Annotated in this window: 56 protein-coding genes (2 of these 56 only partly in view); 22 read left to right on the top strand and 34 right to left on the bottom strand. The window is 66.1% G+C overall.

What is annotated here, in order from left to right; translation table 11 throughout:
• The 4 genes from N825_RS11775 to hemC form a co-directional block, all read right to left on the bottom strand.
• Positions 1-517, bottom strand: the 5' portion of a protein-coding gene (locus N825_RS11775; protein ID WP_063833749.1) for a heme biosynthesis protein HemY. It extends 935 nt beyond the left edge of the window; the window shows 517 of its 1,452 coding nt (coding positions 1-517); the start codon lies at positions 515-517; its stop codon lies off the left edge, out of view.
• Positions 517-2,388 (bottom strand): mitofilin family membrane protein, encoded by a 1,872-nt coding sequence (locus N825_RS36445; RefSeq protein ID WP_157619128.1) that lies wholly within the window; start codon positions 2,386-2,388, stop codon positions 517-519. The genes N825_RS11775 and N825_RS36445 overlap by 1 nt, the downstream gene beginning before the upstream one ends.
• A 92-nt stretch (positions 2,389-2,480) precedes the next feature.
• Positions 2,481-3,221, bottom strand: coding sequence for a uroporphyrinogen-III synthase (locus N825_RS11760; RefSeq protein WP_063833747.1), 741 nt, complete (start codon positions 3,219-3,221; stop codon positions 2,481-2,483).
• Positions 3,222-3,228: 7 nt separating this feature from the next.
• Positions 3,229-4,194: a hydroxymethylbilane synthase gene (gene hemC, locus N825_RS11755; protein WP_051512101.1), complete on the bottom strand. Its 966-nt coding sequence runs from the start codon at positions 4,192-4,194 to the stop codon at positions 3,229-3,231.
• A gap of 175 nt (positions 4,195-4,369) precedes the next feature.
• Between hemC and N825_RS11750 the strand changes: the two genes are divergently transcribed.
• Positions 4,370-4,699, top strand: coding sequence for a hypothetical protein (locus N825_RS11750; RefSeq protein ID WP_157619127.1), 330 nt, complete (start codon positions 4,370-4,372; stop codon positions 4,697-4,699).
• 52 nt (positions 4,700-4,751) lie between these two features.
• Positions 4,752-5,822 carry a tRNA (adenosine(37)-N6)-threonylcarbamoyltransferase complex transferase subunit TsaD gene (tsaD, locus tag N825_RS11745; RefSeq protein WP_037451397.1) on the top strand — a complete coding sequence of 357 codons (1,071 nt, stop codon included), beginning with the start codon at positions 4,752-4,754 and terminating at the stop codon, positions 5,820-5,822.
• 21 nt (positions 5,823-5,843) lie between these two features.
• Here tsaD and N825_RS11740 read toward each other — a convergent pair whose 3' ends face one another.
• Positions 5,844-6,155, bottom strand: coding sequence for a hypothetical protein (locus tag N825_RS11740; protein WP_157619126.1), 312 nt, complete (start codon positions 6,153-6,155; stop codon positions 5,844-5,846).
• Between the two features lie 621 nt (positions 6,156-6,776).
• On the opposite strand from N825_RS11740, the gene N825_RS11730 reads away from it, so the two are divergent.
• The 4 genes from N825_RS11730 (at position 6,777) to N825_RS11715 (ending at position 8,998) form a co-directional block, all read left to right on the top strand.
• Complete coding sequence (locus N825_RS11730) at positions 6,777-7,793, top strand: NAD(P)H-dependent glycerol-3-phosphate dehydrogenase (RefSeq protein ID WP_037451389.1); 1,017 nt, start codon at positions 6,777-6,779, stop codon at positions 7,791-7,793.
• Positions 7,794-7,867: 74 nt separating this feature from the next.
• Complete coding sequence (locus N825_RS11725; RefSeq protein WP_037451385.1) at positions 7,868-8,158, top strand: YciI family protein; 291 nt, start codon at positions 7,868-7,870, stop codon at positions 8,156-8,158.
• Positions 8,159-8,220: 62 nt separating this feature from the next.
• Positions 8,221-8,634 carry an EVE domain-containing protein gene (locus tag N825_RS11720; RefSeq protein WP_037451382.1) on the top strand — a complete coding sequence of 138 codons (414 nt, stop codon included), beginning with the start codon at positions 8,221-8,223 and terminating at the stop codon, positions 8,632-8,634.
• Positions 8,627-8,998 (top strand): Rieske (2Fe-2S) protein, encoded by a 372-nt coding sequence (locus N825_RS11715; RefSeq protein ID WP_037451380.1) that lies wholly within the window; start codon positions 8,627-8,629, stop codon positions 8,996-8,998. Before N825_RS11720 ends, N825_RS11715 begins: the two co-directional genes overlap by 8 nt.
• Positions 8,999-9,020: 22 nt before the next feature.
• Here the strand turns inward: N825_RS11715 and N825_RS11710 are convergent, their stop codons facing one another.
• Positions 9,021-9,245 carry a hypothetical protein gene (locus N825_RS11710; protein WP_157619125.1) on the bottom strand — a complete coding sequence of 75 codons (225 nt, stop codon included), beginning with the start codon at positions 9,243-9,245 and terminating at the stop codon, positions 9,021-9,023.
• 762 nt (positions 9,246-10,007) lie between these two features.
• Here N825_RS11710 and acs point away from each other — a divergent pair.
• Entirely contained in the window at positions 10,008-11,963 is a 1,956-nt protein-coding gene (acs, locus tag N825_RS11705; protein WP_037451753.1) for an acetate--CoA ligase, read from the top strand.
• 224 nt (positions 11,964-12,187) lie between these two features.
• Here acs and holA read toward each other — a convergent pair whose 3' ends face one another.
• From holA to N825_RS11690, 3 genes are all read right to left on the bottom strand, one after another.
• Entirely contained in the window at positions 12,188-13,219 is a 1,032-nt protein-coding gene (gene holA / locus N825_RS11700; RefSeq protein WP_037451374.1) for a DNA polymerase III subunit delta, read from the bottom strand.
• Between the two features lie 42 nt (positions 13,220-13,261).
• Positions 13,262-15,853 carry a leucine--tRNA ligase gene (leuS, locus tag N825_RS11695; protein WP_425423729.1) on the bottom strand — a complete coding sequence of 864 codons (2,592 nt, stop codon included), beginning with the start codon at positions 15,851-15,853 and terminating at the stop codon, positions 13,262-13,264.
• Positions 15,854-15,955: 102 nt separating this feature from the next.
• Positions 15,956-16,570: a DUF3576 domain-containing protein gene (locus N825_RS11690; protein WP_245613085.1), complete on the bottom strand. Its 615-nt coding sequence runs from the start codon at positions 16,568-16,570 to the stop codon at positions 15,956-15,958.
• Between the two features lie 440 nt (positions 16,571-17,010).
• On the opposite strand from N825_RS11690, the gene N825_RS11685 reads away from it, so the two are divergent.
• The 4 genes from N825_RS11685 to N825_RS11670 all read left to right on the top strand — a co-directional run bounded on the left by N825_RS11685 (position 17,011) and on the right by N825_RS11670 (position 20,344).
• Positions 17,011-18,096 (top strand): porin, encoded by a 1,086-nt coding sequence (locus N825_RS11685; RefSeq protein WP_037451368.1) that lies wholly within the window; start codon positions 17,011-17,013, stop codon positions 18,094-18,096.
• 230 nt (positions 18,097-18,326) lie between these two features.
• A complete protein-coding gene (locus N825_RS11680; protein ID WP_037451366.1) occupies positions 18,327-19,508 on the top strand; it encodes a porin in 1,182 nt (393 codons plus the stop codon).
• 177 nt (positions 19,509-19,685) lie between these two features.
• Entirely contained in the window at positions 19,686-19,910 is a 225-nt protein-coding gene (locus tag N825_RS11675) for an AbrB/MazE/SpoVT family DNA-binding domain-containing protein (RefSeq protein ID WP_037451749.1), read from the top strand.
• On the top strand, positions 19,907-20,344 hold the full coding sequence (locus N825_RS11670; RefSeq protein WP_051512096.1) for a type II toxin-antitoxin system death-on-curing family toxin: 438 nt from the start codon (positions 19,907-19,909) through the stop codon (positions 20,342-20,344). Before N825_RS11675 ends, N825_RS11670 begins: the two co-directional genes overlap by 4 nt.
• On the opposite strand, the gene N825_RS11665 is transcribed toward N825_RS11670, so the two are convergent.
• Positions 20,345-21,541 (bottom strand): cupin domain-containing protein, encoded by a 1,197-nt coding sequence (locus N825_RS11665; protein ID WP_037451364.1) that lies wholly within the window; start codon positions 21,539-21,541, stop codon positions 20,345-20,347.
• 202 nt (positions 21,542-21,743) lie between these two features.
• Between N825_RS11665 and N825_RS11660 the strand changes: the two genes are divergently transcribed.
• The gene (locus N825_RS11660) at positions 21,744-22,466 is read left to right on the top strand and encodes a YggS family pyridoxal phosphate-dependent enzyme (protein ID WP_051512090.1); all 723 of its coding nucleotides are present in this window, start codon (positions 21,744-21,746) and stop codon (positions 22,464-22,466) included.
• A 10-nt stretch (positions 22,467-22,476) separates the two neighbouring features.
• Here N825_RS11660 and N825_RS11655 read toward each other — a convergent pair whose 3' ends face one another.
• The 3 genes from N825_RS11655 to nth all read right to left on the bottom strand — a co-directional run bounded on the left by N825_RS11655 (position 22,477) and on the right by nth (position 24,847).
• Positions 22,477-22,974: a L,D-transpeptidase family protein gene (locus N825_RS11655; RefSeq protein ID WP_037451361.1), complete on the bottom strand. Its 498-nt coding sequence runs from the start codon at positions 22,972-22,974 to the stop codon at positions 22,477-22,479.
• Positions 22,975-23,005: 31 nt separating this feature from the next.
• Complete coding sequence (locus N825_RS38860) at positions 23,006-24,037, bottom strand: hypothetical protein (protein ID WP_037451359.1); 1,032 nt, start codon at positions 24,035-24,037, stop codon at positions 23,006-23,008.
• Positions 24,038-24,169: 132 nt separating this feature from the next.
• A complete protein-coding gene (gene nth / locus N825_RS11645) occupies positions 24,170-24,847 on the bottom strand; it encodes an endonuclease III (RefSeq protein WP_051512089.1) in 678 nt (225 codons plus the stop codon).
• Between the two features lie 99 nt (positions 24,848-24,946).
• Between nth and N825_RS11640 the strand changes: the two genes are divergently transcribed.
• Both N825_RS11640 and N825_RS11635 read left to right on the top strand, forming a co-directional pair.
• On the top strand, positions 24,947-25,453 hold the full coding sequence (locus N825_RS11640; RefSeq protein WP_051512086.1) for a DUF2244 domain-containing protein: 507 nt from the start codon (positions 24,947-24,949) through the stop codon (positions 25,451-25,453).
• An 80-nt stretch (positions 25,454-25,533) separates the two neighbouring features.
• Positions 25,534-26,130, top strand: a complete 597-nt coding sequence (locus N825_RS11635; RefSeq protein ID WP_051512083.1) for a methylated-DNA--[protein]-cysteine S-methyltransferase — start codon at positions 25,534-25,536, stop codon at positions 26,128-26,130.
• Position 26,131: 1 nt separating this feature from the next.
• Here the strand turns inward: N825_RS11635 and znuA are convergent, their stop codons facing one another.
• Complete coding sequence (gene znuA, locus N825_RS11630) at positions 26,132-27,148, bottom strand: zinc ABC transporter substrate-binding protein ZnuA (RefSeq protein ID WP_051512082.1); 1,017 nt, start codon at positions 27,146-27,148, stop codon at positions 26,132-26,134.
• A gap of 136 nt (positions 27,149-27,284) precedes the next feature.
• Between znuA and znuC the strand changes: the two genes are divergently transcribed.
• Positions 27,285-28,115, top strand: a complete 831-nt coding sequence (znuC, locus tag N825_RS11625) for a zinc ABC transporter ATP-binding protein ZnuC (RefSeq protein ID WP_063833746.1) — start codon at positions 27,285-27,287, stop codon at positions 28,113-28,115.
• Positions 28,108-28,923: a zinc ABC transporter permease subunit ZnuB gene (gene znuB / locus N825_RS11620; RefSeq protein ID WP_037451353.1), complete on the top strand. Its 816-nt coding sequence runs from the start codon at positions 28,108-28,110 to the stop codon at positions 28,921-28,923. Before znuC ends, znuB begins: the two co-directional genes overlap by 8 nt.
• A gap of 33 nt (positions 28,924-28,956) precedes the next feature.
• On the opposite strand, the gene dnaJ is transcribed toward znuB, so the two are convergent.
• Together dnaJ and dnaK are read right to left on the bottom strand one after the other, a co-directional pair.
• Complete coding sequence (gene dnaJ, locus N825_RS11615) at positions 28,957-30,096, bottom strand: molecular chaperone DnaJ (protein ID WP_037451350.1); 1,140 nt, start codon at positions 30,094-30,096, stop codon at positions 28,957-28,959.
• Between the two features lie 197 nt (positions 30,097-30,293).
• The gene (dnaK, locus tag N825_RS11610; RefSeq protein ID WP_037451733.1) at positions 30,294-32,225 is read right to left on the bottom strand and encodes a molecular chaperone DnaK; all 1,932 of its coding nucleotides are present in this window, start codon (positions 32,223-32,225) and stop codon (positions 30,294-30,296) included.
• 689 nt (positions 32,226-32,914) lie between these two features.
• Here dnaK and N825_RS11605 point away from each other — a divergent pair.
• Positions 32,915-33,118, top strand: a complete 204-nt coding sequence (locus N825_RS11605; protein WP_037451348.1) for a hypothetical protein — start codon at positions 32,915-32,917, stop codon at positions 33,116-33,118.
• 162 nt (positions 33,119-33,280) lie between these two features.
• On the opposite strand, the gene N825_RS39745 is transcribed toward N825_RS11605, so the two are convergent.
• On the bottom strand, positions 33,281-33,808 hold the full coding sequence (locus N825_RS39745) for a PAS domain-containing protein (RefSeq protein ID WP_245613084.1): 528 nt from the start codon (positions 33,806-33,808) through the stop codon (positions 33,281-33,283).
• 308 nt (positions 33,809-34,116) lie between these two features.
• On the opposite strand from N825_RS39745, the gene N825_RS11595 reads away from it, so the two are divergent.
• Entirely contained in the window at positions 34,117-34,854 is a 738-nt protein-coding gene (locus N825_RS11595) for a carbonic anhydrase (RefSeq protein WP_084164655.1), read from the top strand.
• Positions 34,855-34,878: 24 nt separating this feature from the next.
• Here the strand turns inward: N825_RS11595 and N825_RS11590 are convergent, their stop codons facing one another.
• The 3 genes from N825_RS11590 to N825_RS11580 all read right to left on the bottom strand — a co-directional run bounded on the left by N825_RS11590 (position 34,879) and on the right by N825_RS11580 (position 37,546).
• A complete protein-coding gene (locus tag N825_RS11590; RefSeq protein ID WP_198038296.1) occupies positions 34,879-36,306 on the bottom strand; it encodes a DUF2254 domain-containing protein in 1,428 nt (475 codons plus the stop codon).
• A gap of 40 nt (positions 36,307-36,346) precedes the next feature.
• Positions 36,347-37,150: a DODA-type extradiol aromatic ring-opening family dioxygenase gene (locus N825_RS11585; RefSeq protein ID WP_037451343.1), complete on the bottom strand. Its 804-nt coding sequence runs from the start codon at positions 37,148-37,150 to the stop codon at positions 36,347-36,349.
• A gap of 105 nt (positions 37,151-37,255) precedes the next feature.
• Positions 37,256-37,546, bottom strand: a complete 291-nt coding sequence (locus N825_RS11580) for a YciI family protein (RefSeq protein ID WP_037451340.1) — start codon at positions 37,544-37,546, stop codon at positions 37,256-37,258.
• 204 nt (positions 37,547-37,750) lie between these two features.
• On the opposite strand from N825_RS11580, the gene N825_RS11575 reads away from it, so the two are divergent.
• Positions 37,751-38,692, top strand: a complete 942-nt coding sequence (locus N825_RS11575; protein WP_051512075.1) for a DMT family transporter — start codon at positions 37,751-37,753, stop codon at positions 38,690-38,692.
• A gap of 47 nt (positions 38,693-38,739) precedes the next feature.
• Here the strand turns inward: N825_RS11575 and N825_RS11570 are convergent, their stop codons facing one another.
• Positions 38,740-39,789 carry a class I SAM-dependent methyltransferase gene (locus tag N825_RS11570; protein WP_037451338.1) on the bottom strand — a complete coding sequence of 350 codons (1,050 nt, stop codon included), beginning with the start codon at positions 39,787-39,789 and terminating at the stop codon, positions 38,740-38,742.
• Positions 39,790-40,104: 315 nt separating this feature from the next.
• Positions 40,105-40,617, bottom strand: coding sequence for a DUF3429 domain-containing protein (locus N825_RS11565; protein WP_051512071.1), 513 nt, complete (start codon positions 40,615-40,617; stop codon positions 40,105-40,107).
• A 154-nt stretch (positions 40,618-40,771) separates the two neighbouring features.
• On the opposite strand from N825_RS11565, the gene N825_RS11560 reads away from it, so the two are divergent.
• The gene (locus N825_RS11560; RefSeq protein ID WP_037451336.1) at positions 40,772-41,533 is read left to right on the top strand and encodes an SDR family NAD(P)-dependent oxidoreductase; all 762 of its coding nucleotides are present in this window, start codon (positions 40,772-40,774) and stop codon (positions 41,531-41,533) included.
• Between the two features lie 41 nt (positions 41,534-41,574).
• Here the strand turns inward: N825_RS11560 and N825_RS11555 are convergent, their stop codons facing one another.
• Positions 41,575-41,877, bottom strand: coding sequence for a 4a-hydroxytetrahydrobiopterin dehydratase (locus N825_RS11555; protein ID WP_037451334.1), 303 nt, complete (start codon positions 41,875-41,877; stop codon positions 41,575-41,577).
• A gap of 50 nt (positions 41,878-41,927) precedes the next feature.
• On the opposite strand from N825_RS11555, the gene N825_RS11550 reads away from it, so the two are divergent.
• A complete protein-coding gene (locus N825_RS11550; RefSeq protein ID WP_037451331.1) occupies positions 41,928-42,329 on the top strand; it encodes a metallopeptidase family protein in 402 nt (133 codons plus the stop codon).
• A 38-nt stretch (positions 42,330-42,367) separates the two neighbouring features.
• Here the strand turns inward: N825_RS11550 and N825_RS11545 are convergent, their stop codons facing one another.
• The 8 genes from N825_RS11545 to N825_RS11520 form a co-directional block, all read right to left on the bottom strand.
• Positions 42,368-43,204 carry a transglutaminase-like domain-containing protein gene (locus N825_RS11545; RefSeq protein ID WP_037451328.1) on the bottom strand — a complete coding sequence of 279 codons (837 nt, stop codon included), beginning with the start codon at positions 43,202-43,204 and terminating at the stop codon, positions 42,368-42,370.
• A 117-nt stretch (positions 43,205-43,321) separates the two neighbouring features.
• Complete coding sequence (locus N825_RS39740) at positions 43,322-43,897, bottom strand: hypothetical protein (RefSeq protein ID WP_084164652.1); 576 nt, start codon at positions 43,895-43,897, stop codon at positions 43,322-43,324.
• 173 nt (positions 43,898-44,070) lie between these two features.
• Positions 44,071-45,471: a sensor histidine kinase gene (locus tag N825_RS36435; RefSeq protein ID WP_051512067.1), complete on the bottom strand. Its 1,401-nt coding sequence runs from the start codon at positions 45,469-45,471 to the stop codon at positions 44,071-44,073.
• A gap of 105 nt (positions 45,472-45,576) precedes the next feature.
• Positions 45,577-46,563, bottom strand: coding sequence for a CorA family divalent cation transporter (locus N825_RS11530; RefSeq protein WP_037451324.1), 987 nt, complete (start codon positions 46,561-46,563; stop codon positions 45,577-45,579).
• Positions 46,564-46,675: 112 nt separating this feature from the next.
• On the bottom strand, positions 46,676-47,062 hold the full coding sequence (locus tag N825_RS11525; RefSeq protein ID WP_037451321.1) for an HVO_A0114 family putative DNA-binding protein: 387 nt from the start codon (positions 47,060-47,062) through the stop codon (positions 46,676-46,678).
• Entirely contained in the window at positions 47,059-47,340 is a 282-nt protein-coding gene (locus N825_RS38845) for a toxin-antitoxin system TumE family protein (protein ID WP_157619124.1), read from the bottom strand. Before N825_RS38845 ends, N825_RS11525 begins: the two co-directional genes overlap by 4 nt.
• A gap of 296 nt (positions 47,341-47,636) precedes the next feature.
• On the bottom strand, positions 47,637-47,762 hold the full coding sequence (locus tag N825_RS38840; RefSeq protein ID WP_157619123.1) for a lipoprotein: 126 nt from the start codon (positions 47,760-47,762) through the stop codon (positions 47,637-47,639).
• A gap of 2 nt (positions 47,763-47,764) precedes the next feature.
• A complete protein-coding gene (locus tag N825_RS11520) occupies positions 47,765-50,629 on the bottom strand; it encodes a [protein-PII] uridylyltransferase (protein ID WP_084164651.1) in 2,865 nt (954 codons plus the stop codon).
• 259 nt (positions 50,630-50,888) lie between these two features.
• Between N825_RS11520 and N825_RS11515 the strand changes: the two genes are divergently transcribed.
• Positions 50,889-51,152 (top strand): hypothetical protein, encoded by a 264-nt coding sequence (locus N825_RS11515; protein WP_037451318.1) that lies wholly within the window; start codon positions 50,889-50,891, stop codon positions 51,150-51,152.
• 120 nt (positions 51,153-51,272) lie between these two features.
• Here N825_RS11515 and N825_RS11510 read toward each other — a convergent pair whose 3' ends face one another.
• The 3 genes from N825_RS11510 to N825_RS11500 form a co-directional block, all read right to left on the bottom strand.
• On the bottom strand, positions 51,273-52,319 hold the full coding sequence (locus N825_RS11510; protein ID WP_245613083.1) for a methyl-accepting chemotaxis protein: 1,047 nt from the start codon (positions 52,317-52,319) through the stop codon (positions 51,273-51,275).
• 360 nt (positions 52,320-52,679) lie between these two features.
• Complete coding sequence (locus N825_RS36430; RefSeq protein ID WP_051512062.1) at positions 52,680-53,252, bottom strand: hypothetical protein; 573 nt, start codon at positions 53,250-53,252, stop codon at positions 52,680-52,682.
• A gap of 206 nt (positions 53,253-53,458) precedes the next feature.
• A protein-coding gene (locus tag N825_RS11500) for an ATP-binding protein (RefSeq protein WP_037451315.1) crosses the window boundary here: on the bottom strand, positions 53,459-55,804 show its 3' portion. Its footprint extends 450 nt past the window's final position; only the last 2,346 of its 2,796 coding nucleotides appear in the window; its start codon lies beyond the right edge, outside the window; the stop codon is at positions 53,459-53,461.

Genomic DNA, 55,804 nt, shown 5'->3' with positions numbered 1-55,804 from the left:
GCAGCGCCTCGGTCTGGTTGCCATCGCGGATCGCCTGGGTCAGCAATCCCCGCACGCCGAGGAAGGCGGTCTCGGGCCGCTCCAGCATGGTCTGGAAATAATGCTCCGCCGCCTTCTCGTCGCCGTTCAGCTGGGCGGCTTGGGCCGACAGCAGCATGGTCAGCGGCGGGTCGCGCAGCATGGTGTCGGCCTCGCGGGCATAGCGCCGGGCGCCGGCGGCGTCACCGGCCGCCACCGCGACCATGCCGCGCGTCAGGGCGCGATAGCCGCGCTCGCGCTTCCGCGCCCTGCTGCGGCGACCCATCATGCCGGGAGCGCCACGCAGGCCGCGCCACAGGCGGTAGCCCAGCGCCGCGACGCCGACAAGCGCCACGATCACCACCAGCAGGATGGCAAAGGAGGTGTTGATGGCATAGCCCATCCAGTCGATCGTGACCGACCCGGGATGCTCGACGAAGTAGATGGCGATCGCGACGACGATCGCCAGCTTGATCAGGAACCAGATCGCGCGGCTCATCACTGGTTGCCTCCGGCTGAACCCGACAGGCGGGCGATGGCCTGACCGGTCAGCAGCGCGCCGGCGTTGTTGGCGGCGAGCCGCGCCTTGGCGGCGTCGATCCAGGGCTTGGCGGCGCTGGCCGGCTCACCGGTCAAGGTCTCGAGCTCGGCGATGGTCCGGTCGAGCCGGCCATCCTTGAGGTGCTGTTCGGCCCGCGCGGTCACCGCCTCGGCGGTGCTGCCCTGGACATCGCCGGCGGTGCGCCGGACGCTGACCAGCGACGATGCGGTCGACAGCGCCTTGTCCCACCATTGCCCGGCGTTACCCGTGGCGATCACCCCGGCGCGCACGATGTCGCCGGCGACCGTGGAGAATTCCTGGTTCAGCTGCGCCTCGGTCGGGATGCCGTCGGCGGCGAACGGCTCGATCGCGCCGAGCGCCTCGACCACCTTCGGATCCCGCAGATCGACGGCGCGGACCGCCGCCAGTTCCCCGGTGAACGGACGCGAGCTTTGCAGCGTGGCGCGAAGCTGGCCGGCGGCCAGCACCAGGGCCTGCGCCTTGCTCTCCTGCGCTTGCCGCAGGTTGACGGCCTCCGCCACCTGGGTGGCGCGGTTCGCCGTGTTGTTGATCTCCTGGGCGAGGCGGTTGGCCTCCTGCTCCAGGCCGGCGACGCTGTCGCGCAGTCGGGCGATCGCCTGACCCTGCTGCTGGTCGAGCGTGCCGACCTTGTCCTCGATGCCCTGGACACGGTCACGGACCTGCGCCAGCGCCTGAAGCTGCTGCTCGATCGGAGCGACTCGGGCGTCGAGCGCCTGGCGGTCGACACCGGCCGGGTTCTGCGGCCGCTGTTCCAGCGCGCCGATCCGGCCGGCGAGCTGCTGGACACGCTCCTGGACGATCGATTCGACCTGGGCCTGATCGACGCCGGCCGGCGCCGCCTGACCGCTCGGTTCGCCGCCGGTTTGGGCGGGAGCCTGGGCGCTGGTTTGGGCCTGGGTCGTCTCGGACAGGCGTTGCTCCAGCTGGGCGAGGCGGTCCGCCAGGGGAGCCGTGTCGCCGCCGCGCGAGGAGAGCTGCTGGACCCGCTGTTCCAGCGACGTGACCTGCTGGGACAGGGCGCCGCCAGTGCTCGGCGGCCAAACCTGCGGGATGACCTTGGGTCCCCACATCGGCGCGGTCACGGCGGCGCCGGTTCCGGCCAGGGCGAGCAGGATCGCGAAGGTCGCCAGACCCTTGCCGCCGCCCGAGGAATGCGCCGGTTCCGGCGTCCTGATCGGGTCGGGGTCGCGGTGGATCGGCTCTCCCGTCGCCAAGCCGGCGGAGGGCTCGCCGGTCGTGGGCTCGCTAGCCGTGGTCTCGCTGGTCTTCCCAGTCATTGTTTCTGACCCCGTGGTTTCAGATCCGGTCGAGGTGGCGGAGGGCCGCTCATAGCTGCGGGCGCCGCTCCACGGCATCGCGGCGGCGGTGCTTCTCGTGGAGGGAGTGTCGCTTGGCGCCGTGTCGGACGCGGGGGTGTCCAGCGCCGGGGCATCGGCGGGCGGCAGGTCCGGCGAGACCCGTTCCGGCGTCACGATGCCGATCGGCGAGGAGTCGTCGGCGGTGCGCTCGTCGACCGGCGCGGCGGCGTCGAGTTCCGACTGGTCCAGCGTTATCTTGTGGCGGCCGGCGGCGGTCAGCAGGTCCGGGTGGCGGGCACTCGGGATCGCCCCGCGCTTCTTCCATCCCTGAACCGTGGTGACCGGCATCCCGAGCTTGTGGGCCATGGGGCGGATGCCGCCGAACTTCTCGATGATCCTCTCGGCCGCGGAGCCGGTCGGGTTGGTGCCGTCGGACGGGTCCGGCACGGTCGGGTCGTTATCCGAATGATCGGGGGGACGGGGACTCATGAGCGGCCTTCTCGTATTCCCTGGGGGCGTTTATCGTTGAGCTGAGATTTTTTGAACGGTTCTTGACGGTCGACTTTGGTGGGATGCCAACGTCACACCGGGGGACTCCGGGCGGGTGCCGCGAGAAGATCGAGCAGAGCCGCCTGATCCGGCCGCCGCGCGGTGACGACATCGCGCCAACACACCGTACGTACGGCGTCACCAACCGCTTCGCTGAGGCACACAGCCAGGATCCCGCCGAGCCGATCGGTCAGTCCCGCTTTGCCAACAACCTTAACAAAGCTTTGCGCCGTCCGGGGAGAGAAAAACAGGGCTGCGTCGATTGTACCGGCGTACAGGGCTTGAACCGTCTCGGGCAAGAGTCCCGAGGCCGGTTCCGCCGCGTACAGCACGTGACGCTCGACCGTGAAGCCGGCGGCGCCCAGTTCTCCCGCCAGATCGCCGGCGACGGCGCTGCCGGCCGCGTGGAGCAGACGTCCAGCTCCCGGGTCCAGCCGGTCGATCGCCAGCTTGGCCAAGCTCTGGACGTCGCCTTTGGCGCTCTCCACCCGGATGAAGCCGTCGTCCAGCGCAGCTCGGGCGGTCGCGTCGCCGACCGCAAGCACCGGGAGGTCGCGCCTCGTCGTACGCGCGGCGGTTGCTCGTACGCCATTGGCGCTCGTGCATAACAAGGCTTGTACGCCGGACAGGTCCAGCGGCGGCCCCGGCAGGTTCCGTATTTCCAGCAATGGCTGCACCATCGCCTCGAAGCCGCGCCGGGTCAGTTCGGCGGCCAAGGCCTCGGCGTCGTCGCGCGGGCGGGTGATCAGGATGCGTTGGAGCTTCCCCGTCACGATCCGCTCATGCCACGAAGAAGTCGGGCGGCATCAGGCTCTTCAACTCCTCGCCGGCGTCGCGCCCCATCGCCACCGCGTCGGCCGCCGAACCGGACCGCTTCGTCGTCAGCACGCGCGAGCCCGCCGGATCGGCGACCATCGCCTCCAAGCTCAGCGCGCCGGCCGCGTCCAGCACCGCCAGCCCCGCGATCGGCGTGCGGCATGAACCGTCCAGCGCCGCCAGCAGGGCGCGTTCCGCCGAGACCCTGACCATGGTCGTCGCGCAGTTGAGCGGTTCCAGCAGGGCGTTGGTCACCTCGTCGTCCGATCGGGTCTCGATCCCGATGGCGCCCTGGGCCACCGCCGGCAGCATGACGTCCGGCTCCAATACCGACGTGATCCTGTCGGTCATGTCGAGCCGCTTCAGGCCGGCCAGCGCCAGCAGGGTGGCGTCGACATCGCCGTCCGCCAGCTTGCGCAGCCGCGTCTCCACATTGCCGCGGATCGGCACCACCTTCAGGTCGGGACGGCGCGACAGGACCTGGGCCTGCCGCCGCAGGCTGGCGGTGCCGACCACGGCGCCTTCCGGCAAGTCGTCGAGATGCTTGGCGACGTTGGAGAAGAAGGCGTCGCGCGGGTCCTCGCGTGGCAACAGGCAGCGGATCTCCATGCCGTCGGGCAGCCAGGTCGGCACGTCCTTCATGGAGTGGACCGCCAAGTCGATGGTGCCCGCCGCCAGGGCCTCCTCGATCTCCTTGGTGAACAAGCCCTTGCCGCCGGCCTCCATCAGGGTGCGGTCCTGGATTCGGTCGCCGGTGGTCTTGATGACCACGATCTCGATCGCGTCGGGAGCCGCCAGCGCGGCGTGGGCCGCCGCCAAGCGCGCTCGGGTCTGATGGGCCTGGGCCAGCGCCAGCGGACTGCCGCGCGTGCCGATTCGCACTGGGATTCGCACAGGAGATCGCCCTTGGTTAGCAGCCAGGTTGTTCATTGGTTTTCTTTAGGACGTTATGAAGTTCCGCGGAAGTCCCCACATGAGCTTGGATGGCGCAAGTGGAAAGTCCGTTGGTATAGGGGCTTTTAGGCTATATGTCTCGCGATCCGGTTGCCGCGGTGCGGTGGGACGCGATGATTGAGGGCGGGGGATGATAACGGAACGGAGGCAGGTGATCTTCTCGAACGAGGCGGTCCGCGAGGCGGTCCAGTTGTTCGCGACGGCGCATCCGGACAAGATGCCGCACGGCCAAGTCCGCCGGGTCTGGACGTCGCCCGATCCCGATCTGTGCCTTCATGTCCAGATTGAAAAGATCGGCGGCCGCGACCTTCATGAAATAAGGTTTGGCCAGGACAAGATAGCGGCCTTCCTGATCCTGTTCTGCCGCAAGAACAAGATCCCGCTGCCCCGATCGGCCGAGAAGTTCCTGGAGATCGAGAACGGCTGCCTTTCGCTGGTGATCACCAAGCGCATCATGGCGCTGACACCGGCGCGTCCTTGAGCATCCGGTGCCGGTGTCATGATCCGCCGTTCGTAAAGATGATGGTATCTCAATGATAGTCCTGGGTATCGAGACCAGTTGCGACGAGACCGCCGCCGCCGTGGTCACCGACCGGCGCGAGATCCTGGGCGATGTCGTGCTGTCCCAACTCACCGACCATCGCCCCTATGGCGGCGTCGTGCCGGAGATCGCGGCGCGCGCCCATCTGGACCACTTGGACGGCCTGATCCGCCGCGCGATGGACGAGGCCGGTTTGGGTTTCGACCAACTCGACGGTGTCGCCGCGACCGGTGGGCCGGGCCTGATCGGCGGGGTGATCGTCGGCGTGATGACGGCCAAGGCGATCGCCGCCGTGCGAGGATTGCCGTTCATCGCGGTCAATCACCTGGAAGGCCACGCGCTGACCGCCCGGTTGACCGACCCGGCTCCGGAGGGGCTGTCTTTCCCCTACCTGCTGCTGCTGGTCTCGGGTGGACATTGCCAGATCCTGGCGGTGGAGGGCGTGGGGCGGTATCGCCGGCTCGGCACCACGATCGACGACGCGGTGGGCGAGGCGTTCGACAAGGCGGCCAAGCTGATGGGCCTGGGCTATCCGGGGGGACCCTTGCTGGAGCGCGCGGCCGAGGGCGGCGACGCCAGCCGGTTCGACCTGCCACGCCCGATGAAGGGCCGTCCCGGCTGCGACTTCTCGTTCTCCGGCCTCAAGACGGCGGTGCGCAACCGCCTGAGCGAGTTGCCGCCGGGGCCGTTCGACCCGATCGACATCCGCGATCTCGCCGCCAGCTTCCAAGCCGCGGTCGGCGACGTGATGGTCGACCGCTGCTCCCGCGCCATGGCCCAATTCCGCGCCGAGCACCCGACAGGCGATACCCTGGTGGTGGCGGGTGGTGTCGCGGCCAACAAATACCTGCGGGCGCGCCTGACGGCGCTGGCGGACAAGCAGGGCTTCCGCTTCCAGGCTCCTCCCCTGCGCTTGTGCACCGATAACGCCGTGATGATCGCCTGGGCCGGTCTGGAGCGGCTTAGACTGGGCGACACCGACGGCCTCGACTTCGCCCCCCGCCCCCGCTGGCCCCTTGACCCGACCGCCCGGAAACCGGACGGCAAGGGAGCCAAGGCTTGAACCGGTGATCAAAAGCCTGGATCAGGTATTCGGGCGATTTATCTTGACGGAGATGATGTCGACCATGTGGATTGAACCCTCATGGTCGCTGCCATCGGCGAGCCGGACCGGGTTCTTGGGCAGGGCCAATTTGTACCGGTAGAGCACCGCGATCAACTGGTTGGCCGATCGACCACGCCGCGTGATGGAGTAGCAAGGCTCATCATCGATCAGATGAACCCGACCCGGCCGGTCGGGCGATTGTATCGCATGTGAGATCGCCGAGAACATCATGTTCAGCTGACCGTGACTCATGGGCTGTAGTGGCGGCATCCCGACGAGTGTTGGAATCATGTCGAGCGTCGTCCAAGTTCTTGCCTGAGCAATTCCGCCAAAGCCGCGTCAGCGAAGCGCGCAGTTCGGGATCGTCCATGCCGGCTGGATGAACTTCGGGATCACGCTTCTCCCAGGAATCGAGCTCTTCCCAACTCGGATAGCCGAGCGAAGCGTATGTGTCGGTGGACTCCCTCGCGTTCGCCAAATCCAAACGCCCATCGTTCCCAGTGGCGAAGAACGCGTCGACGGCCTCCTTCGCGAAGCGGCGGAGTTCTGGGTCATCCGGCTCGACAGGGTGGAACTCAGGCTGCGTCACTTCGTAGGGGGCGAGCTTGTCCAAATCCGATGAGGCGGGCCCCAAGCATCCCTCGGTGGATGAACCCAGCTCTGATGGCCCAGCAGCGCGCGGGAAGACTCGCCGACCTTCGCCTGAATTCTCCCGAGTCCCTTGGACCGTCGCCATGAAGAGCGCTCTCCCGCGTACCGATCCAAAACTCTATCCGAAATCGTGAGCCCGCGCCACGGCTCTACCATCGCATGACGATGTCGGCGTCGCGCGCTTGGGGAACCGCAACCCGGTTGCCATGGCGTCGCCGCTCCCGTAATGACAGCGGCATCCGTCACCCAAGGGAAACCGTCATGACCGTCGCCGCCGTTCAGCCTTTCGCCAGCGTTGGCGTGATCGGCGCAGGCGCGTGGGGCACCGCGATCGCCCTGGCGGCACGGCGGGCGGGGCGCCGGGCCACGCTGTGGGCGCGCGAGCCGGATGTGATCGACGCGATGCGCCGGGACCGGGAGAACACGCGCTATCTTCCCGGCATCCCGCTCGACCCCGACCTCCAATTGACCGCCGATCTGGCGGAAGCCGCGGCGGCCGACGCGCTGATGCTGGTGACGCCGGCCCAGCACCTTCGGGCGGCCTGCCAAAGGCTGGAGCCGCTGACAAGGCCGGGCACGCCGGTGGTGCTGTGCGCCAAGGGCATCGAGCTGGCGACCGGCGACCTGATGAGCGAGGCCGCCTCGGCCGCTTTGCCCGGCCGGCCCATCGCCGTGCTGTCCGGTCCGACCTTCGCCGCCGAGGTCGCGCGCGGCCTGCCGACGGCGGTCACGCTGGCGATCGCGGACCAGGAGCTGGGCGCCCGTCTGGTCGAGACCTTGGGCAGCCGGTCCTTCCGCCCCTACCTGTCGGATGACGTGACCGGCGCCCAGATCGGCGGCGCCGTCAAGAACGTGCTCGCCATCGCGTGCGGCATCATCGCGGGCCGCCGGCTGGGCGACAACGCCCGGGCGGCCCTGATCACCCGCGGGCTGGCCGAGATCAGCCGATTGGGACTGGCGCTGGGCGCCCGGCCGGAAACCCTGATGGGGCTGTCCGGGCTTGGCGACCTGACCTTGACCTGCACCAGCCTGCAGTCGCGCAACATGTCGCTGGGCGTGGCGCTGGGCGAGGGACGGCCCCTGGCCGATATCCTGGGCGAGCGCCATTCCGTCGCCGAGGGGGTCCACACCGCCGCCGCCGTTGGAGCGCTGGCCGCCCGCCATGGGGTGGACATGCCGATCTGCCAAGCGGTCGACTCGATCCTGAACCAGGGCGCCGATATCGACGCGACCATCGCCGCCCTGATGGCTCGGCCGTTTCGAATCGAGGGCCGGTAGGGTAAGACTACGGACCGTCGGTCGAACGGCCGGCGGTCAAACACGGACGGCCAACCACAGGGGAGGAATCGAACATGCTGTACATCATCGATTGCGCCGACAAGGCCGGCAGTGGCGACATCCGGGCATCCAACCGCACCGCCCATCTGGCCTATCTGGAGAGCTTCGGCGACAAGGTCTTCGCGGCGGGACCGACGTTGACCGACGACGGCAGCGCCATGACCGGCAGCGTCCTGATCGTCGAGTTCGACGACCGCGCCGCCGCCGAGCGCTTCTGCGCCGACGATCCCTATGCCAAGGCGGGTCTTTTCGAGTCCGTGACGATCCGCCCCTGGCGCAAGGTCCTGCCCAAGTCGCCGGCTTGACGCCACGACAGGACACACACCCGAACCCGACGCGAAACCAAGACTGAAGACCCGAGGCGGCGATGGCCTACTGGCTGGTTAAATCCGAGCCCTTCAAATATTCCTGGGACCGGATGGTCGCGGATGGCGTCACCCATTGGGACGGGGTCCGCAACCACCAGGCATCCAACAACCTGAAGGCCATGCGCCTGGGCGATCGCGCCTTCTTCTACCATTCCAACGATGGGCTGGAGATCGTCGGCGTGGTCGAGATCGCCCGGGAGTATTATCCCGATCCCAGCGACGCCGCCGGCAGGTTCGGCATGGTCGACGTCAAGCCGGTCATCGCCGTCGAGACGCCCGTGACACTGAAACAAATGAAGGCGGATCCGGAACTGGCCGACATGGCGCTGATCCGCCAGTCACGCCTGTCGGTCTGTCCGGTCACCGAGGCGCAGTGGAGTCATATCACCCGATTGGCCGGCATCGATGCCTGAACACGGGGAGCCGGAGCCGCTCTGCGATCTGACGGAGATCCCCGACGGCACCGGTCGGGGTTTCACGCTGCGCCAGTCGGGCGGGACCGAGGCGCCGCTCGACGTGGTCGTGGTCCGCCAAGGGGATCGCGCGTTCGGCTATGTCAATTCATGCCCGCACGCGCGGTCGCCGCTGGACTGGACGCCGGATCGCTTCATGAGCCTGGATGGCCAGCATATCCAATGCGCCACCCATGGCGCGCTGTTCCAGGTGGAGGACGGGCTTTGCGTCCAAGGCCCCTGTGTCGGCCGGTCGCTGACGCCCATTCCGACAAGGGTCGAGGGCGGCCGGGTCATCGTCGTCCCGAACCGCCCCCGTCGATGACCTGCTTCCGTGACGATCCGTCTCAGCGCGCATCCGGCAGGCTGGCCGCGAAATCCTTGGTGGAGTGGAGCACGCGCCGCGCGATGCCGCGCAATTCCTCGGCCGCCGCCGCGTAGCCCTTGCCGTCGTGGGGCAGGGCTCCCAGGACGGCGTCGATCGTCATCATGCTCGTCCGATTGCTGATCTGGCTCAAGCGGCCGACGCCATCCGCCCGGTTGTCCACTCCGCCGTCAGCGCCAATGTCCATCGCCATCCCACCGCCCCGTTCTCATCGTCCCGTTGCACGACACCAGCCACCGCCGCTCAACGTTAGATGAAGAGCCGTTAACGCTGGGTAAATGTTGCCAAAGCGGAACGTCCCGCACGCCTATCCCGTCAGGACAGGGGAAGCGGCACCTTGCGACTTATTGTCCATAGCCAAACCCACGAACCGCGTGATCGCGCGTCGTTGGCGAGTAGACCGCTTCGCAAGTGGAAAGACCACTCCCGTAACCGGCCGCTCCGCAAGGAAAAGATCCGCGTTTCGGGCATATGGAAGCACGTGGCGGAGCGACATGATCCATACAATAATCATGGTAATACCAAGGGTATGATTAGGCAGGGTTCATGGGGGCGGGCAAATACCATCATGCGAAGGTGATGGCTGTCTTCCACGCCTTCTTGGGGTGGATCCTTGGACATGGGGCATTCGCCAGCCCCTTCGGGTTCTGCCGCCACTCCGATCATTTGCGCGATTCAACGCGTGAATTCGGATCTGCGGAATCGCGACCGACCCACCGCCACTGGCTTGAGGTAGATCAATGACTGAAAAAGGCGTGGCGCATATAAATCGTCAAGCGAGTTTTCACGGCCCGAGAGCCTCGCGCGGGGCACCGCGCGCTTCGCCCGAGTGGCTTGTTAAAGCTGGGCGGCTGTGGATAATCACTTGCTAACCGTGAGGTTACCGGATCGATTGTTGCAAAATCGGCCGTCAACAGTAACCAGAATGAACCGGGGGAACCGCGAGCCCATGAACACAACGCCGAACACGACTCCCAGCACCTTCCCGCCTCCCGAAGCTGTTGCGAAGTCGGCCTGGGTCGATGCCGAAGGCTACACCCGGATGTACGAGCAGTCGGTCAAGGATCCGGAGGCTTTCTGGGGTGAGCAAGGCAAACGCCTGGACTGGATCCGTCCGTACACCAAGGTCAAGGATGTCAGCTTCACCGGCGACGTCCACATCCGATGGTTCTACGACGGCACGCTCAACGTCAGCGCCAATTGCATCGACCGCCATCTGGCCGACAAGGCCGATCAGACCGCCATCATCTGGGAAGGCGACAACCCGGCCGAAAGCAAGCACATCACCTACCGCGAACTGCACGAGCAGGTCTGCCGGCTGGCCAACGTGCTCAAGGCCAAGGGCGTCAAGAAGGGTGACCGGGTCACCATCTACCTGCCGATGATCCCCGAGGCCGCCTACGCCATGCTGGCCTGCGCCCGGATCGGCGCCATGCATTCGATCGTGTTCGGCGGCTTCTCGCCGGACAGCCTGCGCGACCGTCTGGTCGACTGCGACAGCCATCTGCTGATCACGGCCGACGAAGGCCTGCGCGGCGGCCGCAAGGTTCCGCTGAAGAAGAACGCCGATGTCGCCCTGGCCGCGTCGCCGAACGTCCGGACCCAGCTGGTGGTTCGCCGCACCGGCGGCGCGGTCGATTGGACCGAGGGCCGCGATTTCTGGTACGACGAGGAGATCGCCAAGGTTTCGGCCGATTGCCCGCCGGAGGAGATGAGCGCCGAGGACCCGCTGTTCATCCTCTACACCTCCGGCTCGACAGGCAAGCCCAAGGGCGTGCTGCACACCACCGGCGGCTATCTCGTCTACGCCTCGATGACGCACCAGTACGTCTTCGACTACAAGCCGGGCGAGGTCTATTGGTGCACGGCCGATGTGGGTTGGGTCACCGGCCACTCCTACATCGTCTATGGCCCACTCGCCAACGGCGCCACGACCCTGATGTTCGAGGGCATCCCGAACTATCCCTCCGTCTCGCGCTTCTGGGAAGTGGTCGACAAGCACAACGTCGCGATCTTCTACACCGCGCCGACCGCCATCCGCGCGCTGATGCGCGAGGGTGAGGCGCCGGTCAAGAAGACCAGCCGCAAGTCGCTGCGCATCCTGGGTTCGGTCGGCGAGCCGATCAATCCCGAGGCTTGGCTCTGGTACAATCGCGTGGTCGGCGACGAGCGCTGCCCGATCGTCGACACGTTCTGGCAGACCGAGACTGGCGGTATCCTGATCTCGCCGCTGCCCGGCGCCACGACGGCCAAGCCCGGTTCCGCCACCCTGCCGTTCTTCGGTGTTCAGCCGGTTGTCGTGGACAACGACGGCAAGCTGCTGGAAGGCGAGACGGAGGGCAACCTGTGCATCGCCGACAGCTGGCCCGGCCAGATGCGGACGGTGTTCGGCGACCATGTCCGGTTCGTCCAGACCTACTTCTCGACCTTCGAGGGCAAGTATTTCACCGGGGACGGCTGCCGCCGCGACGCCGATGGGTACTACTGGATCACCGGCCGCGTCGACGACGTGATCAACGTGTCCGGCCACCGCATGGGCACCGCCGAGATCGAGAGCGCGCTGGTCGCCCATCCCAAGGTCGCCGAGGCCGCGGTCGTCGGTTACCCGCACGACCTCAAGGGACAGGGCATCTACGCCTATGTCACGCTCAACGCCGGCGAACACCCGAGCGACGAGCTGCGCAAGGAGTTGGTGACCTGGGTCCGCAAGGAGATCGGTCCGATCGCGACGCCGGACCTGATCCAGTGGGCTCCCGGCCTGCCGAAGACCCGTTCCGGTAAGATCATGCGCCGCATCCTGCGCAAGATCGCCGCGAACGAGCACGAGGCCCTGGGCGACACCTCCACGCTGGCCGACCCCGGCGTCGTCCACGATCTGGTCGACAGCCGCATGAACCGCGGCTGACATCCGCCGTCGAACGCGGGGAGGGGAAGGGGGGCTCCGGCCCCCCTTTTCGTTGCCGGACCGCTTGGAGGCCATACCGATCACGGCTCGCGCCACCGGTACGGAATGCTAATCCACCGCTGATGAAACAACTAATCCGGTTGGTTCGTCGATCCACCCGACCTACGGCCACCGTCGTCAATCGATGAAAAATTGGCCGGTCGAATGCGTCCGCCTTCGCCGTCTCAGCGCCGACTCCGCGCCAGCACCGCCAGTTGGAAGAAGGCGCGGGCGCAGATGGTTTCATCGGGCATGTTGGTGCGTTTGCAGTCGGCTTCGGCGTCGGTTAGGCGGTCCAGGCCCTGGCGCAACCCGGCGGGTGTCCAGCGCCTCACTTGGGCGGTGAACTGGTTCTTGACCTTGAAGAACAGGGGTGGGCGCAGGCTCGCCACCGCGCGTTCGACCGACTCGCCGCGCTCGACCTGGGCCACGACCAGTTGCAGGCGCTGGAAGTGGCGCTGGGCGGAGCGCAGGATCGGCACCGGGCTCATGCCTTCCGCGAACAGCCGGCGCAACGCCCGGTCGACACCGGCGAAATCGCCGTCGCCCGCCGCCCATGACGGCGCGTCCATCTCCAGGGCGCCGCTGTCACCGATGCAGGCCTGGGCGTCCTCCAGCTCGACCCGCCTGCCTCCCTCGCCCATATAGGTCACCAGCTTCTCGATCTCGCCGCGCGCGACCATCCGGTCGCCCACCAGGCTGCTGGCGAGGAAGTCGCGGGCGTCGGTGCTGACGGTCAGCTTGTGGGCGGCCAGCATGTTTCCGATGGTCTCGCCCAGCGCCGCCTCGTCCTCGACATAGCAGGGGATCGGAGCGCCGGTATCGGCGTTCTCGAACAGCGCCCGCAGCTTCGACCCCTTGGACAGGTCGCCGGCCTCGACCACGACCATGCTGTCGCCACTGGGCATCGATCCGAACAGCGAGGCGAAGGCGCCGGTGACGCCATCGTCGGCGTCGCGGATCCGGATCAAGCGCCTGCCGCCGGTCAGCGCCATCGACGCCACCTCGTCGGCCAGCCGCGCCGGGTCCTTGGCGATCGCCGAGCCGAGCAGGTCGACCACCCGGAACGGGTCGTGCTGGTCCGGGCAGACGCCGCGGGCCACGGTATCGGCGCGTTCCCGCACCAGACCGCTGTCGGGACCGTAGAACAGCACCGCCCTGACCTGGGGGTCGGGGCGGCGGACAAATCCCTCGATCCTGCCGGCCGGGACCTTCACGCCCGACCCCCGGCGCGCGGACGGGCGGTCACGCGATCAGGCTCACACCACCACATTGACGATGCGGTTGGGCACGTGGATCAGCTTGCGGATCGTCTTGCCGTCGATCGCCCGCTGGACGTTGGCGTCGGCCAGCGCCGCCGCGCGCGCGACCTCCTCGCTGGCGTCGCGTGGCAGCGGAATCGAGGCGCGCAGCTTGCCATTGACCTGGATCGCCACCACGACGCTCTCGTCCACCACCAGCGCCGGATCGGCCTCCGGCCACGGCGACTCGGTCAGAAGGGTGGCATGGCCCAAGCCCTGCCACAGCTCCTCGCCCAGATGCGGCATCATCGGGCCGATCAGCTTGACCAGCGTCTCGAAACCCTCGCGCAGCACCCAGTCCTCGCCGGCGCCCTTGCCGTCGAGATCGGAGAGCGCGTTGGTCAGCTCGCGGACCCGCGCCACCGCCTTGTTGAAGCGGAACTTCTCGACGTCATCACCCAGTCCGTCGATCGTCTTGTGGACGATCCGGCGTACCGCCTGACCCTTGTCCGAGATCGTGGCGGGCACGGGAGTCCCGGCCGCCGCCAGCGGCACCACCGGCTCGGTGATCAGGCGCCAGACGCGCGCGGCGTAGCGCCAAGCGCCGTCGATGCCCGACTCGGTCCATTCCAGGTCGCGCTCCGGCGGGCTGTCGGACAGCAGCAGCAGCCGCATGGTGTCGGCGCCGTAGGTGTCGATGATGTGCTCCAAGCCGACGACGTTCTTCTTCGACTTGCTCATCTTCTCCAGGCGGCCCGCCTCGACGGACTCGCCGGTCTCGCGGCTCACCGTCTGGCCGTCGCGCTGCTCGACCTCCTCCGGGTAGAGCCACTTGCCGGCTTGGTCCCGGTACGTGGCGTGCGTCACCATCCCCTGGGTCATCAGGCCCTCGAACGGCTCGGCGACGCTCAGGTAGCCGCAATCCTTCAAGGCGCGGGTGAAGAAGCGGGAGTAGAGCAGGTGGAGCACGGCGTGCTCGACACCGCCGATATACTGGTCGACCGGCAGCCAGTAATCCGCGGCGGCGCGGTCGAACGCGGTCGTCGTGTCGTGCGGCGAACAGAAGCGCGCGAAATACCACGAGCTTTCGAAGAAGGTGTCGAAGGTGTCGGTCTCGCGTCGGGCCTCGCCCCCGCAGGTCGGGCAGGTCGTATGCTTCCAGGTCGGGTGATGGTCCAGCGGGTTGCCCGGCTGGTCGAAGCTGACATCGGTCGGCAGCTCGACCGGCAGATCCTGTTCCGGAACCGGAACGATGCCGCAGGTGGCGCAATGGATCACCGGGATCGGGCAGCCCCAATAGCGCTGGCGGCTGACGCCCCAGTCGCGAAGGCGGTAGATCGTGGTGCCCTCGCCCTTGCCGGCGGCCTCCATGCGCTCGATCACGGCGCGCTTGGCGGCCTCGACCTCCAGGCCGTCCAGGAAGTCGGAGTTCCGCAGGTGGCCGGGACCCGTGTAGGCCTCCGCGCCGACCTGGAAGCTGGCCGGGTCGCTGTCGTCGGGCACCACCACCGGCAGCACCGGCAGGCCGTATTTGCGGGCGAAGTCCAGGTCGCGCTGGTCATGCGCCGGGCAGCCGAAGATGGCGCCGGTGCCGTATTCCATCAGGACGAAGTTGGCGACGTGGACCGGGACCGTCCGCCCCTCGACGAAGGGATGGATCGCCTTCAGCCCGGTGTCGAAGCCGAGCTTCTCCGCCGTCTCGATCGCCGCCTCGCTGGTGCCGATCCGGTTGCACTCCGCGATGAAGTCGGCCAGGGCCGGGTTGTCGGCCGCCAGGCGCGCCGCCAGCGGATGGTTGGGCGAAACCGCCACGAAGCTGGCGCCGAACAGGGTGTCGGGCCGCGTCGTGAAGACCTCGATCTTCTCCTGCTCATTCACCAAGTCGAAGGCGAAGCGCAGGCCGGACGACTTGCCGATCCATTTCTCCTGCATGGTCCGGACCTTGTCCGGCCAACGCTCCAGCTTGCCGATGGCGTCCAGCAACTCGTCGGCGTACTGGGTGATCTTCAGGAACCACTGGCTCAGCTTGCGCTTCTCGACCGGGGCGCCGGAGCGCCAGCCGCGCCCGTCGATCACCTGTTCGTTGGCCAGCACGGTGTTCTCGACCGGGTCCCAATTGACCCAGCTCTCCTTGCGGTACGCCAATCCGGCGTTCAGGAAATCCAGGAAGATCTTCTGTTCGTGGCGGTAGTATTCCGGCGCGCAGGTCGCGATCTCGCGCGTCCAGTCATAGGCCAGCCCCAGCGTCTTCAGCTGGTCGCGCATCGTGGCGATGTTCTGGTAGGTCCAGGTCGCGGGATGCACCTTGTTGGCGATGGCGGCGTTCTCCGCCGGCAGGCCGAAGGCGTCCCAGCCCATGGGATGCAGCACGTTGAAGCCGCGCGCCCGTTTGTAGCGCGCCACCATGTCGCCGATCGCGTAGTTGCGGGCGTGGCCGACATGGAGCCGTCCCGACGGGTACGGGAACATCTCCAGCACGTAGTATTTCGGCCGGCTGGGATCCTCGTGGGCGACGAAGCTGCCCCGTTCGTCCCAGATCGCCTGCCACTTGGCCTCGGTTTCCTTGGAATTATACCGCGACATCCAACATCCCTCACCGCGCCCAGACATCCCCAGCGGGGTGGACGACGCACATCACCAAATCATTATCGTCGGCTCCGGCCGAACGTTCCCTCCGGAGCCCCACCCGAAACCCGTCTTCCGCCGAAAAACCTAGCGGCTGTCGGCGGTCTGCGCGATCCGCATCTGGCGCGCGCGGGTCAGCACGGTATCCTCCAGCTTGCTCGCGGTCTCGGTGCTCACGCCCGAGTCGCGCCAGTCGCCGCCGTTCGGTCCCGTGCCCGTCCGCTGCTGGCGGAAGACGCTGACCCGCACCCCGTCGGCGCGAAGCTGGCGGTCCAGGATGTAGAGGTTGACCTTGAAGCGCTCGTTCGGCGTCTCCGGCGGGGAGTACCAGTCGGTCAGGATGACGCCGCCGAACGGATCGGCCGACACGATCGGCATGAACGCCAGCGTGTCGAGCGAGGCGCGCCACAGGAAGCTGTTGACGCCGATACCCTGGGCGTTCTGCGCGTCCTGATCGGCGCGGCGCGGCCCCAGCAGGGTGAATCCGCCCTCGCCGCCAAGCAGGCTGCCATTGCGGTACCGCTTGTCCTCGTCCGGATCGGGGAACGTCGCTTCCGGCTTGATATTGCCGCAACCGCTCAGCAACAGCGTTGCGCCGAGCACGCCCAGCAGGACGGCGGCCGACTTGCGTCGGGATGATGCCTCCGGGGCGGGGATCGTCCGGGCGGTGATATGCGGAAATCGAGCCATTTTGTCTGACATCTCTGCGGTTCGGGCGCCGGAAATTAGACCAAAGGCCGGTGCGAGCGCAAGCGATCGGTCGTTCGGGGAGCCACGGGGGGACGGGATTCGCACGTGGATACGCGGGTCAAGCCCGCGCATGACGATAAGGGGAGCGGGCGGTTCTTGGCCGGTCGATCGCTTGGCACCATCGCCGATCGACCGCTTGATGAACCGATGCCCCCAACACGTCATGCGCGGGCTTGACCCGCGTATCCACGTGCTAATCCCGATGATGCGGCGGAGACCAAGCGTATCCGGTTGTCAGGATCACCCAACCAGCTTAACACATTAGTTGCATTTATGTTACTCTTATCAGTTGTATACCTATTTCGATAAAAATCCATTTGCGGAGCATATCCGGAGAATCACAAGAATAGGGAGAACGGTCGGTAGGCCGAAAGTCATTATGGGGAACAAAGATGCGCAAACTCCTTCTCACGACGACGTCGGCCGCCGCCCTTTGCGCGCTGACCGCGCAGGTCCAGGCTCAGATGACCGTCACGCTCGGTGGCTACACGGAATTCTTCGCGGCGACCTATGATGACGACCTGGGCTCCAACCGGACGTCCCGCGAGTTCCAACTGGAGGCCGAGATCGTCGTCAAGGCCGATGGCAAGGCCAACAATGGCCTGCTCTACGGCGCCAAGGTCGAGTTGCAGAACAGCACGCCGAACGCCGGCACCGGCGTCGGCACCGACGAGGCGTCGGTTTATCTCGGCGGCGGCTGGGGCCGTCTCGAACTGGGTGATTTCGACGGCGCCGCCGACACGCTCAAGATCTACGCGCCGGTTGTTGGCGTCGAGCAGATCGACGGCGACTATCCGGACTTCGCTGGCGGCCAGCCGAACTTCGGCATGCACATTCCGAACACCGGCGACTCGACCAAGATCATGTACCTGACCCCGCGCATCGCGGGCTTCCAAGGCGGCGCCAGCTACACGCCGGAAGCGGGCGACGAGGCGCAGCGTGTCGTCACCCTGAAGACCGCCAGCACCTACAAGGACGTCGGCGAGTTCGGCGTCAACTACACCGGCGAGTTCTCCGGAGTCGGCGTGTCGCTCGGCGCCACCCTGACGACGGCCGAGAGCAACGCCAGCTCCGGCGTCGAGGACTTCACCGCCTGGAACCTGGGCGCCCAGATCACCTTTGGCGATTTCGCCCTCGGCGGCGGCTATGTCGACGCCAACGACTTCCTGCTGCCGACCACCGGCGCCATCGACGACGACCAGACCGCTTGGCATGTCGGCGGCAGCTTCACGACCGGCCCGATCGCCATCGCCGCGACATACCTCGCCGCCGAGGGTTATTCCGGCGCCAATGGCGGCTACAGCACCGATTACCAAGCCTACAGCTTGGGAGCCACCTACGCCCTGGCGCCCGGCATGGTCGTCGAGACGGAGATCACCTTCTTCGAGGACGATTTCCTGACCGGCACACGCGGCGCCACGACCAAGGGCAGCAACGACGGCTATGTCTTCGTCCTCGGCACCCGTCTGGACTTCTGACATCCACTCCCATTCAATGTGAGTTCGAGCGGCGGCGGCATCCTTGGCGGGTGCCGCCGCTTCTCGTTCGAGCTAGGCGTGCCGGGATGTTGTGTCGATCGCGCAACAGTGTGGGCTCTTATCCACTCTCTTTGGTATTAGGTGATTGCCTGGATTACCCATAAGGGATTATCCCAACATCCAACCCGAAGGTTTGGGTAGTCCAAAGGTCTTACCAGGGAGTCAAAGCAATGAGGAACATCCTCCTCGCCACCACCGCGCTCGCCGCCGTCGTCGGTTTCACCTCCGCCGCCAACGCCCAGATGAAAGTCACCTTGGGCGGTTACACCGAATTTTTCGCCGCGATCTATGACAACAATGTCTCCGCCGTTGGCACCCAGCAGAGCGGCACCGAGCGTGAGTTCCAGCTCGAAACCGAGATCCTGATTAAGGCCGACGGCAAGGCTGACAACGGCCTGCTGTACGGCGCCAAGGTCGAACTGCAGAACGGCATCCCGACCGCCGGCACCACCGGCATCGGCACCGACGAGGCCTCGGTCTACATTGGCGGTTCCTGGGGCCGTCTGGAACTGGGCGACTTCGACGGCGCCGCCGACACTCTGTCGATCTACGCCCCGCTGGTTGGCATCGAGAGCATCGACGGCGACGGCATCGACTTCCTCGCGGTCAACGGCGTCTCGTTCGCCGGCAAGACGGGTACCTTCGAAGTGGGCCGCACGCCCTGGGGTGCCGCCATCAAGGCCCCGGACAGCAGCGACGCGACCAAGATCATGTACCTGACACCGCGGGTCGCCGGCTTCCAGGGTGGCTTCAGCTACACGCCGGAGAATGGTGACGAGGCCCAGAACGTCATCGCCAACAAGAACACCCGTGATTACACCGACTTCCTGGAATTTGGCATCAACTACACCGGCGAATTCAGCGGCGTCTCCGTTGCCCTCGGCGCCACCGGCACCAGCGCCAACGGCAAGGGCACGACCACCAGCGTGGCTCTCAAGGACTTCACCGCCTACCAGCTTGGCGGTCAGGTCGGTTACGCAGGCTTCAAGTTCGGCGGCAGCTACATCGACGCCGACAACTACTACGTCCAGACCAAGACCGACAGTGGCGACCAGCATGCTTGGAACGTCGGCGCCTCCTACACCGCCGGTCCCGCCACCGTCGGCGTGATCTATTCGGAGTCGGAAGGCTACAAGCGGGCCATGGGCAGCACTCCTACCAGCACCTATGCCGACAAGTACGAGCTGTACGGCCTGAGCGGTTCCTACACGCTGGCTCCCGGCTTGCTGATCATGTCGGACCTGCTGTACCTCGAAGAGGACCTGAAGACGAACGCGGCGTCGACCGCGGCCGCCAACAAGGTCAGCACCGACGGCTACGTGTGGGTCATCAGCACCCGCCTGAACTTCTAGGATCCCTCGGCCTCGCGGCCGCGATTTCCCAGAAGCCTTCGGACTTGGGGCGGTGGTGAAAACCACCGCCCCTTTTCCGTCTGGTGGAACGCCTTCGAGCATCCTCCCAGATACAATTCCCCTTGACGTTATTACGTATGTTATTACGAAATGGGGCAAGCAACCCGCGAGGCGACCATGCACACGACCAAACTGACCAAGATCGGCAATTCGACCGGATTGACGATTCCGCGCGATGTCCTCTCTGCGGCTGATCTCCAACGTGGTGACGAGGTCGGGATCGAGGTTCGTGATGGGCGGCTCGAGATCACCAGAGTCGATGACAGCTATAATGCGGCCCTGGATATTGGCCGACGATTCGCCGCTCGATATCGTCGTACGATGGCGATTCTCTCAAAATGATCGACGCTGTCCAAGAAGCCACGATACAAGGCCGGAAATACGTCAATCCGCCTTTGCAAGTTATCCTGGAATTTCATGATGAATTGCTGGCCGAGCATGGTGGCACACCGGGTATCCGTGACCTCGGAGCGCTGGAGGCATCGATGGCGCGGCCTTATCAACTCATCGCCTATGCCGACGAAAGGCTGACGATCTTCGATCTGGCGGCGGCGCTTTGCGCCAGCATTTGCCGGAGCCGTCCTTTCATCGACGGAAATAAGCGTGCCGCGTTCCTGGCGCTGGGGCTGGCACTCGGCCTCAACGGGTTCGAACTTGACACCACCGAACGGGAAGCCGCCGACCGCGTGTTGAATTTGGCCAGCGGCTCCTTGCCGGAACAGGAGTTCCGGGATTGGGTGGCGGACCACTCTTACGCGATCGACGACGTTTCCTGATCACGCCACCTCGACCACCTTCATGTTGCCCAACTCCGTCAGCAACTGACGCCGCGCGGTCTCGTTCAGGCTCGGGTGCGCCGCGGCGAACTCCGATTCGCTAAAGCTCTCGCGGGAGATGACCCACGACACCGGGCCCTCGACTCCGGGCGGGATCGGCACGGCGCGGCGGTCGTCGCCCAACTGCCAGCCATTGGCCCCGCGCGTCACCTTGAGGTTCGCGTTGCGGCGGCGCCAGCGCTTGGCCAGCGCGTCGTCCGGCAGGTTCAGCGTGCCGCGGTCATAATGGTATCCGCGCATGAAGGCGGCGAACTGCCGCACCACGGCTGGCTCGCGCACGAACTCGGCGACTCGGGCACCTAAGGCCGCCAGATGGTCGGCCATGGCTTGATCGGGCCCCTGATCGGGTGAGGGCACGGTCTTGCGGAACAGCGGGTCCTGGACCGCCCGCTCGAACAGCATCGAGATCAGGTCCAGCCCGATCACCGATGTCAGGCCGAAGGCGATGTGGACGCTGGTCTGGCCGGACGCCAGCGCGTCGTGGTACCAGCCGCGCGGCAGGTACAGCACGTCGCCCGGCTTCAGCGTGACTTCCAGGCTGATCGGACCCTTGTGCTTGTCGTGGAAGTCCTGGCCCAGGCTCTTGAAGTAGGGATGGGCGATCGGGTCCTCGAAATGGCGCTGGTAGATCCGCCATGTCTTCTCGCCCTCGACATGCAGGGCGTAGACATCGTGGGTGTCGAAATGGCTGCCGAACGCCTGATGGGCTTGCCACGAGCAATAGAGATTGCCCTGGGCCTTGCCGCCGACGCCCTGCTCCAGCGCGTTGGCCGTCGCCTTCAGGCCGGGGGTCAGGCTGTCGATGTCGTTGCAGACCAGCGAGGCGCCGCGCCTCAGCCAGACGCCGACCTTTTGCAGGTCGGCCATCATCGCCTCGCGCCCCTCCCGGTCCAGTCCGGGCCGGCAATAGTCGCCAGCGTCCAGGATGCGGGTGTCGAGCACCAGTTGCAGCGACTTCGACGACCATAGGCCGGACTGGCCGAGCAGTCCCGACAGCGTCTTCCAATCCATCACCGAGGCGAGCTTGGCGCCGTCGCCGGGAATATGCACCGGCTTCCGGCCATGATAGTCGCGGAAGAATTCCTCCGGCGTCAGCGGATACAGGATATCGGCCAAGCTTGATATCGTCTCTGGCATGGTCTGTTTCCTCGCGCTCGGGGCTTGGTTGCCGCCCGCTCCAGTCTGACGCGGGCGTCGGTGTTCGGAACACGGATGGATCCGATATCACACCGATGCGCCTCGATCCATCCCGGGACGTGGGACCGGCTCGCCTGGATTGGAGAATCTCCGCGCCGGTTCAGCCTTGCCGTTTCCCGCCGCATGGGCGAAAACTGCCGTCATGATGACCACCGACACAGCGACGCCCGACGCCACACCGCCGGACGCTCCCACCGACATCGCCGCCAACCTGGCCGCCGTCCGTCACGCTATCGCCGAGGCCGCCGGCAAGGCGGGACGCGATCCGGCGGAGGTCACGCTGGTCGCCGTCGGCAAGGTCCAGCCGATCGAGAAGCTGGAGGCGGCGCTGGCCGCCGGCCAAAGGGTGTTCGGCGAGAACAGGGTTCAGGAGGCCAAGGCCAAGTTCCCGGCCCAGCGTGAGCGTTATCCAGATATCGAGCTTCACCTGATCGGCCCGCTCCAGACCAACAAGGTCAAGGAGGCGGTCGCCCTGTTCGACGTGATCGAGACGGTCGACCGGCCGAAGCTCGCCAAGGCCCTGGCCGAGGAGATGACCAAGCAGGGCCGCCGGATCAGCTGCTATGTCGAGGTCAACACCGGTGCCGAGCCGCAGAAGGCTGGCATCCCGCCCGAGGAGGTCGAGGCCTTCCTGGAGACCTGCCGGACCGAGTACGGCTTGCCCATCGCCGGCCTGATGTGCATCCCGCCGGCGGACGAGGAGCCGGCGCTCCATTTCGCGCTGCTGGCCGATCTCGCCAAGCGGCACGGCCTGCCCGTGATCAGCATGGGCATGAGCGGCGATTACGAGACGGCGGTCCGCTTCGGCGCCACCCATGTCCGGGTCGGCACCGCCATCTTCGGCGTCCGCCAGCCGAAAGAATGAGCCTCCGACACTAGCCGGAGATCGACAGCGCGTCGCCGGGCCGGCAGTCCCTGAGCAGGGTCAGCAGGTCGGACAGGGCCAGCGCCACGCAGCCGGCGGTCGGCTCGTAGTCCGGCTTCGCGACATGCATGAAGACGGCGCTGCCCTCGCCCGGGACGATCGGATCGTCGTTGTGGCCGATCACCACGACCACGTCATAGAGACCGTCGCCGCGCCACATCTCCTCGTGGCTGGCGGCGAAGGGCAGCTTGACCGGCTGGTTGTAGGCGGGATCGGCGGGAGCGTCGCACCAGCCATCGTCCGCCGCGATCGGCGCCACCGGCAATCTGGTGACCGGCGCCGCCATCCGGTCGGCGCGATAGAGCACGCGCCGCAGGGGAAACCGGCCGACCGGGGAGGCGCCATCACCCTCCCGCTTGTCGGCGCGGATGCCGCCGCGGCCCAGCGCGCAGCGGAAGGCGCCGCCGGGCCAGCTCAGCGTGCCATCCCTCGAGACCTGAATATCCATCGACTTTTCCTATGCCGCTTCGGGGTCCTGGTCAATAGGCCGCGCGGGCGGCGCCGGCCGTGGCCGGGGCGCTCCTGCCCATTCCAATGCCCATACCAGTACCCGACGGCGGCATCGACGAGGTGCCCGTCTTGGCTCCCTGACGGTACTTGTCCAGCGCGCTCATCATCATGTCGGCGACGAGTTCCGGCGGGATCTGCGCCGATCCTCCGGGCGGCCAGGCGCCATTCCGCGCCTGACCGGCGGCTTCGGCCATCTGGGCCGTCGCCGGGGTTCCGACCGGAGCCGCCACGGGTACGACGGTCGGCTTCTCGGCCGCCTGGGTCGATGCCAGATGGGCCGCGGCGCGCTGGACCGGAGCCTTCTCGAGATTGGCGCCCGGACCCGGAGCGACCGGCGGCAGCGCCTTGGGCACCAAGCCAGGAGTGCGCTTGGGTACGGCGAAGAACTTGGTTTCCGCCTCTCCCAGGCGCCGGGCTCCGGTGGCCGCCGGGGCCGCCGCCATCGGCATCAGCACCTCTCCCGCTGGCGCCGCCTCGGCCATGACCTGGGGAACGGCGGGGGAAGAGGTGGGGGCCGGAGCCGGGATTTTCGCCGCCTCCGTCCCAGTAGTCGCCGCCGGGGGCTTCTCCGCCTCGGCGAGCATGGTGGTGCCATCGGACGGCTTCCCGTCATCCGTCCCGTTGAGCATCGCCATCATATGCTCGCCGGGGTCCTTGCCGGTGGTTTCCGCGATGATGGCGCTGCCGATGCCCGCCACCAGCCCGATGACGCCGCCATAGAGCCCATCGCCGATGATCCGGGATACCCCTTTGATGCTGTCTCCCGTCATCTCGCGATAGATCGTGCTCACCACTGGAATATGCTGGAGCGGATTGACGATATCGACGAAATCCCAGAAGGACATGTCGACCGTACCCGTGTCCGGCACCTCGTTCTCGGCGTTCCCACTCTGTATCGGGGTCTCCCAATTCTTGGGAGCAGCCTGCGCGGCGGTCCGGCGCGTGGCGGCGTCGCTGGGCGGATACGGGGTCGATGGGACGGTCAGGGTATCGATGGACATGTCATGGCCTCCTGCCCATCCCTTTAGCAAGCATCGTGCCAAACCCGATGACCCGCCATCCACCGGCATTCGGCTCTCGCCGCTCGGCAAAACCTACCCAGTAGCCTCGCGGCACCGGAACGATTCTGCCGGTCAGCCGGCGCTGACGGGGACCGGCGGGTCCTCCAGCATCTCCCGTTCTGTCGTCTTGTCCGGAAAGGCGCAGAGGTCGCGGACCGGGCAGGCGGGGCAGTCGGGCTTGCGGGCCTTGCAGATGTAGCGGCCGTGTAGGATCAGCCAATGGTGGGCGTGCGGCTTCCAGCGGGCATGGACATAGCGCAGCAGCTTGCGCTCGACCTCCTCCGGCGTCTTGCCGCGCGCCAGTCCGGTGCGGTTGGAGACGCGGAAGATGTGGGTGTCGACCGCGATGGTGACTTGGCCGAACGCCACGTTCATCACGACGTTGGCGGTCTTGCGGCCGACGCCCGGCAGCGCCTCCAGTTCCTTCCGCTTACGCGGCACCTCGCCACCGTGCTCGGCGACCAGGATCTCGGACAGCCTCATGACGTTCTTGGCCTTGGTGTTGAACAGGCCGATCGTCTTGATGTGGCGCCGAAGCTCCTCCTCGCCCAACTCGATCATCTGCTGGGGCGTCTGGACGATCTTGAACAGCGGGCCGGTCGCCTTGTTGACCCCGACGTCGGTCGCCTGGGCCGACAGCACCACGGCGACCAGCAACGTATAGGGATTGGCGTATTCCAGCTCGGTCTTGGGCGCCGGGTTGTCGGCGGCGAGACGGGTGAAGAATTCCTCGATGTCGGCGGGCTTCATGTCCGCTGATGATCCCTTGGTTAAGGCACGCGCGCGGGCTCGGCCAATCCATACCGATCGGTCTTTACCATCGCGCCGGACGCATCATATCCTAGTCCCATGACCGCCATCATCCAAGACGACGCCGCAAAGCCGAAGATCTTCTTCGACGCCGTCCTGCATCCGCACAGGAGCCTATCGCGGCGCGGTTTCGTGATCTTCATGGCGGTGTTCTCGGCGATCAGCCTGACGGTGGGTGGCTTCTTCTGGTTGCAGGGCGCCTGGCCGATCTTCGGCTTCTTCGGGCTGGATATCCTGCTGGTCTACTGGGCCTTCCGCCGGAACTACGGCAGCGCCAAGATGTACGAGACCGTCCGCCTGACCGACCGCGAGTTGGTGGTCCACCGCGTCGGCTTGAAGGGCGACGACCGCAGCTGGACCTTCCAGCCCTATTGGCTGCGCGTCTCAATGGACGATCCGCCCGAGCACGAGAGCCAGGTGACTCTGACCAGCCACGGCGAGACCCTGACCATCGGCGCCTTCCTGTCGCCGGAGGAGCGCCTGGACTTCGCCAAGGCGCTCAACGAGGCGCTGGGCCGCTGCCGGAAAGCCGATCCCCGGTACTGAGTGAGGTCCGGCGCGATTCGGCTTTGCCCGCCGGCTGGTCCGGAGGCATACCATCCACCCAAACCCCTGGGGAGGATGCCATGCCCGACGCCAGAACGGACGGCGGCCGTCACCAAGCCGCGCCGCTTCCGGAAATCGAACCGATGGCCGACGGCGGCGAGGCCGACCGGCCGGTCATCCGCTGGGGACTGCACGACAGCCCGTTCGGCCGGGCGCTGCTGGCGGCCACGCCGCGCGGGTTGTGCTGGCTGAGCTTCGTGGTCGACGGCGACGAGCAGGCGTCGGCCGACATCCTCAAGGCGGAGTGGCGGGGCTTCCAACTCGCCGAGGACCCCACCGCGACCGCCGGAATGGCCGCCCGCGCGTTCGATTTCGGCGGCACCCCCGGCGATCCGATCCCGCTGGTGGCGCGCGGCACCGCGTTCCAGATGACGGTCTGGCGAGCGCTGCTGCGCATCCCATTCGGCCACGTCACCAGCTATCAGGAACTGGCGCGCTCGATCGGCCGGCCGGAAGCCCCACGCGCCGTCGGGGCCGCCGTCGGGCGCAACCCGATCAGCCTGGTCATCCCGTGCCACCGGGTGGTCCTGAAGTCGGGCGTCCCTCACAACTACCGCTGGGGCGTTCCCCTCAAGAAAGCCCTGCTCGCCTTCGAGGCGGCGGGTGCCGCTCCCTGACTCAACCGGCCTTCAGGCAGGAGACCAGCGAGCCGGCGAGGCCGCGCATGAGCTGGAAGTAGAGATCCGGGCCGTCGGGCAGGTCGGCGCCGAGCGGGTCGAGGACGCCTTTCCGCGCCTTGGTGCCCTCCACCACCGTCCCGACCAGGGTCGGTTCGAACTGGGGCTCGGCGAAGACGCAAGTGGCGTCCAGGCTGGAGATCTTGGCGCGAAGCTGGCTCAGGCGCTGGGCGCTGGGGCGCTGGTCCGGACTGACCGTGATGGCGCCGACGGCGTTGAGCCCGTAGCGGGCCTCGACATAGTGGTAGGCGTCGTGGAAGACGACATAGGGCCGATCCTTGACCGGCTCGAGCGTCGTCTTGAGTTCGGCGTCCAGGGCGGTCAGGCGCTCGCTCAGATCCTTGGCGTTGGCCTTGTAGCGTTCGGCGTTGGCGGCGTCATGCTCGACCAGTTCCGCGGAGATCGCCGCGACCATCGCGCGGGCATTGGCGACATCGAGCCAGACATGGGCGTCCTTGCCGCCATGCTCGTGGTGGTCATGCCCGTGTCCGTGGTCGTGATCGTGGTCATGCCCGGCCCCAGCGTGCTCCGCGTGTTCCCCATGCTCCTCGTTTTCCTCGCCCTCCTCGTGGACGTGGGGTTCCCAGGCGCCGCCCTCCCGGGTGGGCAGCAGCTTGACGCGCGGGGCCTCCATCAGCGGGACCACATGCGCCTTCTTGCCCAGCGACTCGATCGGCTTCTCCAGGAAGGTCTCCAGATCCTCCCCCACCCAGAACACCAAGTCGGCCTGATCGAGCGCGCGGGCGTCGCTGGGGCGCAGGCTGAACGCGTGGGGTGACGCGGCGCCCTTGACCAGAAGGCCCGGCTCGGCCACACCCCGCATGACGCCGGCGACCAGCGAATGGATCGGCTTGATCGACGTCAGGACCTTCGGCGGCTCGGCGGAGAATGCGGCACCGGAAAAAAATGCCATGCCGAGCACGGCCAGGAGTGATGTTGTCGCGCGTGGGGCGTTCATGGACTGGCACCTATGGGTCGGGACGGGTGGGAGCAGCGATGCATAATCGGATGTTCACGAAGCCCTAACTGTTCTGTTATAACATTACATTGTCAAGAGCCGGCTTCACCGGCTTGGAATCCGAGGCGTCGCCTTAATGTCATCCATCCAAGAGCATCCGGCCCAGCCTCCCCTGGTCACCGTGCGCGGGCTGAGCGTCAGCTTCGGCGGCCGCACCGTGCTGGAGGACATCGACCTCACGGTGGGCGCGGGCGAGATCGTGACGCTGATCGGCCCCAACGGTGCCGGCAAGACCACGCTGGTCAAATCGGTGCTGGGACTGGTCAAGCCGTCCGCCGGTTCCATCCGGCTGCGCCCCGGCCTGACGGTCGGCTACATGCCCCAACGTCTCCAGGTCGAACGCACCTTGCCGTTGACCGTGCGCCGGTTCCTGACCCTGTGGCGGAAGGTCGGCCGCGCGGAACTGTCGCAAGTGCTGGACGAGGTCGGGGCCGCCCACGTGATCGACGACGCGGTCCAGACCCTGTCCGGCGGCGAGCTTCAGCGTGTCCTGCTGGCGCGGGCGCTGCTGCGGCGGCCCGACATCCTGGTGCTGGACGAGCCGGTGCAGGCGGTCGACGTCCATGGCCAGATCGAGCTGTTCAACCTGATCGCCGAAATCCGGCGGACGCGCGGCTGCGGCGTGCTGCTGGTCTCCCACGACCTGCATCTGGTGATGGCACGGACCGACACCGTCGTCTGCGTCAACCGCCATATCTGCTGCTCCGGTCACCCGGAGGATGTCAGCCGGCATCCCGAATACCTGGCGATGTTCGGCCGTCACGCCGAGGCGCTGGCGGTCTACCAGCACAGCCACGACCATCACCACGACTGCGGCGGCGCCGTGGTCACGCTGCCGTCGGCTCCACAACCGCTGCCCGATGCCCAGGCGCGCGAACACCCCGCGAGACACCATCATCATGGATGATTTCATGATCCGCGCCCTGTTGGGCGGATGCGGCATCGCGTTGGTGGCGGGACCCCTGGGCTCGTTCGTCGTCTGGCGCCGCATGGCGTATTTCGGCGACACCCTGTCCCATTCCGCCCTGCTCGGCATCGCGCTGGGCTATCTGCTGGGGATCGGCATGACGGTGGGCGTGATCGCGGTCTGTGTCGCCATCGCGGTCCTGCTGGTGGTGCTTCAGGAGCAGCGCCAGCTCGCCAGCGACACGCTGCTGGGCATCGTCTCGCATTCGACGCTGTCGCTGGGACTGGTCGCCATCGCCTTCATGGAGACGATGCGGATCGACCTGCTGGCCTACCTGTTCGGCGACATCCTATCGGTCACCACAACCGACATCGGCTGGATCTATGGCGGTGGCGCCGTGGCGCTCGGCGTCCTGGCCTTCATCTGGCGCCGCCTGCTCGCCATCACGGTGGACGAGGATCTGGCGCGGGTCGAGGGAATGCCGGTCATCGCCATCAGGCTGACCTTCATGCTGCTGATCGCGGCGGTGATCGCCATCGCCATGAAGATCGTCGGAATCCTGCTGATCACGTCGCTGCTGATCGTGCCGGCCGCCACCGCCCGGCGCTTTTCCAGCTCGCCCGAGCTGATGGCGGTCATGGCCTCGGTGATCGGCGTGACCGCCGTGGTCGCGGGATTGTTCGGCTCGCTGTTCTGGGACCTGCCGAGCGGCCCCAGCATCGTCACCTCGGCGGCGCTGATGTTCGCGCTGAGCCTGATGGTGCCGGTATTCCCCCTGTCCCGGGCGCCCCGGCCCCGCGCGCGGTGACGCGGGGCTTCCGGCTCAAGACCTTCGGGACCCTCAGTCCTTCAGGTCTTCCCACAGTTCCTTGACTTTGGCGAAGAAGCCTTCGCTTTCGGGGCTGGTGCCTTCCTTGCCGGCCTTCTCGAACTCGCGCAGCAGCTCCTGCTGCTTCTTGTTGAGGTTGACCGGCGTCTCGACCACGGCTTGGATATACATGTCGCCGCGCTGGGTCGTGCGCAGGACCGACATGCCCTTGCCCTTCATCCGGAACTGGTGGCCCGACTGGGTACCGGCCGGGACCGTGATCTTGGCGCGGCTGCCGTCGATGCTCGGCACCTCGACCTGACCGCCCAGCGTCGCCGTGGTCATCGGGATCGGCACGCGGCAATGGATGTTGGCGCCGTCGCGCTGGAAGAACCGGTGCGGCGCTATCGCCAGGAAGATGTAGAGGTCGCCGGGTGGCGCTCCGCGCAAGCCCGCCTCGCCCTCGCCGGCCAGCCGGATGCGGGTGCCGTCCTCGACGCCCGCCGGGATGTTGACCTGGAGGTTCTTCTCCTTCCGGGTTCTGCCGGCGCCGCCGCAGATCTTGCACGGATCCTTGATGACCCGGCCGGCGCCATGGCAGGACGGGCAGGTCCGCTCGATCGTGAAGAAGCCCTGCTGGGCCCTGACCTTGCCCATGCCGCCGCAGGTCGGGCAGGAGATCGGCTGGGTGCCGGATTCGGCGCCGGTGCCGGAACAGCCTTCGCAGACGACCGAGGTCGGCACCCGCACCGTCGCCTGGCTGCCGCTGAACGCCTCCTCCAGGGAGATTTCCAGGTTGTAGCGCAGGTCGGCGCCGCGTCCGGTCTGGCCGCCGGCGCGCCGGCCGCCCATGAAGTCACCGAACATCTCGTCGAAGATGTCGGCGAAACCACCGCCGCCGAAGTTGAAGTCGAAGCCACCGGGACGTCCGCCACCGCCGGCGCCGCCCTCGAAGGCGGCATGGCCGAACCGGTCATAGGCCGAGCGCTTCTGCTCGTCCTTCAGGACCTCGTAGGCCTCGCTGCAATCCTTGAATTTCGCCTCGGCCTCGGTGTCACCGGGGTTCCGGTCGGGGTGATACTGCATGGCCATCTTGCGATAGGCCTTCTTGATCTCCTCCGCCGAGGCACCCTTGGTGAGGCCGAGAAGTTCGTAATAGTCCTGCTTCGCCATCAGGCCGCCAGCCCCTGCCTCTGAACCAATAACCATAAAACCGCCCCGGCCACGGGACCCCCAGGGATCAAGGTCCAATCAGGACAAGATCGGGGCCGGGCAACCGGAGCGGAACACACAATGCCATACAATCACGCTTCCGGGGGAGGGTGGATTTTCAGACCACCATCCCCCGGAGGCTCACGCCTCGGACCCGCTTAGGCCGACTTGCTCTTCTTGTCGTCGTCGACCTCCTCGAAGTCGGCGTCGACCACGGTCGGGTCGCCGTCCGGCTTCGCGCCGGCACCGGCGCCGGCCGCACCCGGACCAGCCGCACCCTCTTCCTGGCCGGCCTTGTACATGGCCTCGCCAAGCTTCATGGACAGCTGGGCCAGAGCGTCGGTCTTGGCCTTGATGGCGGCGCCATCCTCGCCGGTGATCGTCTCACGCAGCTCGGTGATGCCCTTCTCGGCCGCGGCCTTGTCGGCAGCCGGGATCTTCTCCCCGGCTTCCTTCAGGGTGCGCTCGGTGGTGTGGATCAGGCTGTCGGCCTGGTTCCGCAGCTCGACCAGCTCGCGCCGCTTCTTGTCCTCGGCGGCGTGCGCCTCGGCGTCCTTGACCATCTTGTCGACATCGCTGTCGCTCAAGCCGCCGGAGGCCTGGATGCGGACCGACTGCTCCTTGCCGGTGGCCTTGTCCTTGGCGCCGACGCTGACGATGCCGTTGGCGTCGATGTCGAAGGTCACCTCGATCTGCGGCACGCCGCGCGGGGCCGACGGAATGCCGACCAGATCGAACTGACCCAGCATCTTGTTGTCGGCCGCCATCTCGCGCTCGCCCTGGAAGACCCGGATCGTCACGGCGCTCTGGTTGTCCTCGGCGGTCGAGAAGGTCTGGCTCTTCTTGGTCGGGATCGTCGTGTTGCGGTCGATCAGGCGGGTGAACACGCCGCCCAGCGTCTCGATGCCCAGCGACAGCGGGGTCACGTCGAGCAGCAGCACGTCCTTGACGTCGCCCTTCAGCACGCCGCCCTGGATCGCGGCGCCGATCGCGACGACCTCGTCCGGGTTGACGCCGCGGTGGGGCTCACGGCCGAAGAACTGCTTAACGACTTCCATGATCTTCGGCATGCGGGTCATGCCGCCGACCAGGATCACCTCGTCGATCTCGCTCGCCTTCAGGCCGGCGTCCTTCAGGGCCGCCTTGCAGGGGCCGATCGTGCGCTGCACCAGCTCGTCCACCAGGGCTTCCAGCTTGGCGCGGGTCAGCTTGATGTTCAGGTGCTTCGGGCCGGACTGGTCGGCGGTGATGAACGGCAGGTTCACTTCCGTCTGCATGCCGGACGACAGCTCGATCTTGGCCTTCTCGGCGGCTTCCTTCAGGCGCTGCAGCGCCAGGCGGTCGCTGCGCAGGTCGATGCCCTGCTCCTTCTTGAACTCGTCGGCGAGGTAATCGATGATCCGCGCGTCGAAGTCCTCGCCACCGAGGAAGGTGTCGCCGTTGGTCGACTTCACCTCGAACACGCCGTCGCCGATCTCCAGCACGGACACGTCGAAGGTGCCGCCGCCGAGGTCGTAGACCGCGACGGTGCCGGTGCCCTTCTTCTCCATGCCATAGGCCAGCGCCGCGGCGGTCGGCTCGTTGATGATGCGCAGCACCTCGAGGCCCGCGATCTTGCCGGCGTCCTTGGTCGCCTGACGCTGGCTGTCGTTGAAGTACGCCGGGACGGTGATGACGGCCTGCGTCACCTTCTCGCCCAGATAGTTCTCGGCGGTTTCCTTCATCTTCTGGAGGATGAAGGCGCTGATCTGGCTGGGGCTGTACTTCTTGCCGTGGCTCTCTACCCAGGCGTCGCCGTTGTCGCCACCGACGATCTTGTAGGAAACGAGGTCCTTGTCCTTCTGGGTCAGCGGATCGTCATAGCGGCGGCCGATCAGACGCTTGATCGCGAAGAACGTGTTCTCGGGATTGGTGACGGCCTGACGCTTGGCCGGCTGCCCGACCAGACGCTCGCCGCCCTGCGTGAAGGCGACCATCGACGGTGTCGTGCGGGCACCTTCGGTATTCTCGATGACCTTGGCGGTGCCGCCTTCCATGACGGCCACGCACGAGTTGGTGGTGCCCAGGTCGATACCAATCACTTTGCTCATCATTCAGCCTCTTTGTTACGGCAGACCAGGGGCGGCCCGATGCTTCGGCACCGCCACGGCCCCCTTGGGTTCTAGCGGTCAAGGGTATGGAACGGTGTTTCTGTTCAGAAGATCACTTGGTCTGTCGGAGATATAGGCAGGTGCCTCGAAGGCTGCAACCGCCCTGAGGCGACGTGATCATGTGTTCGAAGCACTTGCGCCAGGGCGCGACGGCCCGCCGCGGGTCGGCTGGGGGATGGCCGGAAGGCGGCCGGCGGGTGGCCGAGGGGTATGCTGCCCGCTCACCTCACATCCTCCGGGGCTCCCTGGGAGAACATGGGGATATGGCCGTGACGGTTCCATCGGGGCGCCACCACAACGCCTTATCTGAATCTCCGGTGTCGTTCGCTACCCATGGTGTCACTACCGCCCAAGACCAGCCATGTGATTGAAGAGTAACAAGAACATATACGTCCGAGTTTTTCCTTGAAGTTAACGAATCGTTAAAGTATTTCCGTGTACCTTTACCATGGGGCTCAATTGATAGTTGCCGTTGTTTTTGTGTGTCATTGAAATATCCATCCCGCCATCCCAAAAGATTATGTTATACGTTTGGCGGTTCAGGTTAACGTCGGGTGTGGGGTCGGCACCGGAGCGTGGCCATGGGTCGGCCCCGGGTTGATTGAGCATTTTTCAAGGGTGAGTTCATCATGAGTGACAGCCGTCGCGACTTGGCGCTCGCGATCAAATCCTGCCTCGACAGCTTGGCCCGGGACGCGGCGAACAACGACTTGGCCGAAGTCGCCCAATTCGTCAGCCTCGCGGCCTTGGCCGCCGAGGAAGCCGCCCAGGCCGCCGATCCCCACGCCAACCTGCTCAAGGCCCTGATGTCGGGGCAGGCCGGGCATTGCTGACGGGATGGGATCCCATGAGCGCAAACTTAAGTGTTGCTGTCATGCACCCTGCGACCCAGCCCGCGCATGACGGAATTCGATGAGGCTGGCGGAGCTTCTGACGAGGCCAAGCCTTGAGTTGGCGCCAATGGGATGGGATCGGGTGGTCCCTCTGGCGGTCCCTCAGAGTTCGCCGGGATCGAAGGCCAGCGTGCCGCCATCCGCCTCGTAACGCTGGATGGTCGGCCGATCCGCCGCGTGAGGATCGGCGAAGGTGGCGTAAAGGCATACGAAGATATGGGAAACCGTCGATCCATCCCGTGAGAATGGCAGGAAGAGCTTGTCTATGCCGGCCTCGATCCGCCTGAAGGCGTTGGAACGGTACTTGAACGCCATCGGCTTGGCCGTCGCGGCGCAGTCCTCGTACTGGGCCAGGACGATCCGGTCGATCGGCGGATTGAGCACCTCGTCGAGGAAACGGCCGGTGAAATCCGCGCCGTCATAATAGACGACCTCGGTCCCGATCAGCCGAAGGCGGAAGCGCCGGGGGTCACCCTCCACACCCACGATGGCCAAGTTGCCCATCCAAGGCTTGAATTCCTCAGGATTGAAACTCGACCGCAAAGCCAAGCCATTGCCGTTCAACCGCGATGACCAAAGGGCGAAAAGGGAACGAAGCTTTTCCCTTGGTGCTTGAGGGCTTAAATACATGGGCCGGGAAAGAACCTGCCGTGGATCCGTTGACGGGCCAAGCGATGGTCGCTTGGCCACCCAGCGGTCGCAGTCTACCGTGAATTCCGATTGCCGCCTATTGAAACAATTGCTCATGGGACTTTCGCCGGCTTGATCGCCATCGCCGGTAAAGTGGCTTTGCCGCATCACGGCGCCTTTTCCGTCTTGTGGATTTTCGCCGCATACCGCCTCGGCGTGGCGCGGCGGACCGGGATCATCGCCGCCGGACCCTGTTGTCCAAGCGGCGGACATTTTGCCGCAGGGGAAACGGGGAAGGGGACACGTCGATGACCCATGTTGACCAATCCAAGCGGGCTTTGTTCAGATACGCGTGCGGCGGGGCGGTGGGAGGGGTGGCGGGAGCGCTGGCCGGCGGGCTGATGCCCATCGCGGCTTCGGCGCTGGCGGCGGTGCCCCACGCCAAGACCGACTTGTCACCCGACCAAGCCCTTCGGTTGCTGAAGGACGGCAACGCCAATTTCATCACCGACGGCCCCTATCGGCGGGGCGAGAACCGCGAGCGCCGCATCGAGATCGCCTTGAGCCAGACGCCGTTCGCGGTGCTGGTCAGTTGCTCCGACTCGCGCGTGCCGCCGGAATTGCTATTCGGCCGCGGTCTCGGCGAGTTGTTCATCGTGCGGAACGCCGGCAACACGGTGGATACCTCGGCGCTGGGCAGCATCGAATACGCGGTGGCCCAATTGGGTGTTCCGCTGATCGTCGTGATGGGCCACGAGCGGTGCGGTGCGGTGGACGCCGCCGTGTCGGTGGTTCGAGACAATACCCGCTATCCCGGCAGCATCGGACGGATGATCGAGCCGATCATTCCCGCGGTGCTCGACGCCCGCGACCAGCCGGGCGACTTGCTCGACAACGCCGTGCGCGCCAATGTCCGGCGGATCGTGCGCCGCCTGTCGGAGTCCGAGCCGATGCTGATCGATCCGCTGCGCCAGGGTAAACTCAAGATCGTCGGCGCCCGCTACGACCTGGAGGATGGCTCCGTCGATTTCTTCACGGAGGCCTGACCCAGCCTCGGCGGCGGCAGGCCTTCAGAGGTCGCGGGCGATCAGGTTGGCGAGCGCCGCTTCGTGCCGGTCGGCGATCTCCGCCTGATCCCGCTCCTCCGCCACCTCGCGGTTGCCGGACGACGCGATCATCACCGCTTGCCTAGCGAGGGCGTTCCGCTGTTCCGGCGTCCTGACATGGCAGGCCAGCTGGCCGATGGTGTCGAGCAGGTGGATCAGGATGGCGGGCTTGGCGGAGGCGGCCTGCCGGATCTCGTTGAAGCAGAGGTCGATCATCCCGGTCATGGTGGTCGGGTGGGTCACCAGTCTGATCACGCCATCCCCGTCCCTGTGGCGCACCGGCTCCATGTCGCGCGCCATGGCCAGCGCCAGCGAGGTCGCCATCCGGTCGATCACGGCGATGGCGGTGTAGGGATCGTTGATCCCCGGCGACAAGGCCCGCAACGCCACCTCGACCAACTGGCGGACCGAGAACTCGATATCCTGGGTCGGGGTGCGGTCCGATCCCACCACGATGGCGTCGGCGACCTGTGCCGCGATCTCCCCACCCTCGGTGGCCTTTCCAGCATCCGGATCGCGCGGCCCGAACCAGACATGCGAACCACCCGCCAGCACGTGCCAGCCGGCGCGGAACCGGAGCGTCAGCACCAGGTCACGCCCGTGGGCCAGCGCCACCAGCGCCTCATGGTCCACGGTCTGGACATAGCCGCCCCGGGGCAGGCTGAGGGCGATATCGACCGGCCGCGGCGGTCCTTCGGCGTGGGCGGTGTCACCGGATTGGCGGTCGCGCTCGTCGACCGAACCGGGTTCCCGCAGCAGACGGCACAGCACCTCGTCCAGATCGTCGCCGACCCGGTCGACCACAGTGTCGGCGACGATCGAACTGGCGAGGTGGTGGACATAGAACAGCAGCAGGAAGATGCAGCCGAGCGACAGCGCCGATCCGGCGGTGATCGCCACATGGGGCACGTTGTCGGCCGACAGCCCGCTGTCCACCCGACGGTAGACCAGCAGCAGATAGACGATCGTCATGACGAAGAAGCCCAACGCCACCTGGGTGCGGCGGTCGCCGATGAAACTCCGGATCAGGCGCGGTCCCAACTGGCTGGCGGCTAGCGTCAGCACCACCATGGTGATGGAGATCGCCAGCGTCGCCATCGTGATGATTGAGGACAGCAGCGTCGACAGCAGGTCGCTGGCGTTCTCCGGCTTGCCGCTGTGGAGCCACCAGACGCGCTCCCCGTCGTCCAGCAGGTTGGCGTCGATCCGCAAGGCGGCCATCGCGATCAGGACGGCCGCGAGGCTCATCAGCACCGGGATGAACCACAGGCTGGTCCTCAACCGTGTCCACAGGTTCAACAGGCGGTCACGGGGTGCGTCCGGTATTCGCAAGGCCAGTATTGGCAAGGCAGGTATCCGATCGGCGGCGTACAGGGCCGATTTCGAACACATTCCAGCCAAATCCGTTCCACCGGACGAAAGTGGAAATGGATCAGTCGAAGGCGTGGACGTCCATCGCCAACACGCCATGGGCGTGGCTCGAATGGACGCGCCGGCCAATGGCACTAGGGGAAGCGGCGCCCAGCGCCACGTGCAGCGGCAACAGATGCTCCTCGGTCGGGTGGTTGCGCTCGGCGTGGGGCGCCAGCTTCCGGTAGTTCACCAAATCGGCCGCGCGGCCCTCGTGGATCGCTTGGGCCAGCCAGTCGGCGAACCCGGACACCCAGTCCGGGGCGGGAGCGTCGTGGTCTTGGCCCCGGAACTCGTACAGGTTATGGGTGGCGCTGCCCGACGCCAGCACCAGCACGCCGGCGTCGCGGAGCGGCCTGATGGCCTCGCCGAGCGCCAGATGCGCCGCCGGGCCGCCCCGCCTCAGGATCGACAGCTGCGCGACGGGGATATCGGCGGCGGGGTACATCAGCGACAGCGGTACCCAGGCGCCGTGGTCGAGCCCCCGCTCCGGATCTCGCCGCACCCTCTGACCCACGGCTTGGCCCTGGCCGGACGCCGCCTCGATCAGGCGCGCCGCCTCCTCGGCGACGAGGGGGGCGCCGGGGGCCGGATAGCGGATCTGGTACAGCGCGGGGGGAAAGCCCCGGAAGTCGTGGATCGTCCCGGGCGCCGGGGAGACGCCGACGGCGGGCGTGTCGGTCTCCCAATGGGCGCTGATCACCAGGATCGCCTCCGGCCTGCCCAGCGTTTCGCCGTAGCCCCGCAGGAAGTCGGCGGCCCCACCCCGCTCCAGCGCCAGCGTCGGTGCGCCATGGGAGACGAACAAGCTGGGAAAGCGGGTCATAGTGGGGCTCCAACAGGGGTGACGATCATCCGGCCACGATCATGGACCCACGCGTCCCAGCGTATAATCCATCCGATTGTCGAATGACCGTATATTGCGACGCTACTAATCCAGCTGGGCGCAGCGGAAGGGCCTGACCTCGATCTCCCGCCACACGCCGGCGGTGACATAGGGATCGCTGGCGAGCCACGCGTCCACCGCCGCCCGGTCCGGCATCTCGACGATGCAGGACGAGCCGATCATGCGGCCGTCGTCGTCCAGGATGGCGCCGCCGACGATCATGGTGCCGGCGGCCTTCATGGCGCGGGCGCCGATGATGTGCGGTTCGCGCACGGCCATGCGCCGCTCCAGCGCGCCCTCGTCGGTGCCATCATGGGCGATGATCAGGAACTGCATCGGCTGTTTCCCCCTCGGTTGAAGTTTTCCATTTTTCGCCAGCATAGACGGCCCTCCCAGCCTGCGGGCACCTTCCGGGCCGCCGCATGGCTGGCTTGCGCCCGGCGCAATCCTTAGAGGCGTCAGTAGTTTGGTCCCCAACCTAATCGCGGGCATAGTGTCGCTGGTCGACCTCCTCCCGCCGCAATCCTGGCAGTTCCTCCCGTGGCCTTCCTCAGCACCCGCCTGTTCCCGTCCAAGCTCCCGGTCATGGTGGAGGGCGCCCTGTGGATGGTGGCGGGAGCCGCGATGTTCTCGCTGCTCAACCTCCTGATCCGCCATGCGTCGAGCGAGTTGCACCCCTTCCAGGTCGCGTTCTTCCGCAACTTCTTCAGCCTGATGTTCATGCTGCCCTGGCTGTTCAAGGCCGGGGTCGGCGGGCTCCGGACGCGGAAGTCCTGGCTCTACGCGACGCGGGCCCTGACGGGTCTGGCGGCCATGCTGACCTGGTTCTACGCGCTCAGCGTGATGCCGCTGGCGGAGGCGGTCTCGCTCAGTTTCACGACCCCCCTGTTCGCCACGATCGGCGCCGCCCTGTTCCTGGGCGAGGTGGTCCGGCTGCGGCGGTGGAGCGCCACCGTGGTGGGATTCGTCGGCGTGTTGGTGATCGTCAGGCCGGACGCCGAGGCGATCAAGCTGACGGCGGTGCTGGTGCTGGTGTCGGCCTGCTTCAGCGCGGCGTCGGCCCTCCAGGTCAAGGCGCTGGCGCGGACCGAGACGACCACGGCCATGGTGACCTACATGGTGCTGTTCCTGACGCCGATGTCGCTGATCCCGGCGCTGTTCGTCTGGACTTGGCCAAGCTGGGACATGCTGGGCTGGCTGGTGCTGATGGGCGGCATCGCGACGCTGGGCCATCTGGCGCTGACCCGCGCCTTCCACATGGCCGACGCGTCGGCCATGATGCCGTTCGACTACACCAAGCTGCCATTCTCGGCGCTGCTGGGATATCTGGTGTTCGGCGAGACGATGGACCTGTGGACCTGGGTGGGCGCCGGGATCATCGCCGCTTCGACGATCTACATCGCCCAGCGCGAGGCCTCGCTGGCCCGCCGCGCGAGGTCCGCGGCGGCGGCCTCCGCCAGCGTGCGGGACTCGGCCCGGTGAGGTGGCGGCCCGTGGTCCACGCCGCGGAATAGCCCTTCAAGGGGGCGTTAGAGCGCGGTGTTTCGCCAGCCCTGGACCCCGTCGACCAAGGTCAACAAGGTGCCCTCGGTAAGCCGGATGATGGCCGGCCGCTCCATCTCGAGGATCCAACCGGCGTTGAGCAAGCTGTCGATCAGGCGCCCCTCGATCTGGCGCGAGTGGGTACCGATCACCATGTAGGACACCCGGCGCGACAGAATGTCGATGCAAGAATCCTCCAGATCGGCCTCGCCGCCCTGAATATCCACGTGGAGCAGGTCGAGCCGGTCCCGGTCGCCGATGACCTCGTCGAGCGGGATCATCGGCAATTCGTCATGACTCCCCACACGGAGCGCCCGGTCGCGCTCCTCCTCGGTCGCGTTGAAGATGGGCTCCAGCCCCCAATCGATGCCCGACGCGCTTTGGCGCGGAAACAGGGCTGTCCCCGCCGAGGCGGCGGCGATCCCGCGGAACAGGGTGACCTCGTCCTCGGCGAAACCGTTGGAGGCGCAGGCCTCCCGCGCGAAGGCGATGTGCCCCTCGTCGCCTTCGACGCCGATCAGGTGCGGCTTGAGGCCGAGGCGCCGGGATGCCACCCCGGTGTTGTTCATCCAGCAGCCCCAGCCGCAGCCCAGTTCGGCCATGGTGAAGCTTTCCCGGGCCAGCTCGACCGCGCGGAGGGCGGCGCCCCATTCGGCGATGTCGGCGTGCCAATTGGCCGGGATCGGGATGTCCTCGACCTGTCCGGTCCGGTCCCCCAGGATTCCAGGTAGGAATTTGCCGTGGATGACGACTCCGAGGAAGTTGGTCAAGTGGCCGTCGCGCGGCGGGAGCCCCGACACCGCATGCCGGCGCATGATCGCCAGGGGGTCGAAACTGGAGTGATAATGATGGAACGGGCTCGATATCCGTCTTTCAGCGAACTCGGCGGACTGCCCTATGCTTCGAACGACCGCGGCCGCGGAGCCCGCGTGCCGATAATATTCGATGACGCTGTCGCTCTCGGGCCGGCGGCCAAGCAGCACCTCGTAGACCGCCACGATATCTTCATGCGAGAGGGACTGGGTCGGTATCGACATTCGTTTGTATCCATGACTGTGATTGCCGCCCACCGGGCCTTGGGCTCCATGGACTCAAGCGTCACCGTATGGAAGCACCGTAGCGCGGGTTGATATCCATGATCCTTCTCAATTCGTCACGATGATCGAAAAATTGATTCGATTGAAAGGACCTGTGCCTCCGATACCAATCACCAGAGCGAGAATATCGCTAAAGCTGCTGGTGGATCACTGGCGAAGCCGGGCATTGAAGAAGCCGGGCATTGAAACGGGGGAGCGAACAGGGTCGGGATGGAGCTATCCCGGCGCGCGGCGGTCTCCGCCAGCGTGCGGGACTCAGCCCGGTGAGGCGGGAAGGGGATGCGGGTCGCCGAAGCCCAGCAGCACCCGGATCAGCGACAGCGCCAGGGCCGCGATCACCAGCACGGTCAGCAGGCTCCGCATGCCCAGGTACCAGCCCGGCGCGTGTCCCTCGCGGATGGCGGCGCGGTCGCCCAGCCACATTCCGGCGAAGGCGATGATGAAGGTGATCAGCCCCGGCACCGCCGTCAGTGCCAGGGCGACCCAGGCGACCAGCGGCGGCACGACGCTCCAGCCCAGCCGCTTCCACGTCATCGCGGGAGCGGGGTTGTCCGGCGTCGAGGTGGCTCCGCCGTGATTGGCGAGCGCCAAGCCCCAGTGTACGGCGCCCAGGAACGACAGGATGGTCGCCGCGTAGAGCACCTGGACCTGCAAGGCGTAGACATTGGCCGGCAGCGGCAGCAGCCAGACTCCGGCGGCGCCGAGATAGAACGGGATCAGCCCGGCGAGGCCGAGCACCAGGGCGGGGCGGGGTGTGTTGGTCAGCATGTCGGTTCTGAAGATAGAACGGACGGGCCGCCTGTCCATCCTGGACAGGCGGCCCGTCCATACTGGACAGGCGACCTGTCCACGCCGGCCGCCTTCTGCTAAAGACCCCGTCGTGGCGCGAAGCCCGAGTGTTTTCAATAAGGGAGGACGACCGATGAAGGTCAGAAATCATGCCGCGATCATCACCGGCGGCGGTTCGGGCATGGGTGCCGAGACCGCCCGGCGGCTGGCGGCGGAAGGCGCCAAGGTGGCCCTGTTCGACCAGAACATCGACGCCGTCCAGGCCATTGCCGACGAGATCGGCGGCATCGCCGCCCAGTGCGACGTGTCGGACGCCGCCAGCACCGAGGCCGCCTTCGCCAAGGCGCGGGACGCCCATGGCCCGGCCCGCATCGCCATCAACTGCGCCGGCGTCGCCACACCCGGCCGCATCGTCGGCCGCGAGGGCCCGCTCGACCTCGCCGCGTTCAAGCGGGTGGTCGACATCAACCTGGTCGGCACCTTCAACGTGATGCGGCTGGCGGCCTACGACATGAGCAAGCTCGACCCGCTGGAGACGTCGGAGCGCGGCGTCATCATCAACACCGCCTCGGTCGCCGGCTTCGAGGGTCAGATCGGCCAGGCGGCCTATGGGTCGTCCAAGGGCGGCGTGATCGCGCTGGGCCTGCCGGCGGCCCGCGAACTGGCCCGCTTCGGCATCCGGGTGATGACCGTGGCGCCGGGCCTGATCGCCACGCCGATGCTCCTGAACATGCCCCAGGAGGTCCAGGACAGCCTGGCCGCCTCCGTCCCGTTCCCCAACCGGTTCGGCGACGCCGGCGAATACGCCGATCTGGCGCTGCACATCATCGGCAACGTCATGCTGAATGGCGATGTCATCCGGCTCGACGGCGCGCTGCGGCTGGCTCCCAAGTAAGCTCGGGCCCCGATCGGGTCGCGCGCCCGATCACCTCCGGGTCACCTGTCGTGTTCGGGCGCGATGCCATCCATGTGGTGGGCCAGTTCGATGTCGCGCTCGGACAGGCCCTCCACGTCGTGGGTCGACAGGATCACCTCGACGCGGTTGTAGACGTTGAACCATTCCGGATGATGATCCATCCTCTCGGCTTTCAGCGCCACCCGGCTCATGAAACCCCAGGCGGCGGCGAAATCGGGAAAATGATAGACCTTGCGGATCGCGTCGCGATCCTCCACCTCGGACCAGCCGTGAAGTTCCGCGAGGGCCGCGTGGCGTCTGGCGCCGACCAGTTTCTCGACCATGGCAAGCCTCCCCTTTCCATCGAATCAGCTCATCCTGAGAGTGCGCCCGAATGAGCAAGCAAATCAATGCCCCCACGATCGCCGACATCGAGGCACTGGCCGACGAGGCGCTCCAGACGATCCCGCCGGAACTGCTGAAATTCGTCGGTGGCGTGGTGATCCATGTCGAGGATTTCCCCGACGAGGAGACCGAGCGGGAGATGGGGCTGGAGAGCCCCTTCGACCTGCTCGGCCTCTACCGGGGCGTCGATCTGGCGCGCAAGAGCGTCACGGCCACGCCCAGCGACCTGGACATGATCTATCTCTACCGCCGCCCGATGCTGGACTACTGGTGCGAGACCGGCGAGGACCTGGCCCATCTGGTCCGCCATGTCCTGATCCACGAGATCGGCCACCATTTCGGCCTGTCGGACGACGACATGGACGCGATCGAGGCGAGCGTGCCGGACTGACTGGCGGATCTGGCCGGCGGATCGGGTCGTCCGCCGGTTCAGCGCTCCGACAGCGAGACCGCCTGCGTCGTCAGGTCGCCCAGGGCGCCGCCGCCCGGCGACGTGATCGAAACCTCCATCTCGCCGGCCGTGGCCTTGCCGAAGAAGGACGAGAACGACACCTCCGCCGCGTCGCGGCCCATGCCGATCCGGACCAGCCCGTCCAGCGCCGCCTTGCGGGTCGCGTCGAACAGGTACCAGCGCCCGCCGAGGAACGCCTCGAAGACGGCGTGGAAATCGGGCGGGTCCAGCCGGTAGGCGTAGGCGCTGACATAGCGCGCCGGGATGTCCATCGCCCGGCACAGGGTGATGCCGAGATGGGCGAAGTCGCGGCAGACTCCGGCATGGTCGATGATGGTGTCCATCGCCGAGGTCGTGCCGTGGGAACTGCCCGGGATGTAGTCGGTGTTGTCGTGGATCCAGTTGCACACGGCGGTCACCCGCTGGTGGCCGGGCGGGAACTCGCCGAACTGGCGGAAGGCGAAGGCGCGCAGCCGGTCGGACTGGCAGAACCGTGATGGGTTGAGGTGCGGCAGCACGTCGAGCGGCAGATCCAGCGGCGCCACTTGGCCGATGCCGGCGGGATCGCCGATCAGCGGATCCAGGTCCACCTCGGCCCGGTACTGGACCAGCAGCTTGCCGGGGGGCGCCACGACCTTGAAGAAGCGGTTGCCGGACTCGCCCATGGTGTAGCGGTCGATCTCGCGCCCGCCCTCCAGCTCCAGATGCTCGTCGAGCAGCACTTGCCGGTCGAACTGCGAAGGCTGCAAGTTGAAGAAGCAGACGGTCTCCTCTTCGATGTCATAACCGAGTTTGCAGCTTACCGAATACTTCATGGCGACCTCCGCGCGACGCGCACCAGTTGGAACGGCATCACAACGCCAGCCGGACCCGCCGGTTCCCTCGCCAAAAGCCGTTAACTCCTATTGCCGGAAACACCCGGAATAGCGCGCTCAAAGATCGCCCAGCACCAGCTGCTTCTGATCACGCTTGAACTTCTCGGCCCCCGATTTCTCGGCCCCTTTTTTCTCGACCGGCGGCTTCTCCGGCTGCTTGGCGGCGACGCGCCGAACCGCCCGGGACGCCTCCGTCAGCTTGGTATCGGCGTCTGCCGGCCTTTTCCTCGCCGCCGCCTTCACCGTCGTCCGTTTTTCGGCCTTCGCCGCCTTCTCCGGCCGGGCCGCTTTGCCGACGCCGCGCGCCGCCCGGTCCAGGGCCTCGTCGCGCGCCCGCGCCTCGGGGGATTGCGGATCGCCGCTCAGCCACTTGCCGCGCTTGATCACCTCGTTGACGCGGCCCTGGTTGACCCCGACCTTGAAGGCGATCTCCTGCTGCGTCATCTTGGTGCGCTCGTGCAGGTCGACGATCTCGCGCGCGAGTTCCGGCGTCATCTTCTTGCCGGTGATCCTGCGGGCTGGGGCGACCGTCCGCTTCGCCCGGTCGCGTTCCTTCAGTTTCTCCAGGATGGCGAGGGCCGGTTCCATGCCCTGCTCCCGCAATGCGTCCTCGAATTCCTTGAGTGTCGTCATGCCAGGCACACTCCCGAGTCATCGACCTTGAATTCGCAATCGAATTCACTGGTGACGGCCGCGCGTGACAGCCGCTCTCCCGGTCGAATATTAGGTGTCTCCGGCTCTATTCAACAAGGGAAAACGGAACAGTTCCGGAACGGCGGCGAATACCGCGTCCTCTTGCCGCGACCTCATGCGGCGATGGGCAGTTCGACCAGCACGGTGGTGCCTTTTCCCAACCCGCTCTCGATCCGCAACTTGCCACCTTGCAGGGTGACCAGGGCGTCGACGATCGGCAGTCCCAATCCCGTCCCCTGGGCGGAACTGGAGTAGATGTTGAACGATTGCTCGAACGGCCGCAAAAGGCGCGGGATCTCCACCGGATCCATGCCAATCCCGTCGTCGCGCACGATGAAGCCGACGCGGTCGCGGCCGACTTCGGCGATCCGCAGGCTGACCACGCCGCCGGGGCGGGTGAACTTGACGGCGTTGGACAGCAGGTTCAGCAGGATCTGCCGCAGCGCCTGTGGGTCGGCCATGCAGAGCGGCGGCTTTGGGGTGGGGTCCTGGGTCAGCGTGATGCGCTTGGCGTGGGCGGCGTGCCCGATGATCCTCAGCATCTCCTCCGCGATCGGCATCGGGTCGACCGGCGTCACGGCGACCTCCAGCTTGCCGGCGGTCGCCTTGGAGATGTCCAGGATCGAGTTGATCAGGCCGAGCAGGTGGCTGCCGGACGCGTGGATGTCGCCCGCGTATTCCAGATAGCGCGGATGGCCGAGCGGGCCGAGGATCTGGCTGCGCTGCATGTCGCTGAACCCCAGGATCGCGTTCAGCGGCGTGCGCAGCTCATGGCTCATCATGGCGAGGAACTGCTCCTTCGCGCTGCTGGCGTCCTCCGACCGGTTGAGCGCCTCCTCCAGCTGGATGCCGCGGCGGACGAGGTCCCGATTCAAGCGTTGCATCGCCATCATCAGCAGGCAGAACACCAGCAGGATGCTGCTCAGGATCGATACCAGGAAATGGATGGCGTGGGTGGGATAGCGTCCCATGTGATCGGCCACCGGCGGCTCGATCAGGGTCGAGACCGCCCGGGCGGCCAGCGTCACGCCCACGATCGCGAACAGGCAGGCGGCGCTGAGCGCCGTCGTCCGCATGTTCGGTCCGGCCACCCGCAGCAGCTCGCGCGCGGTCAGGAAGCAGGCGGCGGACAGTACCACGGCCAGCGCCACGATCCTGACGGGGACATCGTTGGTCACGATGGTGAACCAGCCCTGGAACAGCACCATCGCCGCCACGGCCCCAAGGACGGCGGGCCATCGGGTCGGCATTCCGCCGAACTCCCGGACGCCATTATGGAAGAAGCCGAAGCACAGGACCATCAGACCATTGGAGAGCAGGATCGCCGGAACCTCCGGAAGCACCACCCGCGCCGTCGAGATCAGCGTGCTGACGCCCAGCAGGATCGTCGCGATGGTCCAGCAGCGCAGCCCCGGCAGGTTGCGGTGCGACAACCAGAACACCAGCATCAAACCGCCCAGGGCCACCGAAACCAGGCAGTGGACGAGCACCAGGGTGAAGACGTCGATATGCATCGGGATGGGCTTTCTCGGACCTGATCCGTGATAGCCCAACAGGAATTAATTTCATATGGACGCAAAAGACCTTGGCCCGACATTCGCCTGACGAACGCCGCCTCTTCAGAAGAGATGCTTGACCTTGAGCAGCAGCAGCGTCGCGACCGCCGAGACGATCATCAGCACGATCACCCAGAAGAACGCATGGATGTCATGGGTGCCGGGCAGCCCCGCGACGTTCATGCCGAAGATGCCGGTCACCAGCGTCATGGGCAGGAAGATCAGCGTCACGATCGACAGGCGGAACAGGTTCCGGTTGCCTTCCTCCGCCAGTTTGGCCGTCAGCTCGTCCTGCAGCACCTTGGCGCGGTCCTCGGCGGCGCCCAGGTCCTCCGCGACGGAGGAGAAGCGATCGACAGCCTCGCGCAGGTCATAGGCGTCGTCCGACGACCACCAGGTCGGCGGCAGGCTGAGCAGCCGCGCCAGCGCCTGGCGCTGGGGCAGCAGCTGGCGGCGCAAGCTGACCGCCTGCCGGCGCAAGGCGCCAAGCTGGCTGCGCAGGTCGGCGGAGGTTCCGGCCAGCAGCGCGTCCTCGATCTTGTCCAGATCGTCGGCCATGCCCTCGATCACCTTTTGGAAGCTCTCCGCCAGATGATCGATCAGCGCCCCGATCAGCTCGCCGGTGCTGACCGGCTGGAAGCCGTCGCGGATGTCCAGCCGCAGCCGGTCCACCGCCCGAAGCGCGTGGTTGCGCGACGTGATCAGCATGTTGCGGGTGAACCAGACATGCAGCGTTCCGATGTCGCCGGACTGGCCGGAGAAATCATGCTGGACGTCGCTCAGCGTCCCGATCAGCCCATCCTCGCACCGCTCGAACCGGGGGCGGACGTCGTCGATCGAGACCAGCACCTCGCGCGCGATCTCCGGCAGGTGGGAACGCTCCGTGATCCAGGTCCGCATCGGCCAGACCGCGATGTTGACATGGGCCCAGATGAAGCCGTCCGGCTGCCGCAGCAGATCCGCCAGCACCGGCAGCGTCAGTTCCCTGGCCGCGCCATCCTTGCCGAAGCGATAGGCGCAGATCAGTCCACTGGCGAGGGTATCTGTCATGGCACACGCGCCGCGTCGGAGGAGGGGGAGCGGAGCGCCGAAGCGCGCCGACTTATAACCGCGGCGGCGGCAAAGAGCAATCCGGCTGGGTGCCGCGCCGGAGCGCGCGCCTTCACGCGGCTTGGGACAGGGTCAGCGTCAGGTCGAGCTTGACGTGTGAGTAGGGAACGAGAGGCCGGATCACCCCGCTCGCCTCTTTCCTCAATTCCACCAAGCCATACCGTTCCATGGTATGAAGCGTTCTGGATAAATTGCCCATCTTGCGCCCTGATAAGGTGGCGAGATGGGTCATTGACTCCGGTTTCGCCTGTGAGATCAACTCGAGCAGCAGCTTGTTCTTACTTGATAAGACTTGAGCCAGGGATTCGATGGAATTGAACCATATCTTTGGGTCATCTGGCTTCACCTTCAATTCGCCACGCACTATCGCGAGTGTCCGAGCCTGTATCTCCTCGCGCGAGGCAATGCCAATATTCAAAACCTTGCTTCCCATATTCATGGTATACCCTCCGCCTTGAGAATCTTATTCACATCGTCCCAGAAATTTTTCAGTAAAGACTGAGCATCTACGTAATCATATGAAGTTACTCTTTCTCCATGATGTTGATGATCCGCTTTCATTGTCAAAATCTTCCTGGATGAATTCCCTGTCCATATGGAATGAGCATTGTCATAGCCCATGACGCGGTCACCAGTCGGTCGATGCAAAGTCAGACTATAGTTGACCCCATGTGGTCGGCGTTGGTCGGCTGGAACTGCCTGGGCGATGATTTTCACCCAGTATCCTCCGCCCATTTCGAATATCTACCCGTGGAGATCCAACAAGCCTTCCAGGCCCGCATCATGCTCGTCCCATGGTTATCATCTGATGATAACTTATCTCGGTTTTCAGTCACAGTGAATTTCCGATGGCTAAGCCTCCGCGCCTGACAACACATCGGCGCCAATATGGGCATGCATACCAGTGTCCGGACAATTTCCGGCCAACGAATTGATAAATATAATTAAATTATACCTATTCCGAAGCCGGGGCGACCTCCAGCATGCTCGCTTGCCTTGGGAAACTCCCACCCTCAGAACGGGATGCCCACCTTCCAGCGGGTCTGGCTGGCGCTGCCGCCCTTGACGCCGACGTCGATGGGCGTGGCGCAGGCCGCCAAGAACACGGCGGCGACAGCGGCCAGAATCGCCCGCCGCACCCTCACTCCGCCGCCGACTCGCTCGGGGTCTTGCGGCGGGGCGCCGTCGTCTTCCTGCGTTTGGACAGCGCCCGGCTGCGCTCGGCGGCGGAGAAGTTGCCGCTGTCGGCCTGGGCCTCGGCGATGGGGTCGCTCAGCGCCGTCAGGACCTTCTCGCGGATCTGCGCAAGCTTGCTCTCGTGCGTGATCTTCAGGCCAAACACGTCCTTGACATAGAACACGTCGATCGCCTTCTCGCCATAGGTCGAGACCTTGGCCGACGAGATCTGCAGGCTGAGATTGGTCAGCGCCCGCGTCACGTCGTACAGCAGGCCCGGCCGATCACGGCCGTTCAGCTCGATCACCGTATGGGTTGTACTGGCCTTGTTGTCGATCAACACCCGCGGCGGCACCTTGAACACCCGCGTCCGGTTGGTCAGCGTCGGCTTGCGCTTCGCCAGTTCCTGGAGCGGGCGGAGCTGGCCCGACAGCGTGCGCTCGATCATGACCGCCATCTTGGCGAGCTTGTCGCCGCTGTCGAACGGCCCGCCGGCGGCGTCCTGCACCGAGAACACGTCCACCGCCATGCCGTTGGTCATGGTGAAGATCTTGGCGTCCACGATGGTCGCCCCAGCCAGCGCGAAGGCTCCGGCCAGCCGCGAGAACAGGCCGGGATGGTCGTGGGTGTGGATCGTCACCTCCGTCACCGCGCGCGCCCGGTCGATCCGGGTGTCCACCGTCAGCGGCGCCCCTTGCCGCTCGGCGTTGCGCATCAGGCGGGCGTGGTGGGCGTGGGTCTCCGGGTCGAAGCTCAGCCAATACGCCGGATAGCCATGGGACAGGTGGTTCTCGATCTCCGGCTCGGCCCAGTCGGTCAGCAGCCCCCGCAGCGCGGTCTGGGCGGCGCTGACCCGGCGCTCGCGCCGCAGCGCGCTGACCACGCCGGACATCTGGTCCTCGGCGCGGTGATAGAGTTCCGCCAGCAGCGTCGACTTCCAGGCGTTCCAGCGGCCGGGTCCGACGGCGCGGATGTCGGCGGTGGTCAGCACCAGCAGCAGGCGCAGGCGTTCCGGTGACTGGACCAGCTCGACGAAGTCGCGGATGGTCTTATCGTCCTCCAGATCGCGCTTGAAGGCGGCGTCGGACATGTTGAGGTGCCAGCGGACCAGCCAGACGACCGTCTCGGTCTCCTCGGCGGTCAGGCCCAGCCGCGGGCACAGCTTCTCCGCCACCTTGGCGCCCAGCACGCTATGGTCGCCGCCGCGCCCCTTGGCGATGTCGTGCAGCAGCATCGCGACGTAGAGCGCCCGGCGCGACACCAGCTTGTGGATCACCTCGCTGGCCAGCGGCAGCTCGCCCTTCAGCGCGCCGCTCTCGATGTCGTTGAGGATGCCGAGCGCGAACAGCGTGTGCTCGTCCACGGTGAACACATGGTACATGTCGTACTGCATCTGGGCGACGATCCGCCCGAAATCCGGCACGAAGCGGCCCAGCACGCCGGCCTCGTTCATCCGGCGCAACGGCACCTCGGGATCCTTCCGCGAGGTCAGCATCTCCAGGAACAGGCGGTTCGCCTCCGGGTCGGCCCGCAGCTTGGGGCCGACCACGCCCAGCGCGCGGGTCAGCGCCCGCAGCGCGTTGGGGTGGATGTCCAGTCCGTTGACCTGCGCCACGTGGAACAGCCGGATCGTGTCGACCGGGTTGTCCTTGAACTGCCTGTCATAGCGGACGTTCAGCCGCTCGCCGTCCAGCAGGAACCCTTCGACGTCCTTCCGGGTCAGCGCCAGCCGCCGCAGGCTGAAGCGCGGCTGGCGCTTGGCCTCCGCCTCCAGGTTGGCGCAGAAGATCCGGGTCAGGTCGCCGACATCCTTGGCGATCAGGAAGTAGTGCTTCATGAAGCGCTCGACCCCGATCAGCCCGGCGTGGTCGACATAGCCCAGCCGACGGCTGATGTCGGCCTGCACGTCGAAGGTCAGGCGGTCCTCGCCCCGGCCGGCCAGATAGTGCAGGTGGCAGCGCACCGTCAGCAGGAAGTCCTGCGCCTTGGCGAACTTCGCGACCTCCTCCTCCAGCAGGACGCCCTTCTCCAGCAGCTCGGAGACCCGGTCCACCTGGTAATAATATTTGGCGATCCAGAACAGCGTCTGGAGATCGCGGAGGCCCCCCTTGCCCTCCTTGATGTTGGGCTCCAGCACATAGCGGCTGTCGCCCAGGCGGGTGTGGCGGGTGTCGCGCTCGTCCAGCTTGGCCTCAATGAAGGCGGTGCCGGTGCCGGTCACGATATCCTTGGTGAAACGGCGGCGCAGCTCGTTGTACAGCTTCTCCTCGCCGTGCAGGAACCGCGACTCGAGCAGGCTGGTGCGGATCGTCACGTCGGCCTTGGCTTGCCGGATGCACTCGTCCACCGACCGGACGGCGTGCCCGACCTTCAGCCCCAGATCCCACAGGATATAGAGCATGTATTCGAACACCTGCTCGACCCGCGGCGTCTTCTTGTAGGGCAGCATGAACAGCAGGTCGACATCCGAGAACGGCGCCATTTCGCCCCGGCCATAGCCGCCGATCGCGACGATCGCGAAATGCTCGCCCGACGTCGGGTTGGCGACGGGAAAGATGCTGCCGGCCGCGTGCTCGGCCAGCGACCGGATGACCTGGTCCATCAGATAGGCGTTCTGGCGGACGCAGTCGGTGCCGCCCCCGCCCGCCTCCAGCCGGCGCCTGACCTCGGCGCGGCCCTCCTCCAGCGCTTGGCGCAGCGCCGCCAGCACGTGCGGCCGCAGGGCGGGCCCGGTTCCGTGCTTTTCGACCAGCGAGGCCAGTTCGGCGCCCAGGCGGCGTTTGGACACGATGGCCCGGCGATCGGGAATGGTTTCGGCTAAGGTCAGCATCTTCGTTCAACGCGCTCGCGGTCTGGACGGCACCGTCCGACCGGCTCGCTCCGGCGGGACCACACCCTATTCACCCAGCATATGGGTTCACCCTTAATATGGATGATAGCGAAAAGATTTTGATACCGCACGGCCGGCGACACCGCCCCGAGCCGAGGGGCGCCGGGGAGGTTCGGGCCAATCGGTGATCCATCCGTCATCTATTTGGTGGCATACTCGAAAACGGGTGGGTGACTGAACATCGGCATCAGGTAAGCGAATGAAGAAGAACGCGACGCATTTCATGGTCGAGCGGGTTTCGCCGGCGAGTCTGGCGGGAGACGTCCGGGACAACCGTTCCTCCGTTCCAACCCCTGATCCCGCCGAACTCCTCGCCGAGGCTCGGTCGAAGGCGTTGGCATGGGTCGCGCGCGGTATGCCGGAGCAAGAGATCGAATATGACCCGCTCGCGCCTAGACTAACGGACAAGCAATTGGCGCAATTCGAGCCGGTCGAAGTCAGCTTCAAGCAGGAACGACTTTGAGATCGAGGCGAGTCGCCGAATTGGGGTCGGACCCCGATTACTTTCATCCTACCCTCCCTGGAGCGCAGAAGGCTCCCGCCGCCCAGCCGCCCGCTCCGATCGGTTTCGTCCTCGCGCGGGTCAGCGGTCCTGGACGATCACCCCGTACCATCCCAGCCCCTTGTAGGTCTCGTAACCCGGCGTCAGGGCGTAGCCGATCAGTTTTCCCCGCGGGTCGGAGTAATATCCCATGGCGTCGCCGCCGCGCCGCAGCGGCACGCTTTCCGACAGGATGCCGCGTCCGTCCGACGAGGCGATGATCCGGTGCCGGGCGTCGAGCAGCATGCAGCGCGAACGCTCCCGCTCGTTCTCCTCCAGCCGGACGCCCTGGACCACCGCCGCCGCCTGCGGTTCCCAATCGAAGAAGATGCCGAGCGCGCCGATCGGCTCACCCTTGGCGTCTCCGCCCCGGCGGATCGCCGTGGCGTAGGTGGCGACCACCCGGTTGTCGAGTTTTCCATTCGGGGCGACATCGCCCACCGTGAACTCACCGCCGTCGCGGGTGGACATCGCCTGCTGGAACCACGGCTCGCCCGACACGTCGGCGCCAAGGGCGCCGCGATAACGGTCGGGGCGGCCGTTGGCGAGGACCTTGCCATCGCGGTCGGCGATCCACAGGTCGAGATACACCGTATAGGACTCCAGGATCACGCCCAGCCTTTGGGAGGCGTGGGCGATGGACGCCTCGCTCGGCGCCGCGGCGCAATCCACGACGGCGCTGTCGGTCGCCCACCAGCGGACATCGCAGGACCGCTCGTACAGGTTCCGGTCGATGATCTCGATCATGTTGAGCGACAGGTCGGCCAGCCGCTTGCCATGCATCTCCCGCACCATCGTGCTGCCGGTGGTGGTCAGGTGATCGACGCGGGCGACGATTTCCGACCGCAGTTCCCGGGTGATGCTGTTGACCTGGATCGAAATCTCCGACACCTCGTTCGCCACGATGGCGAAGCCCCGCCCGGCATCCCCCGCGCGAGCCGCCTCGATCCGCGCGTTCATCGCCAGCATCTTGGTGCGCCGCGTGATGTCCTCGATCAGGGACACCTTCTTCGACGCCACATCCAGCACGCCACGCGACAGTTCGAATAGGTTTGTGCCCTCGATGGTCATGGCGTCGTCCCTGTTCATGATGGTATCGGTTGCAAACCAACCATCAAGAACCATGCCAAGTGTTACGGCTCCGCCACACACCATCGAATCCGGCCATTTTCCGCGCGGCGGATGATCGCTCCGATGGATTGCCGATCGAGGCCACGGTTTCATCGTCGTTGCAATGCCGAAACAACAAGCAACTGGCATCGCGACGGCCAATGATGCCTGAACAGCGTGTCCATGATTCAGGCACAAGGCCTGGCGAGATTATGAACTTGTAATAAAATTTCTCAAAATGAGCATAAAAAGACCAAAAATCCCCGGTATCTCCGCCCAAAGCTGTTTGGCCTTGCCCAATCGCGTGGCGAAAGCCGTGAATCAGCCTCCGCCGCTCGCTCAGTCCTGCAACCACTTCGCCATCTTGGGGAATTGTGGGAGACCGTCGGCGCCGAGCGGTTCGAAGATCCCAGTGCCGCCGGTCATGCCAACCTGTGCAAGCGCCATGATGCCGAAATGCGTGCCGCTTTCCACCCAGGCCGCCATGGGGTGTGGTCTGATGTCGGAGTGGAATTTGTAACTGCCGGGAAAGAAGACGCATTCCGGCGGAAGACCCAGTTCCCTCAAGGCGGCGTAGGACCAGGCCTGGGCCATGAACTCGCTCATCTTGATCGACGTCTGCAGCTTGAAATCCTCCGCCGCGCCCGGATCGCTGGCGGTCACCGCGTCAAGCGAATCGATGACGTCGTTGCCCAGCATCGCGCGCCAGCGGGACGGCACGGTGACGATGTGTCCAGCCTCGTGCAGGACATCGCCCGAGCCCGCCAGCCGGTCCGGATCGATCAGCATCGCACCGTCCACGATCTGGATGCCGGGCAGGAACCCATCCTGTCCGAACGGGCCAGCCTTGAACGGCATTCCGATGCGGTCGAGGAAGTCCAGGATCAGCGGCAGGCACTCTGGGTGATACATGGCTATGACGGACCTGAGGGTTGGCGGCAGGGCGGAATTCGCGCCGTCCGGGCTAACGGGGAGCGGCGGGTTGGTTATACACCTTATGGCCTAGGCCATTCCATCGGTCTTGGTGAAATCCCCGTCGAAAGAGCGCTAATCGGGGACAGACCCCGGTTTCCCTCCCCGCGATCTGCCGAAGCTTCTCCCGCCAAAGCACGTCGTCACTATCGCGGACTTCGCAGCACGTCCTCGGCCTTCTGCCGTTCATGCGTCGTGGCGCAGGGCGCCGGAGGATCTTCGCTTTCGATGTCGCGATTGTCGGAGGGCTTCGCTCCAAGCGGCATCAGCCAGGGCAAATGATAGATCCGCGCCGGAAGCTCGTTCTGGAACCGGGCGAGGTCGTCCTCGCCATGGAAGAGGAACAGGAGCTGCCATCCTTGCGGCAGCAGGCGTACCAGCTTTCCGATCCCGCGGGCGAGAACCGTCACGGTCTGCTCGTCCATGTTCTGCAAGGGGTCGTCGAGGACCAGCAGGCGGTATGGATTATTGGCGCCGGGAGCGCACAGCAGGAAGAGGGCGACGGTGAACAGGTTCAATTCCGCCGTGTTCAGCCGCAGGTGCGCGTCATCCTCGCCCGCTTGGCTGAGACTCAGGCTCTGCGTACCCTTCTGCCCCGACCGGCGCTTGAGCCCAAGCGCCGAATATCCCCAGCGGGCCGGCGTGAACAGCGTCAGCAACTCGTCCAAGGCGTGGCTCAGCAGCGGCGTTTGCCCATCCGCCGAGTCCACCTCCGGCAACACCTTGTTCAGAAAACTCCTTTCCACGTTCTCCTGGGCATGGGACAGGTCCTCGATGGTTCGCCGCAGGTTGCCGAACCTCGTTAGCACGTCGGCCGGAAGCCCGCGGCCGGACCGCCCTGGATCGGGGTACCGCGACAGGCTGGACAGGGGCGCTTTCAGAGCGTCCAGTTCCCGCCGGATCACGTCGGCCCATCCCGGTTCGCCGATCGCGAAGGTGCCGCACCGCCGCCTCTCGCCCATCCGCAAAGCCTGTGCGATGGTTTGCCCCAGCGGCACTTCCGGCTTCGCCATCCCGTCGATGCCGATCATCTCCGTCTCGCCGTGCGACAGCCAGTCGCCGACCTTGTCCAGCGCTTCGCACTCGGCATCCGTCAAAGTTGGGGGCGGCAGGATGTCAGCGGTAAGGGCCGCCATCGGGGCGGCGGTCGGCAACAGCTGCTCATACTCATCGATCCGCCGCGACCATTGCTCCTCCTGGTCATGCAACTCGCCGATGAGGGCCGATCCACCCCTCTCACCGGCGATAACGGCGAGGCCGATGCCGGGTGCGGGAAAGCGCCATCCGTTTCGCCGGGCATGCTCCAACGCCTCCAGCACCTCGCGCTGGCGCCGGGCAAGATCCTTGAAGGCGAGGGCATTGAGCCAGTGGTTCAGCGACGATGCCGGATCGGCGGTCGCCTGACGGGGAACTGGCGTCCAATCGTCGAACGCTTTTCTTTCAAGAGCGTTTCGGGCGGTATTCAGATCCCTGAGGATTTCACTGGCGGTCGGCATGAAGGTGCGCAAGGGACCCTCAAGCTCCCGCAGCGCTTCCGCGAACGCCTCTTCGGACAAGCCGCCGATGGCCAGCCGCTTGACGGGATCGGCGAAGGCCGGTTCGATCCGGGTCAGGATCATCAGGTCGTCGAGCGGGACAGGCAGGCAAAGCCCCGCCCCTGCGACATCCCGGCAATCGAACAAGGAGCCCGCCATCCAGGCCAAGGACTTCGAAAGGTCGCTGGCCGCGGGCAATTCGGCGGGCTTTTCCATCAAATCCAGAAGCCGCATGGTTGAAATGGCGGGAAGCTCCTGCCAAGCAACCTCCGCTTTCATCCGCGCTTCCTCCAAGGTCGTGATCGCCTTATTATCGCCTGGGAAGAAACAGGAAAGGAAATAGGTCGCCCTTTCCTTGTCATCGCGGATGGCCAGCTTGTTCATGGCTTCTTGATCAAGGCGGAAGGCGCCGGCCTTGGTCCCCGCCAACAGTGGGTCTTCACTATCGCGGCTGCTGAAAGTACGGATGTCTGGGTCGCGATTTCCCTCCACATTCATCTTGATCTCAAGGGTTGCCGCCCGCCGGTCCCCGCATTTTTCAACACCTTCCCCAGCCTTGTTCGTCTGGTTGGACGCTGGCGGCCGGTGATCGACGGCGTCGGCGTATGTTCCTTGCTCGAGCCCTTTTTCGTTACCCACCAGAGCGAATTCCAGAGCCTCGACAAGGGACGATTTGCCCGCACCATTGCCACCATGCACAAGATGGATACAGGTTTCGATCCGGCCCGCCGAGTCCACCGGATGGTGGAAAGTCAACGTGCGTTCTCCGGGAAGCCGCCAATCCGTCAGTTTCAGCGACAAGATATTCTTCCGCGGCGACAGGTCCGTGGTTTCGCGCGATGCCGGCTCCGCGAACCATTTTCGCGTATTCGTCAGCAGCCAGCAGAAGGCGCGCCTCACCTCCGCCTCTTCGTCATGTCCTGGTCGCTCCCACTCGCCGAACCGTAGAAGGCTGAC

Source organism: Skermanella stibiiresistens SB22 (assembly GCF_000576635.1).
Taxonomy (GTDB): Bacteria; Pseudomonadota; Alphaproteobacteria; order Azospirillales; family Azospirillaceae; genus Skermanella; species Skermanella stibiiresistens.
This window is presented reverse-complemented; position numbering and strand designations above follow the sequence as displayed.

Coding starts and splice junctions, on each gene's coding strand:
- N825_RS11715 (WP_037451380.1), top strand. CDS start 8,627: ATGCCTGAACACGGGGAGCCGGAGCCGCTCTGCGATCTGACGGAGATC.
- N825_RS11510 (WP_245613083.1), bottom strand. CDS start 52,319: ATGAACAGGGACGACGCCATGACCATCGAGGGCACAAACCTATTCGAA.
- znuA (WP_051512082.1), bottom strand. CDS start 27,148: ATGAACGCCCCACGCGCGACAACATCACTCCTGGCCGTGCTCGGCATG.
- N825_RS11660 (WP_051512090.1), top strand. CDS start 21,744: ATGATGACCACCGACACAGCGACGCCCGACGCCACACCGCCGGACGCT.
- N825_RS11635 (WP_051512083.1), top strand. CDS start 25,534: ATGCCCGACGCCAGAACGGACGGCGGCCGTCACCAAGCCGCGCCGCTT.
- dnaJ (WP_037451350.1), bottom strand. CDS start 30,096: ATGGCGAAGCAGGACTATTACGAACTTCTCGGCCTCACCAAGGGTGCC.
- N825_RS11670 (WP_051512096.1), top strand. CDS start 19,907: ATGATCGACGCTGTCCAAGAAGCCACGATACAAGGCCGGAAATACGTC.
- N825_RS39745 (WP_245613084.1), bottom strand. CDS start 33,808: ATGTATTTAAGCCCTCAAGCACCAAGGGAAAAGCTTCGTTCCCTTTTC.
- nth (WP_051512089.1), bottom strand. CDS start 24,847: ATGAAGCCCGCCGACATCGAGGAATTCTTCACCCGTCTCGCCGCCGAC.
- znuC (WP_063833746.1), top strand. CDS start 27,285: ATGTCATCCATCCAAGAGCATCCGGCCCAGCCTCCCCTGGTCACCGTG.
- N825_RS11515 (WP_037451318.1), top strand. CDS start 50,889: ATGAAGAAGAACGCGACGCATTTCATGGTCGAGCGGGTTTCGCCGGCG.
- N825_RS36430 (WP_051512062.1), bottom strand. CDS start 53,252: ATGTATCACCCAGAGTGCCTGCCGCTGATCCTGGACTTCCTCGACCGC.
- N825_RS11710 (WP_157619125.1), bottom strand. CDS start 9,245: ATGGACATTGGCGCTGACGGCGGAGTGGACAACCGGGCGGATGGCGTC.
- N825_RS11720 (WP_037451382.1), top strand. CDS start 8,221: ATGGCCTACTGGCTGGTTAAATCCGAGCCCTTCAAATATTCCTGGGAC.
- N825_RS11675 (WP_037451749.1), top strand. CDS start 19,686: ATGCACACGACCAAACTGACCAAGATCGGCAATTCGACCGGATTGACG.
- znuB (WP_037451353.1), top strand. CDS start 28,108: ATGGATGATTTCATGATCCGCGCCCTGTTGGGCGGATGCGGCATCGCG.
- N825_RS38860 (WP_037451359.1), bottom strand. CDS start 24,037: ATGTCCATCGATACCCTGACCGTCCCATCGACCCCGTATCCGCCCAGC.
- N825_RS39740 (WP_084164652.1), bottom strand. CDS start 43,897: ATGACGACACTCAAGGAATTCGAGGACGCATTGCGGGAGCAGGGCATG.
- N825_RS11565 (WP_051512071.1), bottom strand. CDS start 40,617: ATGCTGACCAACACACCCCGCCCCGCCCTGGTGCTCGGCCTCGCCGGG.
- N825_RS11725 (WP_037451385.1), top strand. CDS start 7,868: ATGCTGTACATCATCGATTGCGCCGACAAGGCCGGCAGTGGCGACATC.
- N825_RS11555 (WP_037451334.1), bottom strand. CDS start 41,877: ATGGTCGAGAAACTGGTCGGCGCCAGACGCCACGCGGCCCTCGCGGAA.
- N825_RS11570 (WP_037451338.1), bottom strand. CDS start 39,789: ATGTCGATACCGACCCAGTCCCTCTCGCATGAAGATATCGTGGCGGTC.
- N825_RS36435 (WP_051512067.1), bottom strand. CDS start 45,471: ATGCATATCGACGTCTTCACCCTGGTGCTCGTCCACTGCCTGGTTTCG.
- hemC (WP_051512101.1), bottom strand. CDS start 4,194: ATGAACAACCTGGCTGCTAACCAAGGGCGATCTCCTGTGCGAATCCCA.
- N825_RS11580 (WP_037451340.1), bottom strand. CDS start 37,546: ATGCAGTTCCTGATCATCGCCCATGATGGCACCGACGAGGGCGCGCTG.
- N825_RS11740 (WP_157619126.1), bottom strand. CDS start 6,155: ATGATTCCAACACTCGTCGGGATGCCGCCACTACAGCCCATGAGTCAC.
- N825_RS11680 (WP_037451366.1), top strand. CDS start 18,327: ATGAGGAACATCCTCCTCGCCACCACCGCGCTCGCCGCCGTCGTCGGT.
- N825_RS11665 (WP_037451364.1), bottom strand. CDS start 21,541: ATGCCAGAGACGATATCAAGCTTGGCCGATATCCTGTATCCGCTGACG.
- N825_RS11520 (WP_084164651.1), bottom strand. CDS start 50,629: ATGCTGACCTTAGCCGAAACCATTCCCGATCGCCGGGCCATCGTGTCC.
- N825_RS11655 (WP_037451361.1), bottom strand. CDS start 22,974: ATGGATATTCAGGTCTCGAGGGATGGCACGCTGAGCTGGCCCGGCGGC.
- N825_RS11525 (WP_037451321.1), bottom strand. CDS start 47,062: ATGAATATGGGAAGCAAGGTTTTGAATATTGGCATTGCCTCGCGCGAG.
- N825_RS11685 (WP_037451368.1), top strand. CDS start 17,011: ATGCGCAAACTCCTTCTCACGACGACGTCGGCCGCCGCCCTTTGCGCG.
- N825_RS11550 (WP_037451331.1), top strand. CDS start 41,928: ATGAGCAAGCAAATCAATGCCCCCACGATCGCCGACATCGAGGCACTG.
- tsaD (WP_037451397.1), top strand. CDS start 4,752: ATGATAGTCCTGGGTATCGAGACCAGTTGCGACGAGACCGCCGCCGCC.
- N825_RS11690 (WP_245613085.1), bottom strand. CDS start 16,570: ATGTCAGACAAAATGGCTCGATTTCCGCATATCACCGCCCGGACGATC.
- N825_RS11640 (WP_051512086.1), top strand. CDS start 24,947: ATGACCGCCATCATCCAAGACGACGCCGCAAAGCCGAAGATCTTCTTC.
- leuS (WP_425423729.1), bottom strand. CDS start 15,853: ATGTCTGGGCGCGGTGAGGGATGTTGGATGTCGCGGTATAATTCCAAG.
- N825_RS11730 (WP_037451389.1), top strand. CDS start 6,777: ATGACCGTCGCCGCCGTTCAGCCTTTCGCCAGCGTTGGCGTGATCGGC.
- N825_RS11545 (WP_037451328.1), bottom strand. CDS start 43,204: ATGAAGTATTCGGTAAGCTGCAAACTCGGTTATGACATCGAAGAGGAG.
- N825_RS11595 (WP_084164655.1), top strand. CDS start 34,117: ATGACCCATGTTGACCAATCCAAGCGGGCTTTGTTCAGATACGCGTGC.
- dnaK (WP_037451733.1), bottom strand. CDS start 32,225: ATGAGCAAAGTGATTGGTATCGACCTGGGCACCACCAACTCGTGCGTG.
- N825_RS36445 (WP_157619128.1), bottom strand. CDS start 2,388: ATGAGTCCCCGTCCCCCCGATCATTCGGATAACGACCCGACCGTGCCG.
- acs (WP_037451753.1), top strand. CDS start 10,008: ATGAACACAACGCCGAACACGACTCCCAGCACCTTCCCGCCTCCCGAA.
- N825_RS11590 (WP_198038296.1), bottom strand. CDS start 36,306: ATGTGTTCGAAATCGGCCCTGTACGCCGCCGATCGGATACCTGCCTTG.
- N825_RS11560 (WP_037451336.1), top strand. CDS start 40,772: ATGAAGGTCAGAAATCATGCCGCGATCATCACCGGCGGCGGTTCGGGC.
- N825_RS11530 (WP_037451324.1), bottom strand. CDS start 46,563: ATGACAGATACCCTCGCCAGTGGACTGATCTGCGCCTATCGCTTCGGC.
- N825_RS11605 (WP_037451348.1), top strand. CDS start 32,915: ATGAGTGACAGCCGTCGCGACTTGGCGCTCGCGATCAAATCCTGCCTC.
- N825_RS11585 (WP_037451343.1), bottom strand. CDS start 37,150: ATGACCCGCTTTCCCAGCTTGTTCGTCTCCCATGGCGCACCGACGCTG.